Source organism: Pseudomonas sp. PICF141, from assembly GCF_002286815.1.
Classification (GTDB): domain Bacteria; phylum Pseudomonadota; class Gammaproteobacteria; order Pseudomonadales; family Pseudomonadaceae; genus Aquipseudomonas.
Genome location: NZ_MUNM01000043.1, coordinates 57009 through 112160 on the forward strand (window position 1 = coordinate 57009; position 55152 = coordinate 112160).

At 59.2% G+C, this 55152-nt stretch carries 56 protein-coding genes, 1 tRNA gene and 1 pseudogene (2 of these 58 running past the window's edge); 39 read left to right on the top strand and 19 right to left on the bottom strand.

The annotated features are described in order from the left end of the window. A protein-coding gene (locus BZL43_RS11290) for a bifunctional diguanylate cyclase/phosphodiesterase (RefSeq protein WP_095632384.1) crosses the window boundary here: on the top strand, positions 1-61 show its end. The gene continues 2222 nt to the left of window position 1, outside the view; 61 of the gene's 2283 nt are visible here — the last part of the coding sequence; its start codon lies off the left edge, out of view; the stop codon is at positions 59-61. Here the strand turns inward: BZL43_RS11290 and BZL43_RS11295 are convergent. After that, a protein-coding gene (locus BZL43_RS11295; RefSeq protein WP_177409324.1) for an NAD(P)-dependent oxidoreductase crosses the window boundary here: on the bottom strand, positions 1-848 show its 5' portion. It extends 49 nt beyond the left edge of the window; the window shows 848 of its 897 coding nt (coding positions 1-848); its start codon is at positions 846-848; its stop codon lies beyond the left edge, outside the window. The two genes, BZL43_RS11290 and BZL43_RS11295, sit on opposite strands and share 110 nt — an antisense overlap. A gap of 198 nt (positions 849-1046) precedes the next feature. Between BZL43_RS11295 and BZL43_RS11300 the strand changes: the two genes are divergently transcribed. Continuing rightward, entirely contained in the window at positions 1047-3242 is a 2196-nt protein-coding gene (locus BZL43_RS11300; RefSeq protein ID WP_095632385.1) for a hypothetical protein, read from the top strand. Positions 3243-3523: 281 nt separating this feature from the next. Here BZL43_RS11300 and BZL43_RS11305 read toward each other — a convergent pair whose 3' ends face one another. Then, the gene (locus BZL43_RS11305; protein WP_095632386.1) at positions 3524-3829 is read right to left on the bottom strand and encodes a DUF2288 domain-containing protein; all 306 of its coding nucleotides are present in this window, start codon (positions 3827-3829) and stop codon (positions 3524-3526) included. A gap of 352 nt (positions 3830-4181) precedes the next feature. Here BZL43_RS11305 and BZL43_RS11310 point away from each other — a divergent pair, with 352 nt between their 5' ends. The 11 genes from BZL43_RS11310 (at position 4182) to BZL43_RS11360 (ending at position 12983) form a co-directional block, all read left to right on the top strand. Next, positions 4182-5309, top strand: coding sequence for a branched-chain amino acid ABC transporter substrate-binding protein (locus BZL43_RS11310; protein ID WP_095632387.1), 1128 nt, complete (start codon positions 4182-4184; stop codon positions 5307-5309). 232 nt (positions 5310-5541) lie between these two features. Further along, positions 5542-6465 carry a high-affinity branched-chain amino acid ABC transporter permease LivH gene (gene livH, locus BZL43_RS11315; RefSeq protein WP_095632388.1) on the top strand — a complete coding sequence of 308 codons (924 nt, stop codon included), beginning with the start codon at positions 5542-5544 and terminating at the stop codon, positions 6463-6465. Continuing rightward, positions 6462-7718: a high-affinity branched-chain amino acid ABC transporter permease LivM gene (locus BZL43_RS11320; RefSeq protein WP_095632389.1), complete on the top strand. Its 1257-nt coding sequence runs from the start codon at positions 6462-6464 to the stop codon at positions 7716-7718. The genes livH and BZL43_RS11320 overlap by 4 nt, the downstream gene beginning before the upstream one ends. Then, complete coding sequence (livG, locus tag BZL43_RS11325) at positions 7715-8482, top strand: high-affinity branched-chain amino acid ABC transporter ATP-binding protein LivG (protein ID WP_060541115.1); 768 nt, start codon at positions 7715-7717, stop codon at positions 8480-8482. The genes BZL43_RS11320 and livG overlap by 4 nt, the downstream gene beginning before the upstream one ends. Continuing rightward, complete coding sequence (locus BZL43_RS11330; protein WP_030128348.1) at positions 8483-9184, top strand: ABC transporter ATP-binding protein; 702 nt, start codon at positions 8483-8485, stop codon at positions 9182-9184. It abuts the gene before it with no gap. A gap of 165 nt (positions 9185-9349) precedes the next feature. Next, positions 9350-9754, top strand: coding sequence for an antitoxin Xre-like helix-turn-helix domain-containing protein (locus BZL43_RS11335; protein ID WP_063342700.1), 405 nt, complete (start codon positions 9350-9352; stop codon positions 9752-9754). Beyond that, positions 9748-10440, top strand: coding sequence for an RES family NAD+ phosphorylase (locus tag BZL43_RS11340; protein ID WP_095632390.1), 693 nt, complete (start codon positions 9748-9750; stop codon positions 10438-10440). The genes BZL43_RS11335 and BZL43_RS11340 overlap by 7 nt, the downstream gene beginning before the upstream one ends. A gap of 117 nt (positions 10441-10557) precedes the next feature. Next, positions 10558-10863 carry a DUF2282 domain-containing protein gene (locus BZL43_RS11345; protein ID WP_095632391.1) on the top strand — a complete coding sequence of 102 codons (306 nt, stop codon included), beginning with the start codon at positions 10558-10560 and terminating at the stop codon, positions 10861-10863. Between the two features lie 25 nt (positions 10864-10888). Then, a complete protein-coding gene (locus tag BZL43_RS11350) occupies positions 10889-11743 on the top strand; it encodes a DUF692 domain-containing protein (protein ID WP_095632392.1) in 855 nt (284 codons plus the stop codon). Further along, entirely contained in the window at positions 11740-12501 is a 762-nt protein-coding gene (locus BZL43_RS11355; protein WP_095632393.1) for a DUF2063 domain-containing protein, read from the top strand. The genes BZL43_RS11350 and BZL43_RS11355 overlap by 4 nt, the downstream gene beginning before the upstream one ends. Then, positions 12498-12983, top strand: a complete 486-nt coding sequence (locus BZL43_RS11360) for a DoxX family protein (RefSeq protein WP_095632394.1) — start codon at positions 12498-12500, stop codon at positions 12981-12983. Before BZL43_RS11355 ends, BZL43_RS11360 begins: the two co-directional genes overlap by 4 nt. Positions 12984-13045: 62 nt before the next feature. Here the strand turns inward: BZL43_RS11360 and BZL43_RS11365 are convergent, their stop codons facing one another. Continuing rightward, complete coding sequence (locus BZL43_RS11365) at positions 13046-13960, bottom strand: LysR family transcriptional regulator (protein WP_095632395.1); 915 nt, start codon at positions 13958-13960, stop codon at positions 13046-13048. Between the two features lie 107 nt (positions 13961-14067). On the opposite strand from BZL43_RS11365, the gene BZL43_RS11370 reads away from it, so the two are divergent. The 3 genes from BZL43_RS11370 (at position 14068) to BZL43_RS11380 (ending at position 17173) form a co-directional block, all read left to right on the top strand. Beyond that, positions 14068-14667 (top strand): short chain dehydrogenase, encoded by a 600-nt coding sequence (locus BZL43_RS11370; RefSeq protein WP_095632396.1) that lies wholly within the window; start codon positions 14068-14070, stop codon positions 14665-14667. 140 nt (positions 14668-14807) lie between these two features. Next, entirely contained in the window at positions 14808-15464 is a 657-nt protein-coding gene (locus tag BZL43_RS11375; RefSeq protein WP_095632397.1) for a COG3650 family protein, read from the top strand. Between the two features lie 95 nt (positions 15465-15559). Beyond that, a complete protein-coding gene (locus BZL43_RS11380) occupies positions 15560-17173 on the top strand; it encodes an NAD(P)/FAD-dependent oxidoreductase (RefSeq protein WP_095632398.1) in 1614 nt (537 codons plus the stop codon). A gap of 125 nt (positions 17174-17298) precedes the next feature. On the opposite strand, the gene BZL43_RS11385 is transcribed toward BZL43_RS11380, so the two are convergent. Continuing rightward, positions 17299-18396 carry a PLP-dependent cysteine synthase family protein gene (locus tag BZL43_RS11385; protein ID WP_177409326.1) on the bottom strand — a complete coding sequence of 366 codons (1098 nt, stop codon included), beginning with the start codon at positions 18394-18396 and terminating at the stop codon, positions 17299-17301. 246 nt (positions 18397-18642) lie between these two features. Between BZL43_RS11385 and nhaA the strand changes: the two genes are divergently transcribed. Both nhaA and BZL43_RS11400 read left to right on the top strand, forming a co-directional pair. Continuing rightward, positions 18643-19830, top strand: coding sequence for a Na+/H+ antiporter NhaA (nhaA, locus tag BZL43_RS11390; RefSeq protein ID WP_095632400.1), 1188 nt, complete (start codon positions 18643-18645; stop codon positions 19828-19830). A gap of 284 nt (positions 19831-20114) precedes the next feature. Beyond that, the gene (locus tag BZL43_RS11400; RefSeq protein ID WP_095632402.1) at positions 20115-20339 is read left to right on the top strand and encodes a hypothetical protein; all 225 of its coding nucleotides are present in this window, start codon (positions 20115-20117) and stop codon (positions 20337-20339) included. A 121-nt stretch (positions 20340-20460) separates the two neighbouring features. Here BZL43_RS11400 and BZL43_RS11405 read toward each other — a convergent pair whose 3' ends face one another. Further along, complete coding sequence (locus BZL43_RS11405; RefSeq protein ID WP_007906703.1) at positions 20461-20925, bottom strand: glycine zipper 2TM domain-containing protein; 465 nt, start codon at positions 20923-20925, stop codon at positions 20461-20463. A 169-nt stretch (positions 20926-21094) separates the two neighbouring features. Here BZL43_RS11405 and BZL43_RS11410 point away from each other — a divergent pair, with 169 nt between their 5' ends. After that, positions 21095-21331, top strand: coding sequence for a hypothetical protein (locus BZL43_RS11410; protein ID WP_095632403.1), 237 nt, complete (start codon positions 21095-21097; stop codon positions 21329-21331). Between the two features lie 10 nt (positions 21332-21341). Here the strand turns inward: BZL43_RS11410 and pdxH are convergent, their stop codons facing one another. The 5 genes from pdxH to dinG all read right to left on the bottom strand — a co-directional run bounded on the left by pdxH (position 21342) and on the right by dinG (position 29335). After that, positions 21342-21989, bottom strand: a complete 648-nt coding sequence (gene pdxH / locus BZL43_RS11415) for a pyridoxamine 5'-phosphate oxidase (protein ID WP_095632404.1) — start codon at positions 21987-21989, stop codon at positions 21342-21344. Between the two features lie 24 nt (positions 21990-22013). Further along, positions 22014-23111 (bottom strand): OmpA family protein, encoded by a 1098-nt coding sequence (locus BZL43_RS11420; RefSeq protein ID WP_095632405.1) that lies wholly within the window; start codon positions 23109-23111, stop codon positions 22014-22016. Positions 23112-23223: 112 nt separating this feature from the next. After that, on the bottom strand, positions 23224-24369 hold the full coding sequence (locus tag BZL43_RS11425) for a serine hydrolase domain-containing protein (RefSeq protein WP_095632406.1): 1146 nt from the start codon (positions 24367-24369) through the stop codon (positions 23224-23226). A 202-nt stretch (positions 24370-24571) separates the two neighbouring features. Next, positions 24572-27094, bottom strand: a complete 2523-nt coding sequence (locus BZL43_RS11430; protein ID WP_095632407.1) for a beta-galactosidase — start codon at positions 27092-27094, stop codon at positions 24572-24574. A 96-nt stretch (positions 27095-27190) separates the two neighbouring features. After that, positions 27191-29335 (bottom strand): ATP-dependent DNA helicase DinG, encoded by a 2145-nt coding sequence (gene dinG, locus BZL43_RS11435; protein WP_095632408.1) that lies wholly within the window; start codon positions 29333-29335, stop codon positions 27191-27193. A gap of 100 nt (positions 29336-29435) precedes the next feature. Here dinG and BZL43_RS11440 point away from each other — a divergent pair, with 100 nt between their 5' ends. Beyond that, positions 29436-29894, top strand: a complete 459-nt coding sequence (locus BZL43_RS11440; RefSeq protein ID WP_095632409.1) for a CopD family protein — start codon at positions 29436-29438, stop codon at positions 29892-29894. Between the two features lie 111 nt (positions 29895-30005). On the opposite strand, the gene BZL43_RS11445 is transcribed toward BZL43_RS11440, so the two are convergent. The 4 genes from BZL43_RS11445 to BZL43_RS11460 all read right to left on the bottom strand — a co-directional run bounded on the left by BZL43_RS11445 (position 30006) and on the right by BZL43_RS11460 (position 32683). Further along, entirely contained in the window at positions 30006-30764 is a 759-nt protein-coding gene (locus BZL43_RS11445; protein WP_095632410.1) for a collagen-like protein, read from the bottom strand. Then, complete coding sequence (locus BZL43_RS11450; protein WP_095632411.1) at positions 30757-31035, bottom strand: DUF1145 domain-containing protein; 279 nt, start codon at positions 31033-31035, stop codon at positions 30757-30759. Before BZL43_RS11450 ends, BZL43_RS11445 begins: the two co-directional genes overlap by 8 nt. Before the next feature lie 148 nt (positions 31036-31183). Next, positions 31184-31897 (bottom strand): OmpA family protein, encoded by a 714-nt coding sequence (locus BZL43_RS11455; protein ID WP_095632412.1) that lies wholly within the window; start codon positions 31895-31897, stop codon positions 31184-31186. 90 nt (positions 31898-31987) lie between these two features. Continuing rightward, the gene (locus tag BZL43_RS11460; RefSeq protein ID WP_095632413.1) at positions 31988-32683 is read right to left on the bottom strand and encodes an OmpA family protein; all 696 of its coding nucleotides are present in this window, start codon (positions 32681-32683) and stop codon (positions 31988-31990) included. A gap of 200 nt (positions 32684-32883) precedes the next feature. Between BZL43_RS11460 and BZL43_RS11465 the strand changes: the two genes are divergently transcribed. The 4 genes from BZL43_RS11465 to BZL43_RS11480 all read left to right on the top strand — a co-directional run bounded on the left by BZL43_RS11465 (position 32884) and on the right by BZL43_RS11480 (position 34634). Then, complete coding sequence (locus BZL43_RS11465; protein WP_095632414.1) at positions 32884-33381, top strand: DUF6231 family protein; 498 nt, start codon at positions 32884-32886, stop codon at positions 33379-33381. A gap of 4 nt (positions 33382-33385) precedes the next feature. Continuing rightward, positions 33386-33862, top strand: a complete 477-nt coding sequence (locus BZL43_RS11470) for a YchJ family protein (protein WP_095632415.1) — start codon at positions 33386-33388, stop codon at positions 33860-33862. A gap of 71 nt (positions 33863-33933) precedes the next feature. Next, complete coding sequence (locus tag BZL43_RS11475) at positions 33934-34419, top strand: LEA type 2 family protein (RefSeq protein WP_095632416.1); 486 nt, start codon at positions 33934-33936, stop codon at positions 34417-34419. A 5-nt stretch (positions 34420-34424) separates the two neighbouring features. Beyond that, on the top strand, positions 34425-34634 hold the full coding sequence (locus BZL43_RS11480) for an SEC-C metal-binding domain-containing protein (protein ID WP_007906737.1): 210 nt from the start codon (positions 34425-34427) through the stop codon (positions 34632-34634). Between the two features lie 200 nt (positions 34635-34834). Here the strand turns inward: BZL43_RS11480 and BZL43_RS11485 are convergent, their stop codons facing one another. Beyond that, positions 34835-35392, bottom strand: a complete 558-nt coding sequence (locus BZL43_RS11485) for a cysteine hydrolase family protein (protein ID WP_095632417.1) — start codon at positions 35390-35392, stop codon at positions 34835-34837. A 146-nt stretch (positions 35393-35538) separates the two neighbouring features. Here BZL43_RS11485 and BZL43_RS28815 point away from each other — a divergent pair. The 9 genes and pseudogenes from BZL43_RS28815 to BZL43_RS11525 all read left to right on the top strand — a co-directional run. After that, a pseudogene (locus BZL43_RS28815) lies at positions 35539-35613 on the top strand (thiol:disulfide oxidoreductase); the annotation flags it as partial. Between the two features lie 229 nt (positions 35614-35842). Continuing rightward, the gene (locus BZL43_RS11490; RefSeq protein WP_095632418.1) at positions 35843-38293 is read left to right on the top strand and encodes a penicillin acylase family protein; all 2451 of its coding nucleotides are present in this window, start codon (positions 35843-35845) and stop codon (positions 38291-38293) included. 319 nt (positions 38294-38612) lie between these two features. Next, on the top strand, positions 38613-39644 hold the full coding sequence (locus BZL43_RS11495; protein ID WP_095632433.1) for a ligase-associated DNA damage response exonuclease: 1032 nt from the start codon (positions 38613-38615) through the stop codon (positions 39642-39644). Further along, a complete protein-coding gene (locus BZL43_RS11500; protein ID WP_095632419.1) occupies positions 39641-41329 on the top strand; it encodes an ATP-dependent DNA ligase in 1689 nt (562 codons plus the stop codon). The genes BZL43_RS11495 and BZL43_RS11500 overlap by 4 nt, the downstream gene beginning before the upstream one ends. 372 nt (positions 41330-41701) lie before the next feature. After that, positions 41702-42484 (top strand): transporter substrate-binding domain-containing protein, encoded by a 783-nt coding sequence (locus BZL43_RS11505; RefSeq protein ID WP_095632420.1) that lies wholly within the window; start codon positions 41702-41704, stop codon positions 42482-42484. Between the two features lie 56 nt (positions 42485-42540). Next, positions 42541-43269, top strand: coding sequence for an ABC transporter permease (locus BZL43_RS11510; protein WP_095632421.1), 729 nt, complete (start codon positions 42541-42543; stop codon positions 43267-43269). Beyond that, positions 43266-43976 (top strand): ABC transporter permease, encoded by a 711-nt coding sequence (locus BZL43_RS11515; protein ID WP_095632422.1) that lies wholly within the window; start codon positions 43266-43268, stop codon positions 43974-43976. Before BZL43_RS11510 ends, BZL43_RS11515 begins: the two co-directional genes overlap by 4 nt. A gap of 12 nt (positions 43977-43988) precedes the next feature. After that, positions 43989-45107, top strand: a complete 1119-nt coding sequence (locus tag BZL43_RS11520; protein WP_095632423.1) for a succinylglutamate desuccinylase/aspartoacylase family protein — start codon at positions 43989-43991, stop codon at positions 45105-45107. A 13-nt stretch (positions 45108-45120) separates the two neighbouring features. Next, complete coding sequence (locus BZL43_RS11525) at positions 45121-45885, top strand: ABC transporter ATP-binding protein (RefSeq protein ID WP_095632424.1); 765 nt, start codon at positions 45121-45123, stop codon at positions 45883-45885. 131 nt (positions 45886-46016) lie between these two features. Here the strand turns inward: BZL43_RS11525 and BZL43_RS11530 are convergent, their stop codons facing one another. Both BZL43_RS11530 and dcd read right to left on the bottom strand, forming a co-directional pair. Next, complete coding sequence (locus tag BZL43_RS11530) at positions 46017-46223, bottom strand: hypothetical protein (RefSeq protein WP_095632425.1); 207 nt, start codon at positions 46221-46223, stop codon at positions 46017-46019. A 105-nt stretch (positions 46224-46328) separates the two neighbouring features. Beyond that, positions 46329-46895, bottom strand: coding sequence for a dCTP deaminase (dcd, locus tag BZL43_RS11535; RefSeq protein ID WP_007904652.1), 567 nt, complete (start codon positions 46893-46895; stop codon positions 46329-46331). Positions 46896-47249: 354 nt separating this feature from the next. Here dcd and BZL43_RS11540 point away from each other — a divergent pair, with 354 nt between their 5' ends. After that, a complete protein-coding gene (locus tag BZL43_RS11540) occupies positions 47250-47459 on the top strand; it encodes a cold-shock protein (protein WP_002554837.1) in 210 nt (69 codons plus the stop codon). 180 nt (positions 47460-47639) lie between these two features. Here BZL43_RS11540 and BZL43_RS11545 read toward each other — a convergent pair whose 3' ends face one another. After that, entirely contained in the window at positions 47640-48647 is a 1008-nt protein-coding gene (locus BZL43_RS11545; RefSeq protein WP_095632426.1) for a DUF481 domain-containing protein, read from the bottom strand. Between the two features lie 227 nt (positions 48648-48874). On the opposite strand from BZL43_RS11545, the gene BZL43_RS11550 reads away from it, so the two are divergent. The 4 genes from BZL43_RS11550 to BZL43_RS11565 all read left to right on the top strand — a co-directional run bounded on the left by BZL43_RS11550 (position 48875) and on the right by BZL43_RS11565 (position 53599). After that, positions 48875-49168, top strand: a complete 294-nt coding sequence (locus BZL43_RS11550; protein ID WP_221217118.1) for an MGMT family protein — start codon at positions 48875-48877, stop codon at positions 49166-49168. Positions 49169-49212: 44 nt separating this feature from the next. Beyond that, a complete protein-coding gene (locus BZL43_RS11555) occupies positions 49213-50772 on the top strand; it encodes an AmpG family muropeptide MFS transporter (protein ID WP_095632428.1) in 1560 nt (519 codons plus the stop codon). Positions 50773-50912: 140 nt separating this feature from the next. Continuing rightward, the gene (locus tag BZL43_RS11560) at positions 50913-52628 is read left to right on the top strand and encodes a proline--tRNA ligase (RefSeq protein WP_095632429.1); all 1716 of its coding nucleotides are present in this window, start codon (positions 50913-50915) and stop codon (positions 52626-52628) included. 17 nt (positions 52629-52645) lie between these two features. Next, the gene (locus tag BZL43_RS11565; RefSeq protein WP_095632430.1) at positions 52646-53599 is read left to right on the top strand and encodes a hypothetical protein; all 954 of its coding nucleotides are present in this window, start codon (positions 52646-52648) and stop codon (positions 53597-53599) included. Between the two features lie 114 nt (positions 53600-53713). On the opposite strand, the gene dinB is transcribed toward BZL43_RS11565, so the two are convergent. Then, positions 53714-54775, bottom strand: a complete 1062-nt coding sequence (gene dinB / locus BZL43_RS11570; protein ID WP_095632431.1) for a DNA polymerase IV — start codon at positions 54773-54775, stop codon at positions 53714-53716. A gap of 300 nt (positions 54776-55075) precedes the next feature. On the opposite strand from dinB, the gene BZL43_RS11575 reads away from it, so the two are divergent. Beyond that, a tRNA-Met gene (locus BZL43_RS11575) sits at positions 55076-55152 on the top strand.

Genomic DNA, 55152 nt, shown 5'->3' on the forward strand with positions numbered 1-55152 from the left:
TCCTTTTCCAGGTAACCCTGGCCCCCATGGAGGCGCATCAGTTGTGCGGCCAATCCGCTGATCGGTGTGGCCGAACCCTGTTCACGGGAAAATTTCACGGCAGTGTCCAGATCCTTGAGCAGCGTGCGTACGTGCCATTTCACCGGTTCGAAATGGCTGTCGGCCATTTGCGGCGCAAGAATCTGCAGCGGTTTTGAATCGGCGAAACCACCGGCGAGCGCCTCGGCGATCAGCCCGGCGTCGACGCCGGAACGCTCGGCCAAGGCCACCACTTCGGCAATGACCAGGGCATTGCACGCCACGATCATCTGATTGCAGGCCTTGGTCACCTGCCCCGCACCGACAGCGCCCATGTGAGTCACGCGCTGGCCCAGGGTCAGCAACACCGGGCGCACGCGCTCAAGGTCAGCCGCCTCGCCACCGACCATGATCGCCAGGCTGCCGGCCTGGGCACCGACCACTCCACCGGAGACCGGCGCATCGAGCCAACTCATGCCGGTTTTACTGGCCAGTGCATTCGCCATTTCCCGCGTCGCCGTGGGTTCCAGGCTGGAAAAATCCACCAGTAGCTGGCCGCTTTTCGCCCCCTCGGCAACGCCTGCCGCGCCAAACATCACTTCCTGTACGACAGCGGTGTCGGCCAGACACAGCATCACCACATCAGCGTGTGAGCACAATTGGGCCGGTGTCGCCACTTGCCGCGCGCCGGCCTCGACCAGCGCGGCGCACTTGTCAGGGTTACGGTTCCACACCGTCAGCGGATAACCCGCCGCCAACAGGCGTCGGCACATTGGCAAGCCCATCAAACCGATTCCGGCAAACCCCAGCGCTGGCAACGTTGCCATCATTTAGCCTCCTTTTGATTAAAGATCATCGAATATTGGCCGATCCAGCATGACCAAGGAAAGGATTCCCCCGAGCGATGCACAGGTCCAAGACCCTGACGCTTGGGCCACATTCGCGCTGAACAAAGACGCGAGATCTCATTCCGTGATGACTCGATGACACTTGTCGCCGAGCCGACCAGTCCAGGTATATGGCGCACAATGACTTCTAAAAATAATCCGGCAACCGCGATATCCGACCTGACCCTGAGCCCCGCGGCGAACAGCCCCTCCTCGTCGAAGCCATTGACCCCGTCGCGTCCGCTGGCGACCCAGCAATACCTGTACTTCACCGAAACCAATACCGACCGCATCCTCGACAACCTCGACGGCCTGCGCGACATGGTATTCCCGCGCCCGCCCCATCTGGAAGGCGACAACGAACAACACAGCGATCAGGAATTCCCGTCGGTGTGCCTGATCGGCCTGGGTCGCTGTGGTTCGAACATCGCGCTGGACGTAGCGGAACTGGTGTACAACGCCCGTAAGTTCTACCTCAACGAATTCAACAACGAAGATCGCCTCTCGCCAGACAAACGCTACGCCGAAAAGGGCTACAGCCCGGCGCAATGGATACGAAACAACCTGCGCCTGGGGTCGAACAAGGCCAGCAAACCGGTGTTTCTGGTCGAGCCGCTGGTGATGCTCGGCGACCTGGACAAGGACATCGCCGGCCGCATCCGTTTCTCGCGCAAGGGCGAAAAAAGCGGCTTTCTGCGCGATTACAGCAAAATGAAGATCATGGATTTGTCGGAAGTCCACGCCGGTGGCGCCGGTAACGCGCCGATCCTCGGCCAGTACCTGGCCAAGATCATCCTGAACAAGGATACCCAGCGGTTCTCCAGCCCTGACTGGAAGATGATTCATTCCTACCTGATCGACAGCTGCGGGATCAAGGCGAATCAGTCGCGCCTGTATTTCTCGATCTTCAGTGCCGGCGGCGGTACCGGTTCGGGCATGGCCTCGGAGTTCGGCCTGGCCCAGCAGCACTCGTACATGAACAAGACGTTCGACACCAAGCCGATGGACGAACACGACAGCAAAAGCGGTCATTCCTTCGTCTTCGAGCCGATCTTCACCAGTGGCATTTGCGTGTTGCCGAACATCTCCGATCACCGCAGCGAAATGTCCGAGGCGCTGCACATCAATGCCGGTCGCCTGCTGTGCAAATACCTGTCGGAAGAGTGGGACTTCTCCTACAACTTCGCCAACGAAGACAGCAGCGAAGCCAGCGTCATGGGCCGTATCCGCCCATGGAACGCGATGATGCTGATCTCCAACGACATCATGCGTTATGCCGAAGAAAGCGATGACGGCAACATCCAGAACATTGATGTCAATGCCATGGAAAAGCACGCCAACCAGTACATCTCACAACAGATCTTCAACATTCTGACGGCGCAGGCGGTCACTACCGACTACGACCAGAACTATTTCCGTCGTGCCGGCATCGACATCGGTGAAACCATTCGCCTGGACGCCAACGACCTGTTCATGAGCCTGGCCGGCCCTGTGGCAATTGCTTACGCCGAATCCGTCGTGCCAGAAACCCCGCCGCCGAGCAGCGACAAGTTCAAGGTGTTCGAAAAAGAACCGCAACGCCTGAACATCGACGACCTGTTCTTCCGCTCCATCGACCTGCCGCACTTCAACAAGGTCACGCAGGCGATCGAAGGCATCAGCCTGTTGCCGATCGAGTCCAAGCGCTATCGCGCCTCGCTTGAGCAGTACAAGAATTCGGGCTATGACGCCGCCGCGTTGCACGACCTGCACTTCTTCAAGAATTGTTCGTCGGTGGTGTCCATTGTGTCCTTGCCCAAGGACTACAAGCTGTCCTACATGGACCTGAACCGGTTGAAGACCCACCTCAACAGCCTGTTCCCCAACACCACGCTCAAGCGTTACGCGTTGGTAATCGGCGCCTCGGCCAATTTGTCGCTGACCACGCTGATCGCCAAGAGCCCATGCCTGTCGGACGACTTCCTGACCCTGATCGTGGCCTTCATCAAGCGCTGCTTTGCGAAAAACCCCTACCGCTTCGACGAGACGCTGGACAACTCGATCCTGGACTTCATCATCAGTGAAGACTTCGACGAAGACCGTATCGACGAGTTGCTCAACGAATTCGAAAACCCGGCGAAAATCCTCGATACCAACTGGTACGCGATCAAACCGATGTACGAGAAGAAGTACCGCGAACTGATCAACGACAGGGACAAGTTTGTCTCGATCAATGACATTCGCTTGTCCCGGGATTGCGTGAAGAAGTCGATCAAATATTTGCGTGAGATCTATCGTCACCGGATTGGCAAGACCAAGGTTATTTCGCTGAATAACCATACCGGCAAGACGGCTTAACTCACCTACTGTCGATCGTTCCCACGCTCTGCGTGGGAATGCCTCAATGGACGCTCTGCGTCCGTTTTGGGACGCAGAGCGTCCCGGGCTGCATTCCCACGCGGAGCGTGGGAACGATCACAATTAAGCAGCCCGTCGGCTGCTCAATAAACTGTTCCCGTTACGTTTACGTCACCCTCGCCAAGACCCTTCTGTGGCCTTTCTCTACGGCAACATGCCACCACGCTACGCGGCTACACACTTTTAACCGGCAACGTAGCGCACCAATTAAGTGCAAACGTTCAACTCGTCGCCCTTTCCTGGATCAGAATCCACGGTGAAACGACCACGGCCCACAGCTCGGGATCGCGCTCGAAAATATCCAGCGCCCGCGTTTCAGACAGCTTGGCGACCTTGTCGGCGGCCAGCCAGGCAGCGACTTTCTCGCCTTCATCGGTTGCTACCGCCTCTGCCACCGCGATCAAATCCAGGCCGGAATCGACCCACAATAGGGCACCCTTGGCGAAGAATGGCTCCAACTCTTTCCAGGTAATAGATGCGGTCTCACCAAGCAGCTTGGCATAGAGGGTGCTAGGTTCTTGAATCATGGGTTCGTGTCCGCAAAGAAAAATCGACGTGAATGATAACGTCGGTCATGCGCCAGAAAAACCCGGATGCAATTGCGTTACCGATTGAAAAACGTAGGAAAGCCAAGGAATGCAGCTGAATTCAAGTAGTAGCCAGCTAACATCCCGCCGTGATTCTGTCTTTTTCTTTCAATAAAGCGACACCCTCAGGTTTTGCCCCCCGGCGCTGCCTTCCCAGGCTGACAATCGGCGCTCTACACTGTACCGGTACAGTTGCCGGGGGCATTTTCCGGAGGATATCAACGATATCTGACCCGGTTCTGCTGCTACGGCGCCAGGACTATAAAAACTACAACAGTAAGAGTGGAGCACTATGACTAAGGCTACTAAGCAGATTTCAAAACTGTTTGCCGCTATGGTTCTGGCCGGGGTTGCCAGCCATTCGTTCGCCGCTGACACCATCAAGATCGGCATCGCCGGCCCTAAAACCGGCCCTGTAGCCCAATACGGCGACATGCAGTTCAGTGGCTCGAAAATGGCCATCGAACAAATCAACGCCAAGGGCGGCGTCGACGGCAAGAAGCTCGAAGCCGTTGAATACGACGATGCCTGCGATCCAAAACAGGCGGTTGCTGTTGCGAACAAAGTCGTCAACGACGGCGTCAAGTTCGTGGTGGGTCACCTGTGCTCCAGCTCCACTCAACCGGCGTCCGACATCTACGAAGACGAAGGCGTGATCATGATCACTCCGGCTGCCACCAGCCCGGACATCACCACTCGCGGCTACAAGATGATCTTCCGTACTATCGGCCTGGACAGCGCCCAGGGCCCTGCCGCCGGTAACTACATCGCCGATCACGTCAAACCGAAAATCGTTGCTGTGTTGCACGACAAACAGCAATACGGTGAAGGCATCGCCAGCGCCGTTAAAACCACCCTCGAGAAGAAAGGCGTCAAGGTTGCCGTGTTCGAAGGCATCAACGCCGGCGACAAAGACTTCTCTTCGATGGTCTCCAAGCTCAAGCAAGCCAACGTCGACTTCGTCTACTACGGCGGCTACCACCCAGAGCTGGGTCTGATCCTGCGTCAATCCCAGGAAAAAGGCCTGAAAGCCAAGTTCATGGGTCCGGAAGGCGTGGGTAACGACTCCATTTCGCAGATTGCCAAGGAAGCTTCCGAAGGCCTGCTGGTGACCCTGCCGAAGTCCTTCGACCAGGATCCGGCCAACATCGCCCTGGCTGATGCGTTCAAAGCCAAGAAAGAAGACCCGAGCGGTCCGTTCGTGTTCCCGGCCTACTCGGCTGTGCAAGTCATCGCCGAAGGCATCAAGGCCGCCAAGAGCGAAGACACCACCAAAGTGGCTGAAGCTATCCACAAAGGCACGTTCAAAACCCCGACTGGCGACCTGTCTTTCGACGAGAAGGGCGACCTGAAGGACTTCAAATTCGTGGTTTACCAGTGGCACTTCGGCAAACCTAAAACTGAAGTTTCGCCTCAGTAAGGCCTGGCCTGACTGACTGCCAATAAAGCCCACGGCGTGCCGTGGGCTTTATTTTACGAACGTATTGGGCTGCGCTGGCGTGATCCGCCGGTCTTCCCACCTGAAAATCTCAAAACCGTCATCAGCGGTTCGCTGGCAAACCTCGAATTCGAAGTGGATGCAGATCCACGGGGCTCGAGCGGGAAAATGACTCCACCAGTGAAATGCGTATCAGGTTTTTAGGAGCGCTGTAATGCCTGACATTTATCATTTCTTCCAACAGCTGGTTAACGGTCTGACCGTTGGCAGCACGTATGCCCTGATCGCCATCGGCTATACGATGGTTTACGGCATCATTGGAATGATCAACTTCGCCCACGGCGAGGTGTACATGATCGGCTCTTACGTGGCGTTCATCGCCATCGCCGGGCTGGCCATGCTGGGACTCGACAGTGTCCCGCTGTTGATGACCGCGGCTTTCATCGCGACCATCGTCGTGACCAGTGCCTATGGTTACAGCATCGAACGGATCGCCTACCGCCCGCTACGCGGCAGCAACCGTCTGATCCCGCTGATTTCCGCCATCGGCATGTCGATCTTCCTGCAGAACACGGTTCTGCTGTCGCAAGACTCCAAGGACAAATCCATCTCCAACCTGATCCCCGGCAACTTCGCCATCGGGCCAGGTGGCGCACATGAAGTGCTGATTTCCTACATGCAAATCGTGGTGTTCGTGGTGACGTTGGTCGCCATGCTCGGCCTGACGCTGTTCATCTCCCGTTCTCGCCTGGGCCGCGCCTGCCGCGCCTGTGCCGAAGACATCAAGATGGCCAACCTCTTGGGCATCAACACCAACAACATCATCGCCCTGACCTTCGTCATCGGTGCCGCCCTGGCGGCCATCGCGGCCGTGCTGCTGAGCATGCAATACGGCGTGATCAACCCGAACGCCGGTTTCCTGGTCGGCCTCAAGGCCTTCACCGCAGCGGTACTGGGCGGTATCGGCAGCATTCCCGGCGCGATGCTCGGCGGGCTGGTGCTTGGGGTGGCGGAAGCCTTTGGTGCCGATATCTTCGGCGACCAGTACAAGGACGTCGTGGCGTTCGGTCTGCTGGTTCTGGTGTTGTTGTTCCGGCCAACCGGCCTGCTGGGCCGTCCGGAGGTTGAGAAAGTATGACTAGGAATCTTAAACAGGCGTTGTTCAGCGCCTTGCTGGTGTGGGCGGTTGCCTACCCGGTACTGGGTCTGAAACTGACCATTGTCGGCATCAACCTCGAAGTCCATGGCACTAGCACTTCCACGCTGATCACCATCGCCGTGTGCTCGGTGCTGATGTTCCTGCGGGTGCTGTTCGACCAGCAGATCAGTTCGGCCTGGAAAGCTTCGCCCAACTTGCCGGTGATCCCGGCCAAAGCCAGTAACTTCCTGACCCTGCCGACGACCCAACGCTGGATCATCATCGCGTTGATCATTGGTGCTCTGGTCTGGCCGTTCTTCGGCTCTCGCGGGGCGGTGGACATCGCCACGCTGGTGCTGATCTACGTGATGCTCGGCCTGGGCCTGAACATCGTGGTCGGCCTGGCCGGCTTGCTCGACCTGGGCTACGTCGGTTTCTATGCCGTCGGCGCCTACAGTTATGCGCTGTTGTCGCATTACTACGGCCTGAGCTTCTGGATCTGCCTGCCGATCGCCGGGATGATGGCGGCCACCTTCGGCTTCCTGCTCGGTTTCCCGGTGCTGCGTTTGCGCGGTGACTACCTGGCAATCGTGACGCTTGGTTTCGGTGAAATCATCCGTCTGTTCCTGCGTAACCTGACCGACCTCACCGGCGGCCCGAACGGTATCAGCAACATCGAGAAACCGACGTTCTTCGGCCTGACCTTCGAACGCAAAGCTGCCGAAGGCCTGCAGACGTTCCACGAATACTTCGGCCTGCCGTACAACTCGATCAACAAGGTGATCTTCCTTTACCTGGTGGCGTTGTTCCTGGCGCTGTTCGCGCTGTTCGTCATCAACCGTTTGCTGCGCATGCCTCTGGGCCGTGCCTGGGAAGCGCTGCGTGAAGACGAAATCGCCTGCCGTGCGCTGGGTCTCAATCCTACGGTCATCAAGCTATCGGCCTTTACCCTCGGTGCTGCGTTCGCCGGTTTCGCCGGCAGCTTCTTCGCCGCGCGCCAAGGCCTGGTGACACCGGAGTCCTTCACCTTCATCGAGTCGGCGACCATCCTCGCCATCGTGGTGCTGGGCGGCATGGGCTCGCAACTGGGCGTCGTACTTGCCGCCACAGTGATGATCCTGTTGCCGGAAATGATGCGTGAATTCAGTGAATACCGCATGTTGATGTTCGGCGCCTTGATGGTGCTGATGATGATCTGGCGTCCTCAGGGTCTGCTGCCCATGCAACGTCCTCACATGGAGCTGCGCAAATGAGCCGCGAGATCCTTAAAGTCGAAAATCTGAGCATGCGCTTCGGCGGCTTGCTGGCGGTCAACGGCGTCGCCCTGAGCGTGAAAGAAAAACAGGTGGTGGCACTGATCGGCCCCAACGGCGCCGGCAAGACCACGGTGTTCAACTGCCTGACCGGTTTCTACAAACCGAGCGGCGGCAGCATCCTGCTGGACGGCGAGCCCATTGAGGGCCTGCCCGGCCACAAGATCGCTCTCAAAGGCGTGGTGCGGACTTTCCAGAACGTGCGGCTGTTCAAGGACATGACCGCGGTCGAGAACCTCTTGATTGCCCAGCACCGTCACCTGAATACCAACTTCCTGGCCGGTCTGTTCAAGACGCCGGGCTTTCGCAAAAGCGAACGCGAAGCCATGGAGTTCGCCGAGTACTGGCTGGAAAAGGTTAATCTCAAGGAATTCGCCAACCGTCCGGCCGGCACCCTGGCTTACGGCCAGCAACGTCGTCTGGAAATCGCCCGTTGCATGATGACCCGTCCGCGGATCCTCATGCTCGACGAACCGGCCGCCGGCCTGAACCCGAAGGAAACCGAAGATCTGAAGGCGCTGATCAGTGTGCTGCGTGAAGAGCACAACGTCACCGTACTGCTGATCGAACACGACATGAAACTGGTCATGAGCATTTCCGACCACATCGTCGTGATCAACCAGGGCACGCCCCTGGCCGACGGCACGCCGGAACAGATCCGTGACAATCCTGAAGTGATCAAAGCCTACCTGGGGGAAGCGTAAATGCTGCAGTTCGAAAACGTTTCCACCTTCTACGGCAAGATCCAGGCGCTGCACAGCGTCAACGTCGAAGTTCGCCAGGGCGAGATCGTGACCCTGATCGGCGCCAACGGTGCGGGCAAGTCGACCCTGCTGATGACTCTCTGCGGTTCGCCGCAAGCCCACAGCGGCAGCATCCGCTACATGGGCGAGGAGCTCGTTGGCCAGGACTCGTCGCAGATCATGCGCAAGAGCATCGCCGTGGTCCCGGAAGGTCGTCGGGTGTTTGCCCGCCTGACCGTGGAAGAGAACCTCGCCATGGGGGGATTTTTCACCGACAAGGGCGATTATCAGGAACAGATGGACAAGGTCCTCGGACTTTTCCCACGCCTGAAAGAACGCTTCGCCCAACGCGGCGGCACCATGTCGGGCGGCGAACAGCAAATGCTCGCCATCGGCCGTGCGCTGATGAGCAAGCCCAAGCTGTTGCTGCTCGACGAGCCATCGCTGGGTCTGGCACCGATCATCATCCAGCAGATCTTCGATATTATCGAGCAGCTGCGCAAGGACGGCGTGACGGTGTTTCTGGTGGAGCAAAACGCCAACCAGGCACTGAAAATCGCTGACCGGGCCTATGTGCTGGAAAACGGCCGGGTGGTGATGACAGGAACAGGTGAAGCGCTGCTGACCGACCCGAAAGTGCGCGAAGCGTACCTCGGTGGTTAAGCCATTGCGGTAAACAAAAAACGGCCTTCGCAGGCCGTTTTTTTATGCCTGCTACAACCCCACACAATGAAAATCCCCGTAGGAGCTGCATATTCACAATACAAGCTTGCCCTACAGATACATTATTCATATATTTGCATCTACAGACCAATACAAGTGATCGCCATGACAGCAACCTCCCAGGCACAAGCCTTCAGCAAAGACCAGTGCGTGACGGGTTTGCGAGCGGCTGTAGGCATACTCGAAAAGTGGCAAGCGTCGAGCGATCAGGCCTGTCGTATCTTGCGCATTTCCCGCAGTACCTATTCCCGGGCAAAGCAGCGCGATCCCGATTGGTCCGTCAGCCTGGATTCGGACCAGATGCAGCGCATCAGTTTTATTCTCAACATCCATGCCACCCTGCGCCTTGTCTTCGACAACCCTGAAAACGTCTATGGTTTTGCGGCAATGGCGAACGAGAACGAGTTCTTCAACGGGCGTAGCCCCCTCGAAATCATGTCCCAAGGCGATATGATTTCCCTGTACGAGACGTTTCGACGGATCGACATGCTGCGAGGCGCACAATGGTAACGGTGAGCCAGCTGGCCATATTGGCCGGTGAACAGTTACAGGCCTACCGATTGATCAATTCGAAATTTCCGCCCATTGCACTGTTTGACGACGTGGCAAACGCGGACGAATTTGATGTGCTGTATCAGATCCAGGCCCTCACCAATCCGAGGCTGCAAAATGAAGTCGGCCGGCTTGAGCTGATACCGCGTGCGCAAATTCCCTTCGGCATCCCCGGGTGCTCTTACGCAATCGCTCCTTTCACCCACATCAACCCAGCAGGTTCGCGCTTCAGCGATGGCAGTTTCGGCGTGTTGTACCTGGCGGCTTCGATGGACACCGCACTGGCCGAGGTGCGTCATCATCAGAACCAGTATTGGTCGAAAGTCCAGGGGCTCAATTACGAGAGGTTTGTTTTCCGCGGGTTATCCTGCATTTTCGTTGACGAAGCCATGCGGGACGCCGTGTCCATCGCGATGGACGATCCAATCTACGATCCTGTCGATTACACGCACTCCCATCGCTTGGGAAAGGCCATCAAGGATGCCGGAATCCCTGGTCTGCGGTACAACTCCGTGCGCATGCAGGGGAGCCACTGCTGGGCATTGATGACTCCCAGCCCTCTCTCATCGATCACTCAAACAGCCCACTACGAGATGATCTGGAATGGTCAGATCACCAGCGTCAATAAACTCAGCATTGCCTGACGACCTTATCGGCAAAAAATTTTATGGGTGGCCTGTAACGCATCGTCCTGTCGTTTCTCTAGAGCAGTAAGCAAGCACAAACGCTTGCCAACCCAAGCTCAATTTCGGAGAAACATCATGACTGCTACCACCCGCACCCTGTCCGCCACCGCCCTGGTGCTGGCCCTCGGTTCTGCCCTGAGCATCGCCGCTGTGTCCACTGCCCATGCCGCTGACGACAACATGGAAAAATGCTTCGGCGTGGCCATGAAAGGCAAGAATGATTGCGCCGCAGGTGCTGGTACTACTTGCGCCGGCACGGCAAAGACCGACTATCAGGCCAATGCCTGGAAATACGTCCCCAAGGGCACCTGCGTCACGACGATGAGCAAAACTTCGCCGACCGGTTTCGGCCAGTTGGAAGCCTACAAAGCCAAGTCGTAATCCACGCCCAGCCTGAGCGTCGACCATGAACCATTCATCTTCAGGGCTCCCGCCCCGCTCCGGGCTGGGGCTCAAGACCGAGCACTTTCGTGAAGTGCTCGGTGCACAACCGGACATTGGCTTCTTCGAAGTCCACGCCGAAAACTACATGGTGGCCGGCGGCCCGTTTCATCATTTTCTGGGGTTGATCCGCGAGCGATATCCGCTGTCGTTGCACGGCGTTGGCCTGTCCATTGGTGCCGAAGGTCCGCTGGATCTTCAGCACCTGCAAAGGCTTGCCGCGCTGATCGAACGCTATCAACCCCAATCCTTTTCCGAACACCTGGCCTGGTCCAGCCATGGCCCGGTGTTTCTCAATGACCTGCTGCCCCTGGCCTACGACGCGCCGACGCTGAACCGCGTCTGCGAGCACATCGATCAGGTGCAGAGCTTCCTCAAACGGCCAATGCTGCTGGAGAACCCGGCGACGTATCTGGCGTTCCAGCGCTCGACCATTGATGAAGCCGACTTCATCAGCGAAGTCATTCGCCGTACCGGCTGCGGCCTGCTGCTGGACGTCAACAACGTCTACGTCTCCTGCATCAATCACCAAAGGGATCCGCTGGCCTACATCGACGCACTGCCGCTGGACGCAGTGGGAGAGATTCATCTGGCCGGGTTTGCCGAAGACACCGACAGCCTCGGCGACCGTCTGCTGATCGACGATCACGGCGCGCCCATCGATAACGCGGTGTGGACGCTCTACCGGCAAGTGCTGGAGCGGGTTGGTCCAATTGCCACGTTGATCGAGCGCGACAACCAATTGCCGGCCTTCAGCGTGCTGCATGCCGAAGCCCGCCAGGCCGATGAATGGCTGCATGGCGCGGGGAGCCGATCATGAGCACTCAAGCTGCGTTTGCCGCCGCCTTGCTCGATCCGCAACAACCCTGCCCTGACGGTTTGCTCAGCGCCAATGGTGCCGATCCGGCCAGCCGCTTCGCGGTGTATCGCAACAATGTGCAGAGCTCGCTGATCAACGCCCTGGCTGACAGTTACCCCGTGGTTTCGCAGTTGGTGGGCGAAGCGTTCTTTCGGGCGATGGCGGGATTGTATGTGCAGCATTGCCCGCCTCAAGGCCCACTTATCAACGATTACGGCAAGGACTTCGCCGAGTTCATTGACAGTTTTGAGCCGGCAGCCAGCGTGCCGTATCTGGCCGATATGGCGCGGCTGGAGCGGTTGCGCGTGCAGGCCTATCACGCCGCCGATGCGCAGCCCCTGAGCCATGCACAAATCGCTGACGCGTTGTCGGACCCGCAGGCGCTGAGCGAACTGACGGTCGTGTTTCATCCCTCCTTGAATCTGTTGACTTCAGCTTTTGCCGTGGTTGCGATCTGGGCCGCGCATCAACAGGACGACGCGACGCTGGCCGGGATTGACATTGACCATGGGCAACATGCGCTGGTGTTGCGCAATGGCCTGGAGGTTGAAGTTTTCGCCATCGACCACGGCGCCAGCACGTTCATTCAGAACCTGCGACTCGGCCAGCCTCTGGCCCAAGCGCTGGAAACAGCACCCGCCTTCGACCTCAGCCAAACCCTGGCGCTGTTGATCAGCCACAACGTCATTACCCATTTACATCACCAGGTATCGCCATGATCCTTCATCAAAATCCCATTGCCCGCGCCATCGAGTGGCTGGAAAAAATCCCCCACAGCCTGATTGCCTTTATCGCGCGCTTTTCCATTGCCGCGGTGTTCTGGAAGTCCGGACAAACCAAGGTGGAAGGCCTGGCCATCGACTTGGTCGATGGCACGTTTCAACTCGGTGTACCAAGGCTGGCGGACTCGACCATCCCGTTGTTCCAGAGCGAATATCGCCTGCCGCTGCTCTCCCCGGAACTCGCGGCGCACCTGGCAGCCTTCGCCGAGCATTTTTTTCCCGTGCTGATCCTGATCGGCCTCGCCACACGGTTTTCGGCGTTGGCGCTATTGGGTATGACCCTGACCATTCAACTGTTCGTGTACCCCGATGCTTATCCTACCCACGGCACTTGGGCAGCGGTGTTGCTGTACCTGATGGCGACCGGACCGGGCAAGCTGTCGATTGATCATCTGATTGCCAAGCGTTACGCCCACTAACCGCGAACCATTGCCGGATGGATTCCCTGTAGGAGCTGCCGACGCCGATTGTCATTAGCCCGTTACCGCGACAGCCGAGCCAACGCCTCGCCACTGCGCTTGAACCAATCCGTCAAATAATCTGCCAGCACTTGAGTACGTTTTGGCAAACCGCCTTGATACGGGTGCACCAGGTACATCGGCATGCTGCGAGTCTGATAATCGCGCAGCAGCCAGCGCAATCGCCCATCAGCCAGCTCCTCTTGCAACAGGTACGACGGCAAACGCGCAATGCCCGCATCCGCCAGCGCGGCTTTCTTCAAGAGGTTGTAATGGTTGCTGGCAAACGTTCCCGAGACTCGCACCCGCAGTAACTCGTGTTGCTGGTGATAGAGCCATTCTTCGCGACCGCTGTAATGGCTGTTGAGCAGGCAGCGGTGTTCGGCCAGTGCCGGAGGCGTCAAGGGTTCACCGAATCGTTCAAGGTACACAGGGCTGGCGCAGGTCATCTCGTGCCAGGCCAACAGCGGGCGGGCGACCAGGCGTTCGTCGTTGGCCACTTCCGAGCGGATTGCCAGATCGAAACCGTCCCGGGACAGGTCGCGGTAGTTATTGTTGAGTTCCAGTTCGATCTGCACCTGAGGGTATTGCCGGGAAAACTCCAGCAGCGCGCCGTCAAAGAAGGTTTCCCCCAGCGAAACCGGAACCGTCATCCGCACAGGGCCAGCGATATCGTCCTTCAACCTTGCCAACGCCTGACGCGCTCGCTCGACTTGAATCACCAATGCCTGGGCTTGCGGCAACAACGCCGCACCCGCCGCCGTCAGGCTCAAGCGGCGCGTGGTGCGTTGCAGCAACACCACGGCAAACCGCGTTTCCAGCAGGCTGATGCGCTTGGAAAGTTGCCCTTTGCTGCAACCCAGTTGCTGGGCGGCCAACGTGAAACTGCCCGCTTCGATCAACACCGCAAACGCCGCCAGGTCGTCCATTTCGCTCATGGGGATTGTTTCCATTTGAAAACCAAAGGTTGCCTATTAGCCCGCTTATCAAGGGGAAAAACCACTCTAAACTTAGATTTAAATCCAGCCCATTCAGGTACAGCACGATGAAAATTCTTTTGATTGGCGCTTCTGGCACCGTCGGTTCAGCCATTGACCATGAACTGTCCCAGCGCCACGAAATCGTCCGTATCGGCCGTAAAAGCGGTGAATTCCAGGTCGACATCAGTGACAGCGCCTCGATCCGCAAACTGTTCGAACAGACCGGCAATTTCGATGCGCTGATCTGCGCCGCCGGCAGCGTCAACTTCGTGCCGTTGGCGACCATGACCGAACAGGACTTCGAGCTTGGCTTGCGGGACAAGTTGATGGGCCAGGTCAACTTGCTGCTGATCGGCCGGGAATTCGCCAATGACGGCGCCTCATTCACCTTCACCACTGGCATCCTCAGCCACGATCCGATCCGTACGGGCAGCTCGGCTTCTCTGGTCAACGGCGCCCTCGACAGTTTCGTTCGTGCAGCGGCAATCGAACTGCCGCGCGGTCTGCGCATCAACTCGGTCAGCCCGAATGTGCTGGCCGAAGCCATGGGCAGCTACGCCCCGTACTTCCGTGGTTTCAAACCGGTTCCCGCCGCTGAAGTGGCGCTGGCCTACGCCAAAAGCGTGGAAGGCTTGCAGACCGGCCAGACCTACCACGTCGGCTAAACCGCCAAAATCAAGAGATCGCAGGCTTCGCCAGCTCCTGCAAAGGCCCGGCGTACCTCCTCTCGGACGGGAGGGCATTGCAGGGTTGTGATGAGCGGTCAGCCTGAGTAACGTGGCGGCACTTGTCAGGAGACTCAAAGATGCGTGTTGCCCGTTCCTTAGTGCTTGCTGCCCTGCTTCCGCTGTTCGCCGCCTGCCAATGGCTGGATGGCCCGCGCGAAAGTGCTTCCCATGTGGGCCAGACCCGCCTGCAGGGCCAGTTGACGGCGGCCGACGGCAAGTTGCTGTTCCAGCCGTGCAATGAGCAGCGCAGTTTGGTGGTCAACGACACGGGTGGCACCAGCGTCCTGCAAGAAGCCGCAAGCCTGGCCGATGATCAGGGCAAGCTGTTCGCCGACGTGCGCGGCCGGATCACCGCCAGCGGCCAGCTGGATCTGGAGCAGTTGTACCGCGTCGAACGCTCGGGCACGGCGTGCGACGATCCAGATTTCAAGCAGCTGACGCTGCGCGCCGCCGGCCATGGCCCGGAATGGAGCGTCAAAGTCAGCGGCAAAGGCATGGTCATCCACCGCGCCGGTCAGCCGCCCCTGGCCCTGCCGTACGTTGAAGAACAACTGGGCGATGGCCGCTTTAACCTCAGCACGGAAGCCAATAACCAGCGCATCGAGCTCTGGGTTGCGCCGCAACGTTGCGTCGACACCAGCACCGCCAGCGTGCAGCACATGAGCGCCGAGCTGCGCATCAATGGCCAGGTGCAACGCGGCTGCGGGTATTTTGGCGGATCGCGTAACGACTGATCGTTTTTGCCTCACGGGAATCGTCCGTTGAGGCTTATAATCGCGGGCTTCAAACGCCTTGGCGCAGTTGTGCGCCCCGCGAACCGGATCCCGTCATGTTACGAATCACCGAACTCAAGCTGCCGATCGACCATCCCGAAGAAGACCTGCGCCCTGCCATTGTGCAGCGCCTGGGCATCGCCAGTGATGACCTGCTCGATTTCACCTTGTTCAAGCGCAGCTACGATGCGCGCAAAAAATCCTCTGAACTGTGCTTCATCTACACCATCGATCTCAACGTTCGCGATGAAGCATCGGTGCTGCACAGGTTCGCCGATGACCGTAACGTCAACGTGGCGCCGGATGTCAGCTACAAAGTGATTGGCCAGGCGCCCGCTGATCTTGAGCAGCGTCCTGTCGTCGTGGGTTTCGGCCCGTGCGGAATCTTCGCCGGCTTGCTGCTGGCGCAAATGGGCTTCAAGCCGATCATTCTCGAACGTGGCACCGAAGTGCGTCAGCGCACCAAGGACACCTGGGGCCTGTGGCGCAAAAGCGTGCTCAACCCCGAATCCAACGTGCAATTCGGCGAAGGCGGCGCGGGCACGTTCTCCGATGGCAAGCTCTACAGCCAGATCAAAGACCCGAAATTCATCGGTCGCAAAGTCTTGCACGAGTTCGTCAAGGCCGGCGCGCCGGAAGAAATCCTCTACGTCAGCAAACCGCACATCGGTACGTTCCGTCTGACCGGTGTCGTGGAAAACATGCGTGAGCAGATTCGCGCCATGGGCGGCGAAGTGCGCTTCCAACAGCGCGTCACTGACGTTTTGATCGAAGATGGCCAACTGGTCGGCGTCGAGCTCAACGGCGGCGAGCAGATCCATTCGAAACACGTGATTCTGGCCCTCGGCCACAGCGCCCGGGACACCTTCCGCATGCTCCACGGTCGTGGCGTGTACATGGAAGCCAAGCCGTTCTCGGTGGGTTTCCGCATCGAGCACCCGCAATCGCTGATCGACCGCGCGCGCCTGGGCAAATACGCCGGGCACCCGAAACTCGGCGCTGCCGACTACAAACTGGTGCACCATGCCAGCAACGGTCGTTCGGTCTACAGCTTCTGCATGTGCCCGGGCGGCACCGTGGTGGCGGCGACCTCCGAGCCGAACCGCGTAGTCACCAACGGCATGAGCCAGTACTCGCGTAACGAGCGCAACGCCAACTCCGGGATCGTCGTCGGGATTACGCCGGAAGTCGATTACCCGGGTGGCCCGCTGGCCGGCATCGAATTGCAGGAACGTCTGGAATCCCACGCCTTTGTACTGGGCGGCAGCAATTACGAAGCGCCAGCGCAATTGGTTGGCGACTTCATTGCCGGCAAACCGTCGACCGAGTTGGGCAGCGTCGAGCCGTCCTACAAGCCGGGCGTTGCCTTGGGTGATTTGGCCCTGGCGTTGCCGGCGTTCGCCATCGAAGCGATTCGCGAAGCCTTGCCGGCGTTCGAGAAGCAGATTCGTGGCTACTCGCTGCACGACGCCGTATTGACCGGGATCGAAACGCGTACCTCATCGCCACTGCGCATTACCCGTAACGAGTCGATGCAAAGCCTGAACGTGAAGGGCTTGTTCCCGGCGGGTGAAGGCGCGGGTTATGCGGGCGGGATTCTGTCGGCGGGTGTGGATGGTATTCGGATTGCCGAAGCGGTGGCCCGAGACATTCTTGGCCTCGAAGCCTAAGGAACGATCACACGCCCCTGTAGGAGCGAGGCTTGCCCGCGAAGAAGTTGACGCGGTCTTCCTGAAAGACCGCATTATCGTTCTTCGCGGGCAAGCCTCGCTCCTACGGGGGGCGGTGTCTGGTGTCAGATGTTTGCGCGCAACACGCTGGCCGGCAGCGGCTCGCCGCGCTCGACACTCGCCGCCACGGCATCCATCAAGCCACTCAACTCATACCCCTGGGCCTTGAGCCAGGCCTGATCGTAATAGGTGGTGGCATAGCGCTCGCCGCCATCGCACAAAATAGCCACGATCGAGCCCGACTCCCGCGCCACTTTCATTTGTTGCGCCGCCATCAACGCGCCGATCAGGTTGGTGCCGCTTGATCCGCCCACATGCCGACCCAAACGCTGCGCCAGGTAATGCATGGCCGCCAGCGACAACGCGTCCGGCACTTTGACCATCGCATCGATCACTTTGGGCAGGAATGACGCTTCCACTCGCGGCCGACCAATGCCTTCAATCCGTGACCCGCAATCCAGGCGCAAGCTGGCATCGCCAGTCTGGTAGTAATCGAAGAACACTGAACGCTCGGCATCGGCGCACAGCACGCGGGTGCAGTGCTGGCGATAGCGCACGTAGCGACCGAGGGTTGCGGTGGTGCCGCCGGTGCCGGGGCTGGAAATCAGCCAGCTCGGTTCCGGATGCCGCTCGAAACGCATCTGCTGGAAGATCGATTCGGCAATGTTGTTGTTCGCCCGCCAGTCAGTGGCACGCTCGGCGTAGGTGAACTGGTCGATGAAGTGCCCGTCGTGTTCGCGCGCCAGGCGTTCGGATTCGGCGTAAATCTGCGTCGGATCGTCCACCAGATGGCTGTTGCCACCGTAGAAAGCGATCTGCGCGATCTTTTCCTTGGACGTGCTGGCAGGCATCACCGCAATAAACGGCAAACCCAGCAACCGAGCGAAGTACGCCTCGGAAATCGCTGTCGAACCGCTGGACGCTTCGATCACCGGCGCACCGGGTTTGAGCCAGCCGTTACACAAAGCGTAAAGAAACAACGAGCGCGCCAACCGATGTTTCAGGCTGCCAGTGGGATGGCTCGACTCATCCTTGAAGTACAACTCGATCCCCGGCAACCCCGGCAGCGGCAAGGGAATCAGGTGGGTATCGGCGCTGCGCTGGAAGTCGGCTTCGATGATCCGGATGGCTTCGCGGGCCCACTGTCGGTTGTCGCTCATGATGGTTTTCTCGTTGAATCAGGCAGGGTCGGCCTAGTTGCAAGGCTCAGCCCACAAGCTTAGGAAAGAACCTACATCATGCACAGATACAGCTGAGGTCCAATACGTTTGGCAACTGCTAGGCTCAGACCTTTGTTGAGCACCCACGTTGTAACGGTATATAACAAAAAAGAATATAACTTTTGTTTTAACAACTAACGGTACGGGTTAGGGTGTGCCACCTTTTGAATTCATCGATGGAGAGCGACCTTGCCTCTGCGTAGCACGTTCACGCGTTTCTTTCAGTTGGAAGCTGCCAGCGGTCTGTTATTGATCGCCGCCGCCGCTCTCGCCCTGATCATCAACAACTCATCACTGTCATGGCTCTATAGCGGGCTGCTGGACACCCCCGTGGTGGCTCAGATCGGCGCGCTGAAAATCGCCAAGCCACTGCTGTTGTGGATCAACGATGGCTTGATGGCCCTGTTCTTCCTGCTGATTGGCCTGGAAGTGAAGCGTGAAGTCCTCGACGGCCAGCTGTCGAAGCCCTCGCAAATCGTCCTGCCCGGCGCGGCGGCGATTGGCGGCATGGTGGTGCCGGCGCTGATCTACTGGTTCCTCAACCGCGACAATCCGTCCGCCCTGAGTGGCTGGGCCATTCCGACCGCCACCGATATCGCCTTCGCCCTCGGCGTACTGGCCTTGCTCGGCAAACGCGTGCCGGTGTCGCTGAAACTGTTCCTCATGACCCTGGCGATCATCGACGACCTGGGCGCGATCATCATCATCGCGATCTTCTATTCCGGCGCACTGTCGACCTTGTCCCTCGCGTTGGCCGCGGCCTGCATCGCAGCGTTGATCGGGATGAATCGTCTCGGCGTGGTCAAGCTTGGGCCTTACATGATCATCGGGCTGATCCTCTGGATCTGCGTGCTCAAGAGTGGCGTACATGCCACGCTGGCTGGCGTGACCCTGGCCTTCTGCATTCCACTGCGCACGAAAAACGCCGAGCCTTCGCCGCTGCTGTCCCTGGAACATGCCCTGCATCCATGGGTGGCCTACGGCATCCTGCCGCTGTTCGCCTTCGCCAACGCCGGCCTGTCCCTGAGCGGCGTGACCGTCGACAGCTTCACCCACGACGTACCCATGGGCATCGCCGTCGGCCTGCTGCTGGGCAAGACCGTCGGTGTCTACGGCCTGACGTGGCTGGCGGTAAAAATCGGCATCGCCACCCTGCCCCAAGGCGCCAATTGGGGCCAGATCATGGGCGTGGCGATCCTTTGCGGCATCGGGTTCACCATGAGCCTGTTCGTCGGCTCCCTGGCCTTCGTGCCCGGCACCAGTGAATACGCCGGGATGGATCGAATGGGAATTCTGACCGGCTCGATACTGGCGGCATTGATCGGTTATGCGGTGACGGCGGCAGCGAGTCGCAAGAACACCGCCCTGCCTTCCTGAGCGATAGAGAACACTCTTAGCGACATTCAGGACTCGTCCTACAGCCACGCTTAGCCACGTTCGTTAACGTCGTGCAGCCCCTCTTTCAGGGGTTGCCGATGGATCAGCGAAAGGACAATCAGTGGCTGGCAACAAGGACATCCCCCGGGTTAAAAACCCACCGTCAGGCGATGGGCATCACGTCACCCACCGCTACATGACGGCCACCGAACTGGCCGAGCGCGATGCCAGGCAAAAACTGGCACTCAGAACAAACCAGCAGATCCAACAAGGAAGGTCGAGCCATGAAGCACTTAATTATGGGGGTTCCGAAAGGCGAGGATTTTCCTTCATTTGAGAAGCAGATCCCTATTTCCACCATCGAACTCAAACTGATTATGGGCTGGGAGAAAGACGAAGACTCATTACATGACTATCGCCTTACCGAACAACAAATCATCGGTATAGAAAAAGCATGCTCACTCGATCTGCCTAAAAATCTCGAATTATTTCTGACATCACACGACTAACGAGTTATCGAAACGACTTGCATGCGACGTCTGCCAGTACCCACGCCATCCATAAACAATCCCAATAACAAAAACCCCGACCAGTCACCTGATCGGGGTTTCTTTTACCCTACATTCCCGCTTAGTGCGTAACGCGGCTGGTGCCATCAACCGTGGCAATCCGCACCCGCTCGCCCACGCGGAACACTTCATTTGGCTGAACTTCCTGCACGTAGGCGCGCATGCTGCCATCGTCTTCGCGCACGGTGATTTCAACACCTTGCGTACGGGTCAGGCCTTCTTCGGCAGCCGAGCCTATCAGGCCGCCGGCGACAGCGCCGATGACCGCTGCGACGATGCTGCCGCGACCGCCGCCGATGGAGCTACCGCCGACACCACCCACGGCGGCGCCCGCGACGCTGCCGATCGGGGTTTTGGTGCCTTCGATTTTCACCGGACGCAGCGCTTCGATGGTGCCCATGCGAATCGTCTGCACACGACGCGCTTCGTCACGGGAGTAGGAGTCACCGGTCAGGCTCGATTGGCAGCCAGTGAGCAACATCGCCATCGTGGAAAAAGAAGCAACCAGTAGAACAGACTTACGCATAGCATCAAACTCCATAGGACAGGTATCCATTAAACTCCGCAGCTTGACGCCTGTCACGGCATTGCCCGGATAAAATTGGTTTCATTCAGGCCCGATACAGGCGCTTTATCGAACTCGGCATACAGTAGCGCCAAAATACGAAATCTGCGCCATCGACCCAAGGATTTTCATGGATTACTTCATCATTGTTGTCACGACCGTCGCCGGCTTGTACTTCCATTGGTGGCTGTACGTGCGGATCAAACGCTGGATGGACCGCGATCTGGCGTTGTCACTGGCGGGGCAAGACGAACAGAAAAGAGCCTTCATGCTCCAACAACTGGCGAACGCTCAAGCGCAGAAGATCAAGCGGCGGGACCTGCCCCAGTGGCTGGCGGCCGCTGCGGCAGGGTATTCCAATCGGTAGGCTATTTACGTTACGGCGCCAGACGCTCACGAACCCAGTCGGTGCCTTGCAAGCGATAGTTGAGGCGATCGTGCAGACGGCTCGGACGGCCCTGCCAGAATTCGATGCGCTCGGGTAGCAAACGATAACCGCCCCAGTGTTCGGGGCAGTGAGGCTGAGTATCGCTGAAACGTTGCTCGGTGTTCTTGAGCAGCGCTTCCAGTTCACCGCGATCGGCGATCACCCGGCTCTGTGGCGAGGCCCAGGCACCGAGACGGCTGCCCAGAGGACGAACCTGATAATAAGCGTCGGACTCTTCAGGCGTGACCTTCACCACCCGCCCTTCGATACGCACCTGGCGCTCCAGGGCCGGCCAGAAGAACGTCATGGCCGCAAATGGATTGGCCGCCAGTTGCTGACCCTTGTCGCTTTCATAATTGGTGAAAAAGGTGAAGCCCTGCTCGTCCAGGCCCTTGAGCAGCAGGATGCGGCAATGCGGCCGCCCCTGCTGATCGACGGTGGCCAGCGTCATCGCATTCGCCTCCACCGGCACTTGTTCGGTGTTCACCGCGTCGGCAAACCATTGATGAAACAGTTCGAACGGCTCGGCCGGGGCTTGTGCCTCGGTCAGGCCATCTCGGGTGTAGTCGCGACGCATATCTGCCAAGGGCCGGGTCATGGCGCATTCCTTTTGGTTAACGAATCACTTCTTTGTGTCATCGGCGACAGCGACTTTCTTGGTGTCGACCGCCGCTTTGGCTGGCGCAGTCTTTTTCACCACGGCTTTTTTGGCTGGCGCCTTGGCAGCCGGCTTCTTGGCCGGGGCCTTTTTCGTCGCCGGCACAGCCGCTTTCTTCGCAGCAGGCGCCGGGGTCACAGGCTTGGCCACTGGCTTGATGTCTTGCGCAGCGATCATGGTTTTCACCGGTGCCGGAGCCGGCATGTTGTACTTGCTCAGCAACGCGACCATGGTGTTTGCTGGCGTCACCAACAGCTCGACGCGACGGTTCAGGGCACGCCCTTCAGAACTGTCATTGGCGGCACGTGGAGCCTCGCCACCCATGCCACGCAACATCAGGCGATCACGCTGTAGGCCGCTCAGACGGAAGATCGCCGCCACCGCTTGGGCGCGCTCCTGGCTCAGCTTCACGTTGGCCGGTGCAGCGCCTGTCGTATCACTGTGACCGAGTACCAGCACGGCAGTCTTTGGATCGACTTCGAGGATTTTCGCGACACGGGTGAACGGGCCGAGGGTTACCGGCAGCAGCATGGATGGACGATCAGGGTTGAACGAGCCTTCTACCGGCGCCGTAACGACCAGCACGTTTTCGCGGCGCTCGAGTTTCAGGTTGCTGTCCTTGATCGCCTCGCGCAGGCGCGGTTCGTAATCGTCGAGCCAGGCCTGGGTGACTTTCGGGTCGGGCATCGGCACGGCCTTGGCGGTGCTTTGCTCCTTGCCGCCAAACGGCCACCACCAGTTGCCACCGGCATCGGCTTCAGCCTTGGCCACAGCGACCGGCTTGGTTTCAGGTTTAACGTCCGGTTTCACGTCCGGTTTGGCCACTTTGTCGGCAGCGTCATCGGAACCGAATGGCCAATACCAAGGGGATGCACTGTCAGCTTTGGCGACGGGTGCTGTTGCAGCAGGTTTCAACGGAGCCGGGGCCGGTTCTTTGGTCGCAACCTTGTCGGAAGAGCCAAACGGCCACCAGCTGCCACCGTCTGCATCATTTTGTGGGGTTTGTGCGCAACCGGTGATAGCGAAGCACAGGGCCAGGGCGAGCGTTTTATTGGATGACATCGGATATCCACAAAATGAAGTAATGAAAAATCAAACCGGGTTAGCCCGGATAAACAGCGCTTTGAAACCACAAAGGCTTTCGGGTTCCGGCCCTGGCCCCCTTAAGCGTGATTTACAGACAAGTGGCCAGTACTCGCACCAGCTTTTGCGCTCGTGGATCCATCAAGACGTACGGCCCCAGGGTATTTGTCACAAAGCCGAAGGCAACATCATAGTGCGGGTCAGCAAAACCGATGGAACCGCCGGCGCCCGGGTGACCGAACGCCCGTGGGCCGAGGCCATAGGTGGCGTTGGGTACATCCGGTTGATCGAGCATGCAACCCAGGCCGAAGCGGGTCCGGGTCAGCAAAGTCTTGTCTTCGCCGACGCTGTGTTCGCGGGTCAGTTCCTCGAGCATTTCGCTTTCCAGCAGGCTACCGTCGAGCAAACCGGCGTAGAACCCGGCCAGGCTGCGGGCATTGCCATGGCCATTGGCGGCGGGCTGCTGCATGCGCCGCCATTCCGGCTTGTTGGTACTGGTCATTATAGACGGCGGGTTAGTGAAAGCCCGGGTGCTCATGGCCGTCGGCTCGCGCAGGGTCACTTGCAGCAAGCGCTGGGCCGCGGCATCGCCGAGGTTGCCCTTGCTCCGGGCAATGTGCGCCACGCGATGGAACTCTTTGTCGGCGAGGCCAACATGAAAATCCAGCCCCAAAGGCTTCGCGACCCGTGCCACGATGGACTCGCCCGGCCCACGACCGTCAGCGCGACGCAGCAATTCACCGACCAGCCAACCATAGGTGATCGCCGCATAACCGTGACCTTGACCCGGCGTCCACCAAGGCGCTTCGCCAGCCAGGGCATCGACCATGGTCTGCCAGTCGTAAAGTGCTTCTGGCGGCAGCAATTCGCGCAGAGCAGGCAGGCCCGCCTGATGGCAGAGCAAGTGGCGCAGTGTCACCGATTCTTTGCCGGCGGCAGCGAATTCGGGCCAGTAGCGAGCGACTGGAGCATCCAGTTGCAGCTTGCCTTCGGCTACCAGTTGCAGCGCTGTCACGGCGGTGAAGGTCTTGGTGCAGGAAAACAGGTTGGCAATGGTGTCGCTGTGCCAGGCCTCGGTGCCGTCCTTGTCGGCGGTGCCGCCCCAGAGGTCGAGAACGGTTTCCCCGCCAATGCGGATGCACAACGCCGCGCCACGCTCCTGAGGATCGTCGAACAGCGCCGCAAAAGCTTCGCGCACCGCTTCGAACTTAAGCTCGTAATGACCCTGAATCTGCACCCACAACGCTCCCGGATAAACGCTCTATAAAGTGGCCCGCATTGTTCCAGCCCTTGAGGGTTTTGGGAACAGGGCCGGGCCGGGCGGTCAATTCAAGATCAAGATCAAGATCAAAAGATCGCAGCCTTCGGCAGCTCCTACAGTGAGGCTGAGTACACCCCGTAGGAGTTGCCGAAGGCTGCGATCTTGGCGATTTCAGGAATCAATGCCCATTAGCAGAATGCCCACCCGCATGGCCGGCGCCCTGCTCTGCACCTTTGTCGGCAGCACCCTGCTTGCCGCCCTCGCCTTCATGGTTCCCGGCGGCTTTTTCCGCCTCGGCCCTGGCCTTTTCGGCCTCTTTGCCAAGTTGATCGACGGTCTGCAGATTGCTTTTGCGCACCGTGTCGACAAAGCCCTGGAACGGCAGGTCAGTAATACCCACCAGCCCGAAATGCCCGTTCTCGCCATCCAGCAGTCGACCGGTCACCGGTTGATCGAGGTACTGGAACCAGTGCACCCCGACAATCGACGGTTCGCTCATCGCCTGTTTGAGGAAATTGGCGTAGGCCGGGCCACGGTCTTCTTCTTTCGCCAGTTGGGTCACACCACCCCAGAACGGACCGCGATCCGTCGAACCGAAATTGAATTCAGTGATCAGCACCGGTTTGTCCAAGCTGCGCAGTCTGGCGAAGTCGTAACCGTCCTGGGGTTGCAGGGTGTACATATTGAAGCTCAGCACGTCGCAGTATTGCGCGCAGGACTCGACGGCTTCCGGGGTGCTGACGGCAAAACGGCCACCCAGTAACAACTGGTTCGGCGCATGCCACTTGAGCGAGTCGGAGACGGTTTTGAAGTAGGTGTCGGCGAACACTTTCTGGAAGTATTTGAAGTCGGCTTCGATTTCCGGGTACTCGGCACTCGGTTGCGGCGGAACGAAGCCTGGGTCTTCCATCAATTCCCAAGCCGGCAGATCGATGCCCCAGGCTTTGGAAAGGCCCGCCTGATTGCGGTACTTGTCACGCAGCTGTTTGAGGAAGGCACGTTTGGCCGGCACATCGGTGGTCATTTTCAAGGTCCCGTAGGCCAGCGCGTAACGGGCCTTCGGGTCATCGCCGGGACCGGCCCAGGCCAGTTCGTTGTCGGCGAAGTAACCGATCAGCCACGGATCGTCGCGGTGGTCGCGGGCGGCGATGGCCACGGCGCGCTCGGTGGCCATGGCGAAACGCGGATCGAACGGATCAGGCATACCACCCCACCAATCGGTGCCGGTACTGATGCTGGCGTAATCGCCGACGATCGACAGCGGCAAGGTGTATGGCACCCGGTCAGCATTGCCAAACACCGGGGCGCTCCAGTTACCGAGGGTGTTGAACCCCCAGGCTTGCAGGCGATCGAGGGTGTGACTGGCCCAACGCTTTTCGTCGAAAACCACTTTGCAAGGTTCGGCGCTCGTTTGCTCGGCCGCGTTTTCGACTGACGCTTCAACGGCGCCGGTCTTGGCCGCTTCGGCAACCCCGGCCGCGGATTCGGTTGCCACAGGATCGGCTGAGGGTGCGGCGGCCTTATCGGCCGTCGCCTCGACCGCATCGGCCTTGGCCGCTTCGGCGATACCGGCCTTGGTGTCGCTGCCCGGTGCACAAGGCTCGCCATAGAGGCGCTGCAGGTTGGCGCCATAGAAATCGTACCAGCGCCCGGCGTTGTAGGCTCGGCCCTGATCGGCGCCATTGCCGCCACGGTTGTCGCCTTCGCCGTAGTGGCTGGCAAGGGGCTCATCGGGTTGGGGCAGCGACTCGAACATCCATTCGCGACCGGCGACGTAGGTCTGGTTGACGTTCGGGGTCACCGTGTTGACGCCGAGAGAATAGAACGGATGCCCTTCCGGGGTCACCAGGTACCAGCGACCGTCACGTTTTTCGGTGCGGAAAAAGCCGCTGGCCTTGAATGCCAGGCCGTTGGTCCAGCCGCCGAACTTGTCCAGGGACTGCTTCTCGCGCTCGGCCAGCCAGGTTTTCAGTTGCTGCTGTTCTTTGGCCGCGGCGGATTTCAGTTGCTCGTCGCTGCTGACCTTCTCTGGCCATTTGGCCCGGGTCGATTGGCCGTAAGCGTCCACCAGGCCGCCATAAGCGGCCTTGGTGACAGCCTCGCCGTCCTGCACACCGAAGCGCTCAAGCAGGATGCTTTGGGCGACTTTGGGCTGATCCATCGACAAGGTCACTGACACCACTTGGCTGCGGTCCAGCTCACCGGCGCTGCTGGCCAGCAATACACGCTGGCCTTCGTAGTTGATCGGCATCGGCGGGCCGGCCTTCATGCCCTGGCTCAAAGGCGAACTCGGTTGCAGTGGCACCAACAGGGTTTGCGCCGGGCCGGCGGGCAGATCGACGCGGCTGACCAGGGTTTTGCCGTCGTTACTCTGGATGGTTAAGTTCAGGGTCACGGCCCAGTTCATCGCGCTCTGGATCCGCAGGCTCATGACGCCCGACTGCGACCAGTCCCAGGCACCGGTCTGCGGCGTCAGGCGCAAGGTCGGTCGCGCAGCCGGGTTGAAGGTCACGCGGCGCAGCACTTCGCCTTCGGCTGTTTGTTCGGCGTTGGCCTGCGGCAGGCTGGCGTCCTGGGTCGCCACCTGAACCACGTCGGCGGGACGCACAAAATTGAACAGCGTCTGCTGACCGGCAGGAGCCGCCAGCAAAGGGGCTGCGAACATCAGGGCAAAAACAGCGGGCAACGAACGGCGAATCATAGGAACGTGTTTCTCCCTAACGACCTTCAATAGGCCAGTGGAAAAGCATTGGCAGTGAGGTAGACAACGCGGTGGGCCAATTTGCCCACCGGCGTTTCAGGAAATTTCACGACGAAATGGCGGCAACGCATTGAGGATCGCTTTGCCGTAGCGCTGCGTGACCAGACGACGGTCGAGCAAAGTGATGGTGCCGCGGTCTTCTTCGGTCCGCAGCAAGCGACCGCAGGCCTGGACCAGTTTCAGCGAGGCATCTGGCACGGAGATTTCCATGAACGGATTGCCGCCACGGGCCTCGATCCATTCCGCCAGCGCCGCTTCGACCGGATCGTCGGGCACCGAGAACGGAATCTTGGCGATCACCACGTGCTCGCAGTACGCACCGGGCAAATCCACGCCTTCGGCGAAACTCGCCAGGCCGAACAGCACGCTGGAATCCCCGCCATCAACCCGCGCCTTGTGCTTGTTCAGGGTTTCCTGCTTCGACAGGTTGCCTTGAATGAACACTTGCTTGCGCCAGTCGCGGTCCAGACCGTCGAACACGTCCTGCATCTGTTTACGTGAGGAGAACAGCACCAGGGTGCCACGGGAACCTTCTACTAGTTGCGGCAGGTCGCGGATGATCGCTGCGGTGTGAGCCGGCGCATCACGCGGGTCGGCTTTGAGGTCTGGCACCCGCAGCACGCCGGCGTCGGCGTGATGAAACGGGCTCGGGACCACGGCGGTCACAGCCGTTTTGGGCAGACCGGCACGCATGCGGAAGCGGTCGAAGGTGCCAAGAGCGGTCAGGGTCGCCGAGGTCACCAGCGCCCCGTAAGCCACGTTCCACAGGTTGCGCCGGAGCATGTCCGCCGCGAGGATCGGGCTGGCATTGACCTCGATGTCGAACAGCGAACCGCTTTCGGCCAGGGTCAGCCAACGGGCCATGGGCGGGTTGTCTTCCGGGTCTTCGACGGTGAAGGCGGTCCACAACTCCCAGTTGCCCGAAGAACGCGACAACAGGCTGCCAAACAGCGGATACCACTCTTCGGCCTGGTTACTGGCGATGCCGATATTGACCTCGCCGTCCATGCCTTCCTTGAGCAGTTCGGTGAGCCGGGTAAACAAATCGGTCAGGCGGGCAAAGCCCTTCTTCAATTCAATGCCCATTTCGCGCATGTGTTCGGGAATCACCCCGCCGAGGAAACGGTGACGTGGCCGCTCGCGGCCTTCGACGTCTTCGCCGGGTTTGAACTCGGCGACTTGCTCGCAGGCGCTGAACATGAACTGCTGCTGGGTCTTGATCTCCCGGGCCAGCTCCGGCACCTGCTCGATCAACTTGCCCAGATCCCCCGGCAACGGGTGCTGGGCGAGTAATTTGGTGAGGTTCTTGGCAGTGGTTTCCAGCCAGTCGGCAGTGGAGCGCAGGCGCGTGTAATGCGCGAAGTGACCGATGGCCTTGTCCGGCAGGTGATGGCCTTCGTCGAACACGTAGATGGTGTCACGCGGGTCCGGTAGAACCGCACCACCGCCCAGGGCCAGGTCGGCCAGGACCATGTCGTGGTTGGTGACGATCACGTCGACCTTGCCCATGCCTTCGCGGGCCTTGTAGAAAGCGCACTGGCCGAAATTCGGGCAATGACGGTTGGTGCACTGGCTGTGATCGGTAGTCAGACGCGCCCAATCGGCGTCTTCCAGCGCGGTGGACCAACTGTCGCGATCGCCGTCCCACTTATTGCCGGCGAGCTTCTCGATCATGCTGGTGAACAGCTTCTGGCTGGCCTCATCGACTTCGATCTTGAAGCCTTCTTCTTCGAACAATTGCGCGGTAGCAGTCTGCGCGTGACCTTCCTGGAGCAACATATCCAGCTTGGACAGGCACATGTAGCGCCCGCGGCCCTTGGCCAGGGCGAAGCTGAAATTCAGCCCGCTGTTGCGCATCAGGTCGGGCAAATCCTTGTAGACGATCTGCTCTTGCAGGGCCACGGTGGCCGTGGCGATCACCAGACGCTTGCCGGCGGCCTTCGCGGCAGGGATGGCCGCCAGGCTGTAGGCCACGGTTTTGCCGGTGCCGGTGCCGGCTTCCACCGCGACAATCGCGGGGTCGCCACTGCGCCGGCCTTCGTCGTCGGTGTCGATGTCACCGAGGACTTTGGCAATTTCGGCGATCATCAGGCGTTGGCCGTAGCGCGGCTTGAGGCTCTTGGCTTCGAGAAAACGCGAATAGGCGCCCTGGATCGTGGTTTTGAGTTCGGTGCTGATCATTGGTTGTCGGGGCGCAAAAAATGCTGGATAAATTTTCAGTGGTTCGGATCGGCCGCTATCATACCCCGCTAATCAATCCCGCGCAGAACGGAGTACCTCAATGACACCTTTTGGCATCGTTTATACCCTGCACGTCCTCGCTGCCCTGGTGTGGGTTGGCGGTATGTTTTTCGCCTGGATGGTCTTGCGCCCCGCGGCGATGAAGGCACTCGAAGGCCCTGCCCGTTTGAAGCTGTGGGTGGAAGTGTTTCAAGGTTTTTTCCGTTGGGTCTGGATCGCAGTGGTGCTTTTGCCGATCAGCGGTGTGGGCATGATTCATCTGCAGTTCGCCGGATTTGAAGCGGCGCCGCGGTATGTGCAGGTGATGATGGGATTGTATGTGGTGATGACGGCGCTGTTCATCCGAATCCAGGCGTTGATGCTGCCGGAACTGCGCACGGCGGTGGCCGCTCAGGACTGGCCGACGGGTGCGGCGGTGCTGGGTAAGATTCGGCGGTTGGTGGGGATTAACCTGATGGTCGGGTTTGTGCTGGTGGCGATTGCGGCGGCGCGGCCGTGATCGTTCCCACGCTCTGCGTGGGAATGCCTCAAGGGACGCTCCGCGTCCAGTGACGCGGAGCGTCACGGGCTGCGTTCCCACGCAGAGCGTGGGAACGATCACTTGAGGGGTTTACAACCGCTGAATCGTCACTGAGCCCGCCACTCCCGCAGGCCCTGGCTGGCCGTCGACACCGGGGCGGCCGCTTTTGCCGCCATCGGCTTTATAGACGAAACAGCCCTTGGCCTTACCGCCCGCCCCTGGTTTTCCACCGAGCCCTGCGGTACCACCTTCCCCGCCCGCAATCTCGACCTTGATCTGCTCAGCGGGGTAATCACGCGGCACCTGCAGCCGAACCAGCGCACCTGGCGCTCCCGGCTGGCCATCACTGCCATTGCTGCCATCGGCGCCGCGACCGGCCTGGCCCCAGGTACAACCCGGTGCCTGACCATTAGCCCCATCGAGGCCGACAAAACCTGGAGCACCCGCGCCACCGCGAGCGTCTACCGACAATTGAGGCGCGTTCAATACTTTGATCTGCAAATCCAGATTGCGCCCGGAGCGAGCGGCCTTGAGGTATGTCCCCGGCGCGCCCCGTGCAGTGATCTGGCTGCCTTCAGCCAATTCGGCACGATTGATCTTCAATGCCAGAACTTGTGCGCTCGGCACAATGGCGATCCGCGCATCCCGTCCCAGGTGCAACTCACCGACCGTGACTTCGGTCACATTCGAAGGAATCAGCAAGGTGCCGTAATCGGCGACTTCCAACCGTTCCAGTTGCAGGGTACTGGTGGTGTTGGGCAAGCGCATCAGCGAGTTGGTTTCGACGCTCACCACCTGTGCGCAGGCCAATGGGCTGATAAATGCAGCGAGCAGACAGAGTTTACGCATGGGAGGCCTTCGAAGCGGCCGGGGCCGGAATGGTTTGCAGGTGGAAAACGCCGAAAAAGACAATCTTCAGGCGATCGCGCCAAGGGTGGGCTCGACCTTTGAGGCTGCGGTTGCAGAACACCAGCTCCAGAAGATGAAGCCCGGCCAACACACTGCCTGCAAAATTGATCAACAGGTTAAATGGATGAACGAATGGCATGAGCAGATTGGCCAGCAACACCAACCAGAACAGCAGGGTCAACAACTTCCCCAGCCCCCAAAACACCTTCATACGCTCCCCCGTTGAGAATTATTCTTTGCGCGCACAGTAACGGCTTACAGGCGGGATAAGCCAGAGGGCAACAAAAAATTCTTCCCGAAGGTCGCAGATGGGCCGTCGGATCAACCCGCATCGTTGTCCGACAGCTCTATGACAAGGCTCAGCGATTGATGTGCAACTCCACGCGACGGTTTTGCGCCCGCCCTTCTTCCGTGTCGTTATCGGCCACTGGCTGGCTTTCGCCCCGGCCTTCGCTGGTGAGTTTGTTGGGCGCGACGCCCTGGCTCAACAGGTAAGCCGCGACGCTGCTGGCACGACGTTCGGACAGTTTCTGGTTATAGGCGTCCGAACCCTGGCTGTCGGTATGACCGATGACTTTAATGCTCGCCACATCGGCGTTCTGCAGTTTGGCCATCAGCGAATCCAGCTCACTGCGCGCTTGCGGCATCAGCTCGGATTGGTTGTACGCGAACAACACGTTGCCGTTCAGGGTGATGACTTCGGAGACTGGAGGTTCAACAGGCTTCACGCTGGCCGGGTATTGCGGCAGCGGGCAACCGTGATGTTCGACAGGCGTATCGGCGGGCGTGTCGGGGCAGCGATCACGTCGATCGAAGACACCATCATCGTCTTCATCGCCATCCTGGGCGTAGCAGATCAGGCCACCGGTCAGGATCCCGAGCGCAGCTCCTCCCGCTGCCCAGGCACTACTTTCAATCGCGCCCAAACCGCCACCGACCAGTCCACCCATGACGCTGCAGATCGGCCAGGTACGTTGATTGAGGGGGGCGGTGCCATCGCTGCGAGTTGCACAACCGGTCAGAAGACTGCCCAGCAGCAGTACCGGTAAGACAGTCCTTGTGAGAACGCTCATTGTGAATGCTCCTGTGTCACCGGCCCATACCGGTCACACAGGAGTAAAGACCCGCATCCGCGACTGTACAAGCCGCGCAAAGGGAGAGGCCTAGCGGTTGATTTTGATTTCCGTGCGGCGGTTCATCGCACGGCCGTCAGCGGTTTTGTTATCGGCCACCGGCTGGCTTTCACCGGCACCGGTCACGGACACGAAACTGCTGCGTGGCACGCCTTGGTCAATCAGGTATTCCACCACTGAATGAGCGCGTCTATCCGACAGTTTCTGGTTGTAGGCATCGCTGCCGACGCTGTCGGTATGACCGGTGACAGTCAGTTGGGCGCTGGAGGATTCCTGTTTCAGGCGCGTGGCAATGGTGTTGAGTACGTCTTTATCGGCAGCCGTGAGCTTGGCCGAGTCGAACTGGAAGTGCACATCACGGATCACGATGACTTCTTCCTTGACCACTGCCACCTCCTCGACCACCGGCGCAGGCGCGGGCGGAGGGCAGCCGTTGGCATCGACCTGCACGCCTCGAGGCGTACCCGGGCACTTGTCGCGGCTGTCCGGTACGCCGTCGCCGTCTTCGTCGCCGTCACCATGCACCCAGCAATAAGCGGCTGCCGTGCCGCCAACCAGCAGCGCGCCATACCCCGCCCATGCCGAGCTTTCGGTCGCGCCGAGCCCTGCACCGATGACGCCACCGACCGCCGCACAGGACGGCCAGTCGGTTTTCTGCAAACCTGCGCAACCAGTCAACACACTGGTTAGCAGAACCAAGGGTAATGCTGTCCGAATTATGCTCATCTAGTTCTTCTCCTGAGGGATCGGCTTAAAACCGATTCCAGGAGTAAAGACCCGACTTTTAATCTCCGCCAGCAATAGGCCATTGCTGTTTTATCCTGTGTTCGCGGAAGATCGGCGCTTTTTGCCTAAACCCGCTAGAAGGGACGCTAGGCCCGGACGTTGGGGCAGGCTAATCTTGGCGCTCTGATTGAGGATCTTCGATGATTGCAGGTATTTCTTCGCGCACACCCCAGCAGGCGTTGGCCGCTTTGCTTGATCGTTATGCCCCGGCGCGTCTGCTGCTGATTGGCGCCAGCGAATTCCCCGCGCTAGAGGCATTCAAACTTGCGCACCCGGACAGCATCGTCGCCTGTGCGGCCCCTGGGCCACTGCCCGCCGACCTGGCGGCGCAACGGTTTGATCTGGCGCTGGTGGTCGATTGCCTCGAACATTTGCCCAAGCGCGACGGCCTGAATCTGCTCGGCGGGATACGCAACCTCAATGCCAGCCGCATTGCGGTGCTGGCTGACTTGCCCGCCTGCGGCTGGAAGGAGACGGACTTCTTCTCTCTGGCGTTGCAAGCCAGCGAACGCTTCCAGCGTGAAGATCAAGTACTGACGCTGTTTACCTACGATCTGCTTGACTATAAACAGGTGCCCGACTGGCTCAACTCACGCTTCTGGGCCAATCCGGAAAACTTCGGGAAATATTGGTGGTAACGCAATGAGTACATCCATTTGCCCTTGCGGCAGCGGCACGCCGCTCGATGCCTGCTGTGGCCATTACCATGCCGGCCATCCCGCCCCCAGCGCCGAAGTCTTGATGCGGTCGCGCTACAGCGCCTATGTACTGGGGCTGATCGACTATCTGGTGGCGACCACTCTGCCCGCACAACAGGCCGGCCTGGATCGTCAGTCGATCAGCGACTGGAGCGCCCAAAGCACCTGGCTGGGCCTGGAGGTCGAAAGCGCCGAAGTTTTCGGCGGTCAGCCGGAGCACGCTTTCGTCACCTTTACCGCTCGCTGGCACGACAGCAGCGGCGAACACAGCCATCGCGAACGCTCGTCATTCGTACAGAACGCCGGCCACTGGTACTTCATCGACCCCACCGTGTCACTCAAGGCCGGACGTAACGACGCGTGCCCGTGCGCCAGCGGGCAGAAGTTCAAGAAATGCTGCGCGAGTTACTTTGGCGCTTGAGGTGATCCCTGTACGTTCGCCTGTAGCAGCCTCGCAAGCTCGACAGCTGCTACGAGGGAGAAACACCGACCATGAACACCCGGCGGCGCGCATTACAGCTGTTCACCTTGCTCCTGTTTCTGGGGCTCGGTGGCTGTGCGTCGTGGTTCAGCGACGACCTGCCAGACCCGCAGGTGCATCTGGTCAAGGTCAAGGTGATCCGGGCCAATCTGCTGGAGCAAAAATTCCTGCTGCATTTTCGCGTCGATAATCCCAACGATCGCGACCTCACGGTGCGTGCCCTGGAATATCGCATTCACCTGGGGGATATATTGCTGGCCGAGGGTGAGCACGAACGCTGGTTTACGGTAGGCCCCAAACGCAGCGCTTATTTTAAAGTACCGATCCGCACCAACCTGTGGCCGAAAGTCCGGGACTTGGTGAAACTGCTGAAAAAAGCCGACCAACCAATTCCCTATCGGCTGGAAGGTGAGATGAAAACCGGTTTATTCATCGCGCACCACGTGCACCTGGCACGCAATGGCGTGATAATCGCCGCCGATTTAATTCCGGAGTAAGCCCGATGACCCAGCAACCTCATGTCCATGGCCCTGACTGCAACCACGATCATGACCATCACGATCACCATGATCACGACCATGGCCATGTCCACGGCCCGAACTGCGGCCACGCCCACCAGGAACCGGTGCGCAACGCCCTGAAAGACGTCGGCCGCAACGACCCTTGCCCATGCGGCAACGGCAAGAAATTCAAGAAGTGCCACGGCGCTTGATGCTTCGGGCGAAGATAATCTTCGCCTGTTGAATCGCTATCGCGGGCAAGCCTCGCTCCCACAGGGGTATCGTCGTTCACAGATTTCGCGTACGACACAATCTACTGTGGGAGCGGGCTTGCCCGCGATGACGGCGGCACATTCAATACAACTGTTTCAGTTAGATCCTCATCGCGGGCAAGCCCGCTCCCACAGGTTTTTTAGTCGGCCTGCAGAATTTTCGCGGTACTGACGACCGTCGCATACTCGCCATGCAAATTACCCAGCGACATCGCATGCACCTCCTCGGCTGAATGGGCATTGCCGAAAAAGTCCGCCTTGTCGAAGGTAAAGCACGCATCCTCGGCAACCCACGCTTCGAACCCCAGATTCCCGGCCGTTCGCGCCGTTGATTCCACCGAGTTGTGGGTCGCCACGCCAACGATGATAAACTGATCAATCCCCGCCTCGCGCAAACGTGCTTCCAGCCCCGTCGAACAAAACGCATCCGGCACCTGTTTCTGAATCAGCCATTCACCCATCGATGGCTGAAAACGCTCTTGAAATTCCACCCCCGATTGCTGCGGCCAGAACACTGAATCCTCTGAGCGGGACAGGTGCTGCACGTGAATCACCGGCCGCCCGGTTCGACGCCAATGCCCCAGCAGCTCCAGGATGCGCGCTTCGGCCTGAGGATTGTTTCGGCGGCCCAGCCTGGGATGCAGGATGCCTTTTTGTTGATCGATGATGATCAGCGCCGCGTTGGTCTTGAGCTCCATGCTGATTTTTCTCGTGCCGGGCCATTGAATTTCCCGCACTTCAGCATCACCTCCTCCCACTGGCAAGCCATCAACCGCAAACAGGACGACCTGATGCCGACGGTCGCTGTCCGTACCTGACGATGTCTCTTGATAATGAAGTTTTCATGATCGATCTGTATTACTGGACCACCCCCAACGGCCACAAGATTTCGATATTCCTGGAAGAAGTCAATCCGCCTGAATCCTGAGGCCCTGCACTCTGATCGTTCCCATGCTCCGCGTGGGAATACCTCAACGGACGCTCCGCGTTCGGCTCTGAATGTGACGCAGAGCGTCACGGGCTGCATTCCCACGCAGAGCATGGGAACGATCACCGTAAAGAAATAACACCGCCGCCGCTTGCGCGGCTTCCTCCTGCTCACTAACGTAGCGCCTTTATTGCGTCACTACCCCCGCAGGAGCTTTGCCATGGCCTCGCCAGCCCTCTCACATTTTCTTCCCCGGTTCGGCGTTGCCGCAGCAGTGGCCGGTGTTTTAAGCCTGACCGGTTGTCAGACCTGGAACACTCAAGACACCCTCCTGCCGACTTCCGGTGTGCAACCGCTCAAGGGCCTGGCGCAAAACGTTTCGATTCGGCGCAATGCCATGGGCATGCCGCTGATCGAGAGCAATAGCTTCCACGATGCGCTGTTCAGCCTGGGCTACGTGCATGCCAGCGACCGCATCAACCAGATGGTCACTCTGCGTTTGCTGGCCCAGGGCCGTTTGGCGGAGATGTCCGGCGCGGACTTGCTTGACGCCGACCGCTACATGCGTGCGGTCAATCTGAAGAAAAGCGCGGGTGAGCTGTACAAGGCCTCTTCGCCGCGACTCAAGCGTTTCTTCGAAGTCTATGCCCGCGGGGTCAACGCCTACCTGTTCCGCTACCGCGACAAACTGCCTGCCGACCTCGCGGCCACTGGCTACAAGCCGGAATACTGGAAACCGGAAGATTCGGCGCTGATGTTCTGCCTGCTGAATTTCAGTCAATCGGCGAACCTGCCGGAAGAAATTGCCTCATTAATGCTGGCTCAGACAGTCAGCACCGACAAGCTGGCCTGGCTGACGCCGTCCGCTCCTGACGAAAAATTGCCGGTCGCCGAAGCGGAAAAACTTCAAGGCATCAAACTCAATGGGCAAATTCCAGGGCTGAGTGAAGTCAGCAAAGCCACCGCTCAACTGTCGAATCTGAACCTGCTGGGCGCCACGTCTTCCAATAACTGGGCGATCGCCCCGCAACGCAGTCGCAGTGGCAAAAGCCTGTTGGCCAGCGACATCCATGGACCGCTGGGCGTACCGTCGCTGTTCAGTTACGTGCAGATTCGCGCACCGAAATACCAGGCCTCCGGCGCGACCATTGCCGGGCTACCCATGGTGCTTGGTGGTTTCAACGGCAAAGTTGCATGGAGCATGACCACGGTCATGGGCGACAACCAGGACCTGTTCCTGGAAAAAATCAAACGTCAGGGCAATGGTCTTTCCTACGAAGTCAGCGGCAAATGGCAGCCGGCGATCGTGCGCAACGAAACCTATTTCATCAAAGGCCAGAAGCCGATTCGCGAAGCGGTGTACGAAACCCGCCACGGGTCGCTGCTCAACAGCGCCCAAGGCAGTGCACTGGCGAATGGTTTCGGCCTGGCCTTGCAGATGCCCAACTTCACCGACGACAAAACCCTGGACGCGTTTTTCGACCTGTCCCGAGCGCAGAGCGTGGAGAAAGCCTCGGACGCCAGCCGCGAAATCCGCGCCATCGCCCTGAATCTGGTGTTTGCCGATGCCAGCAATATCGGCTGGCAAGTTACCGGGCGTTACCCGAACCGTCGCGAAGGCGAAGGTTTGCTGCCGTCGCCGGGCTGGGAAGGTCGCTTTGACTGGGACGGTTACGCCGACCCGATGCTCCATCCCTATGACCAGGACCCGGCTCAAGGCTGGCTCGGCACCGCCAACCAGCGAGTCATCCCTCATGGCTACGGCATGCAGCTGTCCAATTCCTGGTCGGCGCCGGAGCGCGGCGAACGCATGACTGAGCTGGCGGGCGTGGGCAAACACGACACGCGTAGCCTGATTGCCATGCAATACGACCAGACCACCACCTTCGCTGCCAAGCTGAAGAAGATGTTTGAAGCGCCGGGCATGTCCCAGCCCCTCAAGCACGCCATCGAAGCATTGCCGGTGGCCGATCGCGGCAAGGCTCGTGAGGCCTATACACGCTTGATGGCCTTCGACGGCAAACTCAGCCCGACCTCCGCCGACGCGGCGATCTACGCGCTGTTCCTGCAGGAAAGCACTAAGCAGATTTTCCTCGATGAACTCGGCCCGGAAAGCAGCCCGGCGTGGAAAGCCTTTATCGCTAATGGCAAGTTGTCTTACGCGGCGCAGGCCGATCATCTGCTGAGCCGTGAGGACAGTCCGTTCTGGGACGACTCGCGCACAGCGCAGAAAGAAGACAAGCCGACGATCCTCGCCCGTAGCCTGGCGGCCGCGATCAGCGCGGGGGACAGCCAGTTGGGTGGCGATCACAAAGCCTGGCAGTGGGGAAAACTGCACCGCTACGAGTGGAAGAACGCCAGCGGCCAGACCGTGCGCGGTCCACTGGCCGCCGGTGGCGATCACACCACACTCAACACCGCGGCGTTCACCTGGGGTCAGGACTTCAACACCACGCTGGCGCCGGCCATGCGCTTTATCGTCGACTTCGGCCAGGCCGAACCGCTGATGGGCCAGAACGGTACCGGCCAGTCCGGCAACCCGGCCAGCGCCCACTATCTCGATAGCGTCGAGCCTTGGCTCAAGGGGCAATACATGAGCCTGCCGATGCAGCCACAGAACTTCGACAAGGTGTATGGCAAGACGCGGTTGACGCTGACGCCTGGCAAGTAACCTGGAGTGGGACCGGGTCGGCTCGCGAAAGCATGCTGTCGGTCCCACTGCTGCTGAAAATCCATTGTGGCGAGAAAGCTTGCTCCCGCTCGACTGCGCAGCAGTCGCAATACAGACGCCTGTGTTCTAACTGGATCTGCGCGGCGGTAGATTCGGGGCCGCTGCGCGCCCCAGCGGGAGCAAGCTCCCTCGCCACAGATGCGATATCCCTCGCTAAAAAAGCGGCCTGTTTAACGCCTCCATTCTTCCCGAAAATAAATCGAACTTCTCGTTTCGCGCAAACCTCCTAGCTAACAGGCCTCTCCATTTGGGTAACAACATGGACCTTGTTATCGCTCGTCCTGAAGGTTTGTACTGTCCGCCCGGGGATTTCTATATCGACCCGTGGCGCCCGGTCGAACGCTCGATCATCACCCACGCCCACAGCGACCATGCTCGCCATGGCAATCGACATTATCTGGCCGCGGCGCCGGGTGCAGGCATTTTGCGTGCGCGTCTGGGCCAGGACATCAGCCTGCAAACCTTGCCTTATGGCGAGCCGTTACTGCATCGCGGTGTAACACTGAGTTTTCACCCCGCAGGCCATGTGCTCGGCTCTGCCCAGGTGCGTCTGGAATATGGCGGAGAAGTCTGGGTCGCCTCAGGGGATTACAAGACCGAGCCCGATGGCACCTGTGCGCCGTTCGAACCGGTGCGTTGCCACACCTTCATCACGGAATCGACGTTCGGCCTGCCGATTTACCGCTGGCAACCCCAGGCGCAGATCTTTGCCGAGATCAATCAGTGGTGGCGGGCCAATGCGGCGGTCGACAGAACCAGCGTGCTGTTTTGCTATGCCTTCGGCAAGGCCCAGCGGATTCTCCACGGCATCGATGCCAGCCTGGGCCCCATTCTGGTCCATGGCGCGGTTGAGCCCATCAATCGGATTTATCGCCAGAGCGGCATTTATTTACCGCCAGCAATCTATGCCGGCGACGTTAAAAAGCATGACCCGATGATGCGCAAGGCCTTGGTCCTCGCGCCTCCTTCGGCGGGTGCCAGCCCTTGGGTACGGCGTTTCGGTGATTACAGCGACGGCTTTGCCAGCGGCTGGATGCGCTTGCGCGGTACACGGCGCCGGCGCAATGTGGACCGCGGCTTTGTGTTATCGGATCACGCCGACTGGCCCGGCCTGCTTTGGGCCATCGAACAAACCGGAGCCGAACGCGTGATCGTCACCCACGGTTCGATCGGGGTATTGGTGCGCTATCTGCGCGAACAAGGCCTCGATGCCAAGAGTTTCAGCACCGAATATGGCGATGATGAAGAAATCGCAGTCCTCGAGCCCGAGAGCGCGGAGGTGGTGGCATGAAAGCCTTCGCCGAGTTGTATGCCGAACTCGACGCCACCACCTCAAGCAATGCCAAACTGGCGGCGATGCAGAGCTATTTCGCCCAGGCCGCGCCCGAGGATGCCGCCTGGGCGGTGTACTTTCTGTCCGGTGGGCGACCTCGACAATTGGTGCCGGTACGAATACTGCGGGAAATGGCCACAGCGTTTTCCGGACTCTCACCCTGGTTGTTCGAAGAAAGTTATCAGGCCGTCGGTGATCTGGCGGAAACCATTTCGCTGGTGCTGCCCGAAATGCCCCACACCTCCACCGATGGCCTGGCCGTGTGGATTGAAGACAAACTGCTGCCACTGCGTAACGCGCCCCCGCTGACCCTGGCCGAATGCTTGCCTGCCTTGTGGGCACAACTGGATCGCCAGAGCCTGATGCTGTGCATCAAACTGATCACCGGCAGTTTCCGGGTCGGGGTCTCCAAATTGCTGGTTACCCGCGCCTTGGCGGCGATGGCCGGGCTCGACAGCAAACGCGTGGCCCAGCGGCTGGTGGGTTACACCGACTTGTCTAACCGCCCAAGCGCCGCCAGTTACCTGAAGCTGATCGCTCCCGAGTCACCTAATGAGCATGCCCAACGGGATGGTCAGCCATACCCGTTTTTCCTCGCCCATGCGTTATCGAACCCGGTCGAACAGTTCGAAACTCTGCTTGGACCTGCCAGCCGATGGCAAGTGGAATGGAAGTGGGACGGCATCCGCGCGCAAGTGGTCAAGCGTGACGGGCGTTTGTGGGTATGGTCTCGTGGTGAAGAATTGGTGAGCGACCGTTTCCCCGAACTGGACAGCCTGGTTCACGACTTGCCCGACGGGACAGTGATTGACGGTGAAATCGTGGCCTGGAAAGCCGCACAACCACGCACCGAGGACGCCTTCGACCCGCAATCGCCGTCGTCACCTTCCGTGCAACCCTTCGCTCTGTTGCAACAGCGGATCAGCCGCAGGACGCTGAGCAAGAGAATCCTCGATGAGGTGCCCGTGGTGATCATGGCCTATGACCTGCTGGAATGGCAGGGTGAGGATTGGCGTAACCAGACTCAAGCCACACGCCGTACTCAACTGGAACAATTGATCAAAACCTGTGCAAACCCGGTGTTACTGAGCTCGCCCGTGCTGAGCGGCGAAAACTGGTTCGACCTCGCCCGCCAACGGGAAGCCTCCCGCAAATTGGGCGTCGAAGGCATGATGCTCAAGGCCCGCGATGCGCTGTATGGCGTCGGGCGGACCAAGGACATGGGTGTGTGGTGGAAATGGAAAGTCGACCCGTTCAGCGTCGATGCGGTGCTGATCTACGCCCAGCAAGGCCATGGTCGCCGGGCCAGTCTCTACACTGATTACACCTTCGCGGTATGGGACGGTCCACCCTCTGCCCGCGAACGCACGCTGGTGCCATTCGCCAAGGCCTACTCCGGATTGACTGATGAAGAAATGCGTCAGGTCGACGGCATCGTACGCAAGACCACCGTGGAAAAATTCGGACCGGTGAGCAGTGTGAAACCGACGTTGGTGTTTGAGCTGGGATTCGAGGGTATTGCCCTGTCGAAGCGGCACAAGAGCGGGATTGCAGTACGGTTTCCGAGAATGTTGCGTTGGCGGCAGGACAAGTCGGTGGAGGACGCTGACAATTTGGCGACGTTGCAGGATTTGCTCGCCTGACCTGATTTCGCTGAGCTGATCTTTGTAGCAGCTGGCGAAGCCTGCGTTCGGCTGCGCAACAGTCGTGAAACCAGAACTTGCGGTGTAATCAGGCAGACCGCATTGGACTTACGACTGCTGCGCAGCCGAACGCAGCCTCGCAGGCTCGACAGCTGCTACAGGCCCCTCACCCTTCTGCGCACCACCCTGGCGCAGGAGTCTGGCGATGCCCGTTTTCGTGCATAAAACCCCGCGTAGCCACTTCTTGTATTACCTTTTAAACGCTTGTTCGGGAGTCTGGTTCGGAAATTGCTACTTTTAATAGGTCTTACGCTTTCCAGTAACAGTACTTCTGCGCCACAAGCGCTCATATTGGTTCTTAGGGATTGAATAATGAAAAAAGCATTGCTGACCCTTTCTGCACTGGCGTTGTGCGTGGCTGCCGGTTCCGCGCTGGCCAAGGAATACAAAGAATTGCGTTTTGGCGTTGACCCTTCTTACGCGCCGTTCGAGTCCAAAGCAGCCGACGGTAGCCTGGTAGGCTTCGACATCGACCTGGGCAATGCGATCTGTGCCGAGCTGAAGGTCAAGTGCAAATGGGTCGAAAGCGATTTCGACGGCATGATTCCGGGCTTGAAAGCCAATAAATTCGACGGTGTGATCTCTTCGATGACCGTCACGCCGGCCCGCGAAAAAGTCATCGACTTCTCCGACGAGCTGTTCTCCGGCCCAACCGCTTACGTGTTCAAGAAAGGTTCCGGCCTGAGCGAAGATGTCGCTTCGCTGAAGGGCAAGACCGTCGGCTACGAGCAAGGCACTATCCAGGAAGCCTACGCCAAGGCCGTGCTGGACAAGGCAGGCGTGAAAACCCAGGCCTATCAGAACCAGGATCAGGTGTATTCCGACCTGACTTCCGGCCGTCTTGACGCTGCAATCCAGGACATGTTGCAAGCCGAACTGGGCTTCTTGAAGTCGCCAAAGGGCGAAGGCTACGAAGTCAGCAAACCTGTGGACAGCGAACTGCTGCCATCCAAAACGGCGATCGGTATTAAGAAAGGTAACACCGAGCTGAAAGCGCTTTTGAATAAAGGTATCAAAGCGTTACACGACGATGGCACCTACGCCACCATTCAGAAGAAACACTTTGGCGATCTGAATCTGTACAGCGGCAAATAATGCCCGGCGCCCATCTCGCGATGGGCGCTTTTTTTATCCGATCAGGTTGCTGATTTATGTTTGAAAACCTATTACAAAGCCTGGGGCTTTCAGCCTTCAGCCTTCAGGGCTTCGGCCCATTGCTGATGGAAGGCACCTGGATGACCATCCAATTAGCGGTGTTGTCACTGTTGCTGGCGGTATTGCTCGGCCTGCTCGGTGCCAGTGCCAAACTGTCAAAAGTCAAACTGATGCGCATACCGGCTCAGCTCTACACCACGCTGATTCGCGGGGTGCCCGACCTGGTGCTGATGCTGCTGATTTTCTACAGCCTGCAAACCTGGCTGACCTCGTTTACCGATTTCATGGAATGGGAATACATTGAAATCAACCCCTTCAGCGCCGGGGTCATCACCCTGGGCTTCATTTATGGCGCGTACTTCACTGAAACGTTTCGCGGAGCGATTCTCGCCGTACCGCGAGGCCAGGTCGAAGCCGCCACGGCCTATGGCCTCAAACGCGGTCAGCGTTTTCGTCTCGTGGTGTTCCCGCAAATGATGCGCTTCGCCTTGCCGGGCATCGGTAACAACTGGATGGTAATGCTCAAGGCCACCGCGCTGGTCTCGATCATCGGCCTCGCCGATCTGGTCAAGGCCGCGCAGGACGCCGGTAAAAGTACTTATCAACTGTTCTACTTCCTGGTGCTTGCCGCATTGATCTACCTGCTGATCACTAGCGCCTCCAATGTCGTCCTGCGCTGGCTCGAACGCCGCTACGCCGCCGGTTCCCGGGAGGCCGTCCGATGATCGAACTCTTGCAGGAATACTGGAGACCCTTCCTTTATACCGATGGCAACAACATCACGGGCCTGGCCATGACCCTGTGGCTGCTCAGCGCGTCGCTCTTCATCGGCTTTGTGGTCTCGATCCCGCTGTCTATCGCCAGGGTTTCGCCCAAAATTTATATCCGCTGGCCGGTGCAGTTTTACACCTATCTGTTCCGGGGCACGCCGCTGTATATCCAGCTGCTGATTTGCTACACCGGCATCTACAGCCTGGCCTCCGTACGTGCCCAGCCAGTCCTCGATGCATTTTTTCGCGATGCGATGAACTGCACGATCCTGGCCTTCGCCCTGAACACCTGCGCCTACACCACGGAGATTTTCGCCGGGGCGATTCGCAGCATGGCGCATGGTGAAGTCGAAGCGGCCAAGGCCTACGGTCTGTCTGGCTGGAAGCTCTACGCCTACGTGATCATGCCGTCGGCCCTGCGTCGCTCGTTGCCTTATTACAGCAACGAAGTGATTCTGATGCTGCACTCGACCACCGTGGCGTTCACCGCGACTATCCCGGATGTCTTGAAAGTCGCTCGCGATGCGAACTCTGCGACCTTCATGACATTCCAGTCATTCGGCATCGCCGCGCTGATCTACCTGACCGTTACCTTTGCGCTGGTCGGCCTGTTCCGCCTCGCCGAACGCCGATGGCTGGCCTTCCTCGGGCCGACTCACTAGGACAACTCGCACATGCGCCACCAGATTCATGACCTGCTGGCCCCGCTGCCGGGGACCGTGCGACAGATTCACAGTTTCCACTTCGGGCCGTCGTCGGCCAAAGGCAAGATTTACATTCAGTCCTCTCTGCATGCCGATGAATTGCCCGGCATGTTAGTGGCCTGGCACCTCAAGCGTCGCCTGGCGGAGCTGGAAGCCGCCGGCCATTTGCGCAGTGAGATCGTGCTGGTGCCCGTGGCCAACCCGGTCGGCCTGGAACAGGTGTTGATGGACGTTCCACTGGGCCGCTACGAGCTGGAAAGCGGGCAGAACTTCAATCGCTGGTTCGTCGACTTGAGTGAAGAAGTCGGCAACGCGATCGAAGGCCTGCTCGGCGACGATCCGCAACGCAACCTCGAACTTATCCGGGACAGCCTGCGCACGGCATTGGCGCGGCAGACCGCAGCCACTCAATTGCAATCCCAGCGCCTGACCCTGCAACGGCTGGCCTGCGATGCCGACATGGTGCTGGACCTGCATTGCGATTTCGAAGCCGTGGCGCACCTTTACACCACGCCCGAGGCCTGGCCGCGGGTCGAGCCGCTGGCGCGCTATATCGGTTCCGAAGCCAGCCTGCTGGCTACCGATTCGGGTGGCCAATCGTTCGACGAGTGCTTCACCTTGCTCTGGTGGCAGTTGAAAGAGCGTTTCGGCGAGCAATTCGAAATTCCGCTGGGCAGCTTTTCAGTGACCGTCGAATTGCGTGGCCAAGGTGACGTCAATCACCCGCTGGCCAGCCTCGATTGCCAGGCGCTGATCGATTATCTGATTCATTTCGGCGCCATCGCCGGTGAGCCGGCGCCATTGCCCGAACTATCCTACCCGGCGACACCGCTGGCCGGCGTCGAACCGGTCGCGACCCCGGTGGGCGGGTTGCTGGTGTTTTCGGCCCTGCCCGGCGAATACCTGGAGGCCGGCCAACTGATTGCCGAAATCATCGACCCGATCAATGATCGCGTCACTCCTGTTCATTGCACCGGCGCCGGGCTGATGTATGCCCGTTCGTTGCGGCGCATGGCCACTGCCGGCATGGTGATCGCCCACGTCGCGGGCACCGAAGCCTATCGCAGCGGCTATTTACTTTCGCCTTGAGGATGCATGCCCCATGTACAAACTGACCATTGAAGGCCTGCATAAAAGCTATGGCGATCATCAGGTGCTCAGAGGCGTTTCGCTCAAGGCCAGAACCGGCGACGTCATCAGCCTGATCGGCGCCAGCGGCTCGGGTAAAAGCACCTTTTTGCGTTGCATCAACTTTCTTGAACAACCCAACGATGGCGCCATGAGCCTGGATGGCCAGACGATCCGCATGATCCACGACCGTCATGGCATGCACGTGGCCGATGCCGATGAACTGCAGCGGATTCGCACCCGCCTGGCCATGGTGTTCCAGCACTTCAACCTGTGGAGCCACATGACGGTGCTGGAAAACATCACCATGGCCCCGCGCCGAGTGCTCGGCTGCAGCAAGCAAGAGGCCGAAGACCGTGCCCGACGTTACCTCGACAAGGTTGGTCTGGCGGCGCGCGTAGCGGATCAATACCCGGCCTTCCTGTCAGGTGGCCAGCAACAACGGGTTGCCATTGCCCGTGCACTGGCCATGGAACCGGAAGTCATGCTGTTCGATGAACCGACCTCGGCGCTCGACCCGGAACTGGTGGGCGAAGTGCTCAAGGTGATCCAGGGCCTGGCCGAAGAAGGCCGGACCATGATCATGGTCACCCACGAAATGAGCTTCGCGCGCAAGGTATCGAGTCAGGTGCTGTTCCTGCACCAGGGGCTGGTGGAAGAGGAAGGTGCGCCGGAAGACGTGCTGGGCAACCCGAAGAGCGAGCGGCTGAAGCAGTTCCTCAGCGGCAACCTCAAGTAACCCCTTGCACTGCCCCTTTCAGGAGCGAGGCTTGCCCGCGAAGACGTAGGCACATCCAGCATCGATGTGACTGAAAAACCGCTTTCGCGGGCAAGCCTCGCTCCTACAGAAATCAGCTTGTCCCAGAGGTATCAGGCCACAGGCGCGGGCGGTGGCTTATCCGGCACAGTGGGCTCTCCGGGCTCTTTTGGCTCTTCATTGGGCGTGTCAGGATCAGGCTGAGTGGGGATGCCCCCTGCCATGACGGGCGGATGCGCCAACAAGGACCAGGCCAGCACGCCAACCTGATTGGGCTCAAGCCTTGCCAGTTCGGCACTTATTCGCGGATCGATCTTCATGAAGCACTCCTGAGCGATGGCCCGATCCGCTTTGCGCGAATCGGCAGTACATTCCATAGAGTGTACGCCCGCCCAGGAATTCCAACGGTTTGTCAGACGGCTGACTCAGGTACGCGGCAAGGTCACGCCACGCTGGCCCTGGTACTTGCCGCCACGGTCCTTGTAGGAGACTTCGCATTCTTCGTCCGACTCAAGGAACAACATCTGCGCCACGCCTTCGTTCGCGTAGATTTTCGCCGGCAGATTGGTGGTGTTGGAGAACTCCAGGGTCACGTGACCTTCCCACTCAGGCTCGAGCGGCGTGACGTTGACGATGATGCCGCAACGCGCGTAAGTGCTTTTACCCAGGCAAATGGTCAATACGTTACGCGGGATGCGGAAGTATTCGACGGTGCTGGCCAGAGCGAAGGAGTTCGGCGGGATGATGCACACATCGCTATGGATGTCGACGAAGCTGCCAGCATCGAAGTTTTTCGGGTCGACGATTGCCGAATTGATGTTGGTAAACACCTTGAAGTGATTGGTGCAACGCACATCGTAGCCGTAGCTGGACACGCCGTAGGAGATCACACGGCTATCGTCGCTGCCGCGCACCTGGCGCTCGACGAAGGGCTCGATCATGCCGTGCTCTTGCGCCATGCGGCGAATCCACTTGTCCGATTTGATGCTCATGGCGGGTGTCCTGAATAGCGAGGTGGAAAAATTCTGTCCGGCATCTTACCGGGCAGGCGCGCCGGGTTCAAAGTCCGGGAGACAATTCTCGCCAATCGCCCGTGAATCCCGGGTCTTCACCGCCAGTCAATGGACCGCCAGTCATGAAAACAGAGAAACCTTCGCAAGAAACATTGGCACGTTCCGGAAAAAGGGTTAAGGTGGCGCCACTGTGCTGCTTGTGTCACTGAGAATCTCTACACGATATGTTGAATTTCGATCCAACCATCTACAAGAATTTTTCCTGCTCTTTGCACTCAGTCTCGGCCAGGGTTCTTCCTGCGTCGCAGTTATCTTTGTTCAAGGAGTTACACCATGTCTAATCGCCAAACCGGTACCGTTAAGTGGTTCAACGATGAAAAAGGCTTCGGCTTCATCACTCCACAATCCGGTGACGACCTGTTCGTTCACTTCAAAGCTATCCAGTCCGACGGCTTCAAAAGCCTGAAAGAAGGCCAACAGGTTTCTTTCATCGCTACCCGCGGTCAGAAAGGCATGCAAGCTGAAGAAGTTCAAGTTATCTAACTTGTACTTGCTTTAGTAAAAAGCCCCGCCCTCAAAAGCGGGGCTTTTTTGTGCCCGTGTGTTTTTGCATGGCAAAAAAGATCGCAGCCTCGCTTCGCTCGACAGCTCCTACGTTGATAGGTGATCTCCGTAGGAGCTGTCGAGCGAAGCGAGGCTGCGATCTTTTGATCTTTGTGCGTGTTACCAGGTCACGCCAAACCCTGCGGTGTATCGGGTCTTGCTCAGGTCGGCCTCGTCGCTACCGCTGATAATGTCTTTCTCGGCCTTCAGGTTCAGCGACGCCCAATCGGTGACTTTGTAGCGCAGGCCGACCTCGGCATCGAGGGCGTAATCCGCCACACCCGACAGCGGTTTGCCAACCTCACCATTGGTGAAGAACTCGACCTTCTTGCCGATCAGGTAGCGGTTGTAGTCCCACTTCATCGCCAGGGAGTAGAAGTTTTCCTTGTTGCCGTTGGAATACTCATAGTCCGCGTTGTTCAGCAGCGAGCCCAGGGAGAAGGCGCCTAGCTCGTTATCCCAGAATTGATAACCGGGGCCGGTACCGATGGTGCGCTGACGGGCGAGTTCTTCGATTTTGTCGCGCTTATAGTTCAAACGACCTTGCCAGAACCATTTCTCGGTAAGAAAACGGTCGAGGGCGTACTCACCCCGCCAATTATCCGTGGTGACCACGTCATCCTGGAACTCGCGGTTGTACTCGCCTTCTGCCGTGTGTCGCCACCTGCCATGGCGCGCACTGGTCTTGAAGTCGACGTCATAATCATCCGTGTCTTTTTCGGCACGCTGGTAATCCAGCGCCAAATCGACATGCCCCTTCCATACCAGATCCTCAACCACCGGTTTGGGCTTGAGCATCTGCTGGATACTGGTCAATTCCACGGTTTTGGGGCCATCGCCGTTGGCCAGAGTGACTTTGCCATCCTCTGCCGCGTGCAGCGACCTGGCCTTCTCACCGGTGTAGGCATCCTGCTTGACCAGCAGTTGCTGGTCGCTTTCCAGGGTTTTGACCTGATTCCAGTCGATTGGAACCGCGCCTGCGTACTCGGTCTGAATCAGCAGCTTGCCACCATCGAATACAGTGATTTTGCCGCTCAATTTGTCACCGTTCTTCAACCAGACGGTGTCGGCGAGCAAGGGAGTGGAAGCACCGAAGACAGCGAGGCACAGCAAGGTTCTGGACAACATAAGCGAATCGAAGGCTCAACTTTGCGAAAAAAATTCGGCATTATCCATAGGAATAAGGCCCTAGCAAGGACTGACCCGACTTTTTCTATTGAGTTCATTTCTCAATAGGCGATCCTGGATTTACTCTACAGACGGTCAATTGCGCATTTTTTCAGGAAGACCGGGACGTGACCGACTCAACCGCTGAAACCGAAAGCGCAGCGCAAATCCGACGCACGGCGCTCTACATGACCCTGGCGCAAGTGCCTGAGGGTAAAGTCGTGAGTTATGGCCAGCTCGCCGAGCTAGCCGGACTGGGTCGTGCTGCCCGCTGGGTCGGGCGAACACTGAGCCAATTGCCCGGCGACACCCAATTACCCTGGCATCGGGTACTGGGTGCCGGCGGTCGGATCAGCCTGCCTGTGGGCAGCCCTTCGGGGGATGAACAACGGGCCCGATTGCGCATGGAAGGCATAAGTATCCTGAACAATCGTGTTGATATTCAGCGCCATGGGTGGCGCCCGGTAGAGCACAGCGGTTAGAGTGCGCGCTTTGTTTCCGTAATCCTTGAGGCAGACTCCAGCCCATGCCCCGTAAAACCTGGCGCGCCGCGCTCGCCGCCTATGCCAGCCCCTCGACGCTCGTGCTGTTGCTGCTTGGTTTCGCCGCCGGCTTGCCTTACATGCTGGTGTTTTCGACGCTTTCAGTCTGGCTGCGCGAGGCCGGTGTTGCCCGCGAAACCATCGGCTATGCAAGCCTGATCGGCCTGGCCTACGCCTTTAAATGGGTCTGGTCGCCGCTGCTCGACCAATGGCGCCTGCCATTTCTTGGCAAGCTTGGCCGACGACGCTCCTGGCTGGTACTGGCCCAGGCACTCGTGATCCTGGGCCTGATCGGCATGGGCTTCTGCGACCCGCAAAAGCACCTGTCCTGGTTGATCGCGATCGCCGTGGTCGTCGCCTTCGCCTCGGCGACGCAAGACATCGCCGTCGACGCTTATCGCCTGGAAATCGCCGACGAAACCCGCCAAGCCGCGTTGGCGGCCAGCTATATGGCCGGCTATCGGGTCGCCGCCCTGCTGGCGACTGCCGGCGCACTGTTCTTCGCTGAAGGCTTCGGCTCCACCGGTTTCAACTATAAGCATGCGGCGTGGACCGGCACCTATGTGCTGTTCGGCGTCTTGATGATCCCGGCACTGCTGACCACCCTGTTCATGCGCGAACCGCCGGTGCCTTTGCGCACTCAGTTGCAGGCCGGGCGCTACAGCTTTGTGCACCAGTTGGCGTCGGTATTCGTGCTGATCGTGCTGCTGGTGTCCGTACCGGCGATGTTCACCCAGCTCTACAACACTGACTTCGCCAGCGTACTGTTCGACGACGTCAGCGTGCTCGACCTGCTGCTCGAAGACCGTGCGTTCCTGCGGGCGATCCTCTATATCACGCTTACCGGCCTGTGCTTGTCGGCCATGGGTCGCCGTGGTTTGGCCCCGGTGCTGACGCCGGTCAATGACTTCATCCTGCGTTACCGCTGGCAAGCCCTGCTGCTGCTCGGGCTGATCGCCACCTATCGGATGTCCGATACGGTCATGGGCGTGATGGCCAACGTGTTCTACATCGACCAAGGGTTCACCAAGGATCAGATTGCCAGCGTCAGCAAAATTTTCGGCCTGATCATGACACTGGTCGGCGCCGGCATGGGCGGCCTGCTGATCGTACGCTTCGGCATCCTGCCTATCCTGTTCATTGGCGGCGTTGCATCGGCCGGTACCAACCTGCTGTTCCTGATGCTCACGGATATGGGCGCCCATCTGCAAATGCTGATCGCCACCATCTCGCTGGACAACTTCAGCTCGGGCCTGGCAACGTCGGCATTTGTCGCTTACCTGTCGAGCCTGACCAACCTCAAGTTCTCCGCCACCCAGTACGCCCTGCTCAGCTCGATCATGCTCTTGCTGCCCCGCCTGATCGGTGGCTACTCAGGGGTCATGGTGGAAAAATTCGGCTATCACAACTTCTTCCTGATCACGGCCCTGCTGGGTGTTCCAACCTTGGTGTTGATCGCCTTGCACTGGTTCCAGGAAAACCGCCGCGCGGGTCCGACGCCGACGCCAGAACCGGTGCAGTCCCCGGTCGCGGAAGAATCGTAGGTATTTAATGCAGGATGCATCGCAGAGGGAGCAGCTTTTCTCCCTCTGCGACACAGCCGGCCACACGCCTGTACGCCAGCAGATCTCGCCCGTACAATGTTCCGTCATTTCTCGTCATCAGCAACCGACAACGGCCAACCATGCGCACCAGTCAATTTTTGCTCGCCACACAGAAAGAAACGCCTTCCGACGCGGTCGTCATCAGCCATCAGCTGATGCTGCGCGCCGGCATGATCCGCAAACTCGCCTCCGGCCTGTATACCTGGCTGCCCATGGGCTTGCGAGTGATGCGCAAGGTTGAAGCCATCGTGCGTGAAGAAATGAACGCCGCCGGCTCTCTCGAAGTGTTGATGCCGAGCACTCAACCGGCTGAGCTGTGGCAGGAATCCGGCCGCTGGGAAGAGTACGGCCCTGAATTGCTGCGTTTCAAGGATCGCCATGGGCGCGACTTCTGTGCCGGCCCGACTCACGAAGAAGTCATCACCGACCTGATGCGCAACGAGTTGAGCAGCTATAAACAGCTGCCGATCAACCTGTATCAGATCCAGACCAAATTCCGTGACGAAATCCGCCCACGCTTCGGTTTGATGCGCGGCCGCGAATTCATCATGAAGGACGCCTATTCGTTCCACGCTGACCAGCCTTCGCTGCAGATCACCTACGACCGCATGCACCAGGCGTACTGCAACGTGTTCACTCGCCTGGGCCTGAAATTCCGCCCGGTCGAAGCCGACAACGGTTCGATCGGTGGTGCCGGCTCCCACGAATTCCATGTGCTGGCCGAGTCCGGTGAAGACGATATCGTCTTCAGCAACGGTTCCGACTATGCGGCGAATATCGAAAAGGCCGAAGCCGTGCCGCGCGAAACCTCTCGCGCCGCGCCAACCGAAGAGCTGCGCCTGGTCGACACGCCGAACGCCAAGACCATTGCGCAACTGGTCGAAGGCTTCAACCTGCCGATCGAAAAGACCATCAAGACCCTGGTGGTGCACGCTGAAGAGAAAGGCAAACTGATTGCCCTGATCATCCGTGGCGATCACGAGCTGAACGAAATCAAGGCCGCTAACCAGCCTGGCGTGGCCAGCCCGCTGGTCATGGCTTCTGAAGCTGAATTGCGCGACGCCATTGGCGCCGGCGCCGGTTCCCTTGGCCCGTTGAACCTGCCACTGCCCATCATCATCGATCGCTCCGTCGAGCTGATGAGCGACTTCGGCATCGGCGCCAACATCGATGACAAGCATTACTTCGGCGTGAACTGGGAACGTGATCTGCCGGTTCCGACCGTCGCCGACCTGCGCAACGTCGTGGCCGGTGATCCGAGCCCTGACGGCAAAGGCACCCTGGAAATCAAGCGCGGCATCGAAGTCGGGCACATCTTCCAGCTGGGCAACAAGTACAGCAAAGCGATGAAGTGCGAAGTGCTGGGCGAGAACGGCAAGCCGGTCACCCTGGAAATGGGTTGCTACGGTATTGGTGTATCCCGCGTGGTGGCAGCCGCCATCGAACAAAGCAACGACGAGAACGGGATTATCTGGAGCGATGCTCTGGCCCCGTTCCAGATTGCCCTGGTACCGCTGCGCTATGAAACCGAACAGGTTCGCGAAGCCACCGACAAGCTCTATGCAGAACTGACTGCCGCCGGCTTCGAAGTGCTGCTGGACGACCGCGACAAGAAAACCAGCCCGGGCATCAAGTTCGCGGACATGGAGCTGATCGGCATTCCACACCGGATCGTGGTCAGTGACCGCGGTCTCGCCGACGGCAATCTGGAATACAAGAGCCGCACAGAGGCCGAGGCGCAAGCGCTGCCGGTCGCTGACGTGCTGTCTTTCCTCCAGGCCCGTATCCGCCGCTGACACCAGATAGAGACGTCATGTTCAAGCGAAACACCTTAGGCCTCGGTGGCGCCGCCCTGTGCGGCGCCCTGCTGGTCAGCGGCTGTGCCAATCAGATGTCACAACGCAACGAGCACGAGGAACGGGTCGAGCGTAAATTGCTCGATCACAGCCTGCAGATCGATGTCGGCGAGCCCAAGGTGCTCGAGCTGCCACAACGTCGGGTGAAAATCCACGAGCAGAAAACTTTCGAAGTCACCGAGTTCGAAGTCACGCGCCACTACGATCGCTATACGCCTTACCAACCCTGGCGGGAGGTTTATGAGATCCCGCTGGGCGCGGTGGCTGTGGTGGCCGGTGTCGGTGCGAACGTGGTCAACGTGTTCGCCCTCGGCAATCTGTCGGACAGCGTGACCAAGGACTGGCTCAGCTATGGTTTCGCCGGGCTCAACCCATTCATGAACGCGCAGTCCCATGGTCGGGCGCAACAGAACCTGGCGGGTATCGACGAAGTCCAGCGCGACAAGCGCACGGAATACTCGAGCCTGCCGTGGAGCGAGCGTCCGGTGCAGGTCAAGGCCAGCAAGAACACCTTCGAACTGACCACCGACCGTAACGGCGTGCTGCGCCTGAACCTGCTGGACAGCCCGTTCGCCGAACATGACCTCAATCACCTGGGCAAGCTGCAGATCAGTGTCGAGGACAATAAGGACGATGTGCACACCGACTCGTCCCTGGCAATCAGCAGCAACTTGCGCGGCAAGCTGCTCGAAGCCCATGGCTTGATTTACGACGACCTCGAAGACGATGAAGTGAGCCAGTGGGTACACCGGGTCAAACGCCTGTCGGAACTGGGTCTGGAAGAAGAAGCCAGCGAGCTGGAGCAGAGCCTGATCGAACTGACCCGCAACGATCCCGAGTTGCAGACCGAATTCCTCAAGTCATTGACCAAGGATGCCGGGCGACTGGTGGCGGATCCGGGACCGAATTAAAGTCAAAAGCTTCGCGGGCAAGCCTCGCTCCTACAAGGATTACGCAATACCCGTAGGAGCGAGGCTTGCCCGCGAAGGCGTCATTGCATACACCACCGCACCAAAACCCTGCCCCTACCGCTCAAACAACTCCATCTGCTCAAACCCGCCCCGTAAATCCTCCAGCCTCACCCCGATCCCCAACAACCGCACCGGTTTCCCGCCACGGTTAAAAGCCTGGGTCAGCAGCAACTGATAACTCCCCAGATCCCGCCCTGCCCCGGCCTGCTCCAACGTAGTCTGGGTAAAGTCATGAAATTTCACTTTGACGAACGGCTTGCCCGGCCGATAACTGCTGTCGATCCTTGCCATGCGGCCGCTCAAGGATTCCAGCAACTCGGGCAATTTATTCAGACAACTCGCCAGATCCGGCAAGTCCGTGTCATAAGTGTTTTCGACGCTGATCGATTGCCGGCGACTGTCGTTATGCACCAACCGCTCATCGATCCCACGAGCCAGGCTCCAGAGCCGCTCGCCGAAGCTGCCGAACTCACGCACCAGCGCCAACTTGTTCCATTCGCGCAAATGTGAGCAATCGACAATGCCGAGCCTGCCGAGTTTGTCGGCGGTCACTTTGCCAACGCCGTGCAGTTTGCTCACTGGCAAACCACTGACGAAGTCTTCCACCTGATCCGGCGTGATCACGAACAAGCCGTTAGGCTTTTTCCAGTCACTGGCAATCTTGGCGAGAAACTTGTTTGGCGCCACGCCGGCCGACACGGTGATGTGCAATTGATTGGAGACCCTGCGGCGAATGTCTTGGGCGATTCGCGTGGCGCTGCCGCCAAAATGCGCACTGTCCGACACATCTAGGTAAGCCTCATCCAGGGACAGCGGCTCGATCAAGTCGGTGTAATCGCGAAAGATCGTATGAATTTCCTTCGATGCCTCTCGATAGGCCTCCATGCGCGGCTTGACGATGGTCAGGTCTGGACAGAGTTTCAAGGCATGTCCGGAAGACATGGCCGAGCGTACGCCATAAGCCCGCGCTTCATAGTTACAGGTGGCAATCACCCCACGCCGATCTGCCGAGCCGCCCACCGCCAATGGCTTGCCGGCCAGGCGCGGGTCGTCGCGCATCTCGATGGCGGCGTAGAAGCAGTCACAATCGATGTGGATGATCTTTCGCTGTGTCATATAAAAGCAGGGTTCGGCGAAGAAATGAGGTGTGGGCGAGTCATGACCGGCAGTATCGCACTGACACCTGTATATAGCACCAGTACTCTGAATGTTCTTTTTCCTTTGTAGGAAAAGTACCGAAGAAATTTATTTTCTCAATCGAAAGCCCACTACCGATAGAGCCACAAGCCTTGCCCTGCCTGCGTTTCAGACCGATTGGCCGCGCCATTTTTCACCTAAGCGCTTGAACAGGAACAGGTTTTACCGAAATTGCAGGTTGACAGCCCTGCGATCCTCTGTAGAATGCCGCCACACAGACGCGGGATGGAGCAGTCTGGTAGCTCGTCGGGCTCATAACCCGAAGGTCGTCGGTTCAAATCCGGCTCCCGCAACCA

Bases quoted from the DNA above. Each gene is read 5' to 3' on its own strand.
- BZL43_RS11550 (WP_221217118.1), top strand. From the start codon at position 48,875: ATGACCCTGGCGCAAGTGCCTGAGGGTAAAGTCGTGAGTTATGGCCAG.
- BZL43_RS11370 (WP_095632396.1), top strand. From the start codon at position 14,068: ATGAAAATTCTTTTGATTGGCGCTTCTGGCACCGTCGGTTCAGCCATT.
- dinB (WP_095632431.1), bottom strand. From the start codon at position 54,775: ATGACACAGCGAAAGATCATCCACATCGATTGTGACTGCTTCTACGCC.
- livG (WP_060541115.1), top strand. From the start codon at position 7,715: ATGAGCCGCGAGATCCTTAAAGTCGAAAATCTGAGCATGCGCTTCGGC.
- BZL43_RS11465 (WP_095632414.1), top strand. From the start codon at position 32,884: ATGATTGCAGGTATTTCTTCGCGCACACCCCAGCAGGCGTTGGCCGCT.
- BZL43_RS11455 (WP_095632412.1), bottom strand. From the start codon at position 31,897: ATGAGCGTTCTCACAAGGACTGTCTTACCGGTACTGCTGCTGGGCAGT.
- BZL43_RS11445 (WP_095632410.1), bottom strand. From the start codon at position 30,764: ATGCGTAAACTCTGTCTGCTCGCTGCATTTATCAGCCCATTGGCCTGC.
- BZL43_RS11300 (WP_095632385.1), top strand. From the start codon at position 1,047: ATGACTTCTAAAAATAATCCGGCAACCGCGATATCCGACCTGACCCTG.
- dcd (WP_007904652.1), bottom strand. From the start codon at position 46,895: ATGAGCATCAAATCGGACAAGTGGATTCGCCGCATGGCGCAAGAGCAC.
- BZL43_RS11565 (WP_095632430.1), top strand. From the start codon at position 52,646: ATGTTCAAGCGAAACACCTTAGGCCTCGGTGGCGCCGCCCTGTGCGGC.
- BZL43_RS11345 (WP_095632391.1), top strand. From the start codon at position 10,558: ATGACTGCTACCACCCGCACCCTGTCCGCCACCGCCCTGGTGCTGGCC.
- BZL43_RS11540 (WP_002554837.1), top strand. From the start codon at position 47,250: ATGTCTAATCGCCAAACCGGTACCGTTAAGTGGTTCAACGATGAAAAA.
- BZL43_RS11405 (WP_007906703.1), bottom strand. From the start codon at position 20,925: ATGCGTAAGTCTGTTCTACTGGTTGCTTCTTTTTCCACGATGGCGATG.
- livH (WP_095632388.1), top strand. From the start codon at position 5,542: ATGCCTGACATTTATCATTTCTTCCAACAGCTGGTTAACGGTCTGACC.
- BZL43_RS11475 (WP_095632416.1), top strand. From the start codon at position 33,934: ATGAACACCCGGCGGCGCGCATTACAGCTGTTCACCTTGCTCCTGTTT.
- BZL43_RS11420 (WP_095632405.1), bottom strand. From the start codon at position 23,111: ATGTCATCCAATAAAACGCTCGCCCTGGCCCTGTGCTTCGCTATCACC.
- BZL43_RS11430 (WP_095632407.1), bottom strand. From the start codon at position 27,094: ATGATTCGCCGTTCGTTGCCCGCTGTTTTTGCCCTGATGTTCGCAGCC.
- BZL43_RS11490 (WP_095632418.1), top strand. From the start codon at position 35,843: ATGGCCTCGCCAGCCCTCTCACATTTTCTTCCCCGGTTCGGCGTTGCC.
- BZL43_RS11525 (WP_095632424.1), top strand. From the start codon at position 45,121: ATGTACAAACTGACCATTGAAGGCCTGCATAAAAGCTATGGCGATCAT.
- BZL43_RS11400 (WP_095632402.1), top strand. From the start codon at position 20,115: ATGAAGCACTTAATTATGGGGGTTCCGAAAGGCGAGGATTTTCCTTCA.
- BZL43_RS11505 (WP_095632420.1), top strand. From the start codon at position 41,702: ATGAAAAAAGCATTGCTGACCCTTTCTGCACTGGCGTTGTGCGTGGCT.
- BZL43_RS11360 (WP_095632394.1), top strand. From the start codon at position 12,498: ATGATCCTTCATCAAAATCCCATTGCCCGCGCCATCGAGTGGCTGGAA.
- BZL43_RS11510 (WP_095632421.1), top strand. From the start codon at position 42,541: ATGTTTGAAAACCTATTACAAAGCCTGGGGCTTTCAGCCTTCAGCCTT.
- BZL43_RS11330 (WP_030128348.1), top strand. From the start codon at position 8,483: ATGCTGCAGTTCGAAAACGTTTCCACCTTCTACGGCAAGATCCAGGCG.
- BZL43_RS11355 (WP_095632393.1), top strand. From the start codon at position 11,740: ATGAGCACTCAAGCTGCGTTTGCCGCCGCCTTGCTCGATCCGCAACAA.
- BZL43_RS11520 (WP_095632423.1), top strand. From the start codon at position 43,989: ATGCGCCACCAGATTCATGACCTGCTGGCCCCGCTGCCGGGGACCGTG.
- BZL43_RS11555 (WP_095632428.1), top strand. From the start codon at position 49,213: ATGCCCCGTAAAACCTGGCGCGCCGCGCTCGCCGCCTATGCCAGCCCC.
- BZL43_RS11440 (WP_095632409.1), top strand. From the start codon at position 29,436: ATGACACCTTTTGGCATCGTTTATACCCTGCACGTCCTCGCTGCCCTG.
- BZL43_RS11350 (WP_095632392.1), top strand. From the start codon at position 10,889: ATGAACCATTCATCTTCAGGGCTCCCGCCCCGCTCCGGGCTGGGGCTC.
- BZL43_RS11340 (WP_095632390.1), top strand. From the start codon at position 9,748: ATGGTAACGGTGAGCCAGCTGGCCATATTGGCCGGTGAACAGTTACAG.
- BZL43_RS11560 (WP_095632429.1), top strand. From the start codon at position 50,913: ATGCGCACCAGTCAATTTTTGCTCGCCACACAGAAAGAAACGCCTTCC.
- BZL43_RS11365 (WP_095632395.1), bottom strand. From the start codon at position 13,960: ATGAGCGAAATGGACGACCTGGCGGCGTTTGCGGTGTTGATCGAAGCG.
- dinG (WP_095632408.1), bottom strand. From the start codon at position 29,335: ATGATCAGCACCGAACTCAAAACCACGATCCAGGGCGCCTATTCGCGT.
- BZL43_RS11500 (WP_095632419.1), top strand. From the start codon at position 39,641: ATGAAAGCCTTCGCCGAGTTGTATGCCGAACTCGACGCCACCACCTCA.
- BZL43_RS11380 (WP_095632398.1), top strand. From the start codon at position 15,560: ATGTTACGAATCACCGAACTCAAGCTGCCGATCGACCATCCCGAAGAA.
- pdxH (WP_095632404.1), bottom strand. From the start codon at position 21,989: ATGACCCGGCCCTTGGCAGATATGCGTCGCGACTACACCCGAGATGGC.
- BZL43_RS11495 (WP_095632433.1), top strand. From the start codon at position 38,613: ATGGACCTTGTTATCGCTCGTCCTGAAGGTTTGTACTGTCCGCCCGGG.
- BZL43_RS11305 (WP_095632386.1), bottom strand. From the start codon at position 3,829: ATGATTCAAGAACCTAGCACCCTCTATGCCAAGCTGCTTGGTGAGACC.
- BZL43_RS11335 (WP_063342700.1), top strand. From the start codon at position 9,350: ATGACAGCAACCTCCCAGGCACAAGCCTTCAGCAAAGACCAGTGCGTG.
- BZL43_RS11460 (WP_095632413.1), bottom strand. From the start codon at position 32,683: ATGAGCATAATTCGGACAGCATTACCCTTGGTTCTGCTAACCAGTGTG.
- BZL43_RS11310 (WP_095632387.1), top strand. From the start codon at position 4,182: ATGACTAAGGCTACTAAGCAGATTTCAAAACTGTTTGCCGCTATGGTT.
- BZL43_RS11485 (WP_095632417.1), bottom strand. From the start codon at position 35,392: ATGGAGCTCAAGACCAACGCGGCGCTGATCATCATCGATCAACAAAAA.
- BZL43_RS11515 (WP_095632422.1), top strand. From the start codon at position 43,266: ATGATCGAACTCTTGCAGGAATACTGGAGACCCTTCCTTTATACCGAT.
- BZL43_RS11375 (WP_095632397.1), top strand. From the start codon at position 14,808: ATGCGTGTTGCCCGTTCCTTAGTGCTTGCTGCCCTGCTTCCGCTGTTC.
- BZL43_RS11450 (WP_095632411.1), bottom strand. From the start codon at position 31,035: ATGAAGGTGTTTTGGGGGCTGGGGAAGTTGTTGACCCTGCTGTTCTGG.
- BZL43_RS11470 (WP_095632415.1), top strand. From the start codon at position 33,386: ATGAGTACATCCATTTGCCCTTGCGGCAGCGGCACGCCGCTCGATGCC.
- BZL43_RS11530 (WP_095632425.1), bottom strand. From the start codon at position 46,223: ATGAAGATCGATCCGCGAATAAGTGCCGAACTGGCAAGGCTTGAGCCC.
- BZL43_RS11410 (WP_095632403.1), top strand. From the start codon at position 21,095: ATGGATTACTTCATCATTGTTGTCACGACCGTCGCCGGCTTGTACTTC.
- BZL43_RS11320 (WP_095632389.1), top strand. From the start codon at position 6,462: ATGACTAGGAATCTTAAACAGGCGTTGTTCAGCGCCTTGCTGGTGTGG.
- BZL43_RS11480 (WP_007906737.1), top strand. From the start codon at position 34,425: ATGACCCAGCAACCTCATGTCCATGGCCCTGACTGCAACCACGATCAT.
- BZL43_RS11545 (WP_095632426.1), bottom strand. From the start codon at position 48,647: ATGTTGTCCAGAACCTTGCTGTGCCTCGCTGTCTTCGGTGCTTCCACT.